Origin of the sequence: Candidatus Palauibacter sp. (assembly GCF_965208055.1) — a bacterium.
Lineage (GTDB): Bacteria > Gemmatimonadota > Gemmatimonadetes > Palauibacterales > Palauibacteraceae > Palauibacter.
Map to the genome: position 1 here is coordinate 3,160,432 of NZ_CBDBNY010000004.1, position 57,671 is coordinate 3,218,102.

Sequence of the window (57,671 nt, forward strand, 5' to 3'; positions counted from 1 at the left end):
TTCCCCAGCCGGCAAGCCTTGCGATGACCGCAGCCTACTTCACGCCCCGCACCTTCAGTTTCCTGAGCGAGTTGGCCGCCAACAACGACCGTGAGTGGTTTCTCGCCAACAAGTCGCGATACGAGGCGGACGTCAAAGAGCCGGCGCTCCGCTTCATCGCCGATTTCTCCACGCCCCTCGCGGGAATCAGCCCCCACTTTCGCGCGGATCCGAGGGCGAATGGCGGCTCGCTCTTCCGGATCTACCGCGACACCCGTTTCTCCAGGGACAAGAGCCCATACAAAACCCACACCGGCATCCAGTTCCGGCACGACGCGGGCCGCGACGCCCATGCTCCCGGTTTCTACCTGCACATCCAGCCCGGGCATTGCTTCATGGGTAGCGGCTCCTGGCGCCCCGGCGGACCGGCGCTCCGGCAGATCCGCGCGTTCATCGACGAAGATCCGCAAGCCTGGAAGCGGGCGTCGCGCGGCGCCGACTTTCGCAGCGCCTTCGAGCTTTCGGGCGACTCGCTCGTCCGGGCCCCGCAGGGCTTCAGCGTGGACCACCCGCTGATCGAGGACCTGCGGCGCAAGGACTTCATCGCGGTGGCGCAACTGAGCGAAGATGACCTTGTGTCGGCCGACTTCCTGGACGCGTTTACCGTCCTGTGCCGCACGGCCGCGCCGTTCCAGCGTTGGCTGTGCCGAGCGACCGGCGTCTCGTACTGAGGGCGCCAGCCAGGGCTGCCCGGTCGGCTCTGTCGCCGTTCGCAGGCATGTAGCTCCTGTCGTCGTACGACGACATCACAGGTCGAGGCCATCGGCTCAACCCGCGAGCCGCTTGGCGAACGCCCGTGGCGTGAGAATCGCCACCGGGAAGGCCGAAGCGAGAGCGAGCAGGTCTTCGTCACCCGTGATCAGCGCTTCGGCGCGCCCGGCCAGCGCCACCTCGAGGAAGATGCGGCCGAAGGGGTCGCGGCACTCCGGGACGGGTGGCGGTTCACCGACGTCGACCGAGTCGCAGTAGGGCAGATAGTCCGCCAGCAGTTCCTCGCGGTCCGCCGTAGTGAGACGGAACTTCGGATAGCACAGTACCCGGACCAGTTCGGAGGCGGTGTCCCGGCTGGCGAGCGGCAGAATCGCACCCGACTGCCACGCGTCGCGCAGCCAGGATACCGTTCCCTTCGGGAAGAGAAGGGCCGATACGAGGACGTTGGTGTCGAGGACCGTGCGAACCGGCGTCATTCAGCCCGGCGCGCCCAGGCGACGGCTTCCGCCACATCCGAGTCGGACAACTTCAATTCGGCCAGCTTTGCCCGCACCGCGTCCGCCCGCGTTACCCGCACGGGCGTCAGCACGATGCGGCCTCGGTTACGTCGAAGTACTCCGCGTTCGGAAAACCCGAGATCACGGCTTTGGGAAGCGTCAACTGGTTTTTTGACGTCAGCTTGGCGAGCATGACATGGCCTTTGTTCCTGTAAGTAAGAATACAAGGAAACCATACACAAGCCTGCTCCACCATTCAAGCCCGTTGTCTTGCTCCTGCCCGTAGCCGGGAACCAGCTTCCCACAGGCTCCAAGGCCCATCTCAAGGAGGTTCCCGTGTCGAAGGCGCGCCCCACCCTCACCCTCGTTCCCGTCCTTGTCCCCGCCCTCTTCGCCGCTTCGGCCACGAGTCTCTGCCCCGGAAGCGGGGGTCGGCTGCTGGCGCAGGAGGTCGATCCGGCCGACCCGAACGGGCCCGGGAGCAGCGTCCAGGAAGTCGGCGCGTGGGATGTCACCGCCGCGTACGGCGAGACGCGCGAGATCGACTTCACGACCAGCGAGGGGACGTGGATGTCGGTGGACATCTCCCCGGACGGCGGCTGGATCGTCTTCGATCTCCTCGGGCACGTGTACCGGGTGCCCGCAGCGGGAGGAGAGGCCGTCTCCCTGACGCAGAACAGCGGCGTGGCGATCAACTTCCACCCCCGAATCTCGCCCGACGGCGGTTCGATTGCCTTCGTCTCGGATCGCGGGGGGCAGAACAACCTCTGGGTGATGGACGCGGACGGCGGGAACCCCCGGCCGGTGTTCGAGGACATGGTTGTGCGTGTGGTCGAGCCCGCGTGGACGCCGGACAGCCGCTACATCGTCGTGCGCCGATACGAACTTGGCGGCGCGCGGGCGCGTGGCCTCTGGATGTACCATCGGGACGGCGGGGAAGGCGTGGAGTTGGTGGGCGGCGAGGTCGAGAACCCGTCCTGGCCCTCGGTCTCCGCGGATGGCCGCTACCTCTACTTCCACATCAGTACGCCGGGGCAAGGGGTGGCCTTCGCCGATCCCGGGTTCGACGGGTTCGGCGACCACGCGGGGCCGCCGAGCGCCGAGCGCGACGCGCTGCAGGGTGCCTACAACCTGCGCCGGATGGACCTGCGCAGCGGCGAGATCATCTCGATCACGCACGGGGAGCCCTCGCGCCAGTACCGGCTCTCGAGCGGGGGCGCCTGGGCCCCCGAAGTATCCCCCGACGGACGCTGGCTCGCCTTCGCGCGCCGCATCCCCGACGGCACGATCGTGTGGAAGGGGCACGAGTACGGCCCGCGCACGGCGCTCTGGCTGCGCGACCTCCGCACCGGGGCCGAGCGCGTGATCATGGACCCGATCGAGCGGGACATGGTCGAGGACACGAATAACCTCCGCGTGCTGCCCGGCTACTCGTGGTCCCGAGACGGCCGCTCCATCGTCCTCTCCCAGGGTGGGAAGATCCGCCGCCTCCACGTGGAGAGCGGGGAGGTGGAGACGATCCGCTTCGAGGCTCGCGTCCACCGGGTGATCTCGGAACAGGCGTTCGCGCCAATCGACATCGATGAGGGCGAGTTCCGCTCCCGCTTCACGCGCTGGCAGGTGGGATCGCCCGACGGCACCCGGCTCGCGTTTCAGGCGGTGGGCAAAGTCTGGGTCATGGACGTTCCCGCGGGAACGCCGAGCCGGCTGACGCCGGACTCGTTCACGGACTTCGAGTACTCGCCGGCGTGGTCACCCGACGGCGAGTGGATCGCGTTCACGAGTGTCGACGAGGCGGGCGCGGGCCATCTGTGGAAGGCCCGGGTCGGGGACGGGGGTGAGATCGGGGAACCGGTGCAACTGTCGGAAGAATACGGAGAATACAGCCAGGCGGTGTGGAGCCCGGACGGCGCGCGGGTCATGGCCGTCCGCGGCTCCGGCACGACAGCGCGCACCCGCACCTACGCGCACGGCCCCTGGTTCGACATCGTCCTCTTCCCGGCTGGCGGGGGCACCGCCACCGAAGTGACGCGGGTCTCCGGACCCACTCTCTCCACGCGCACCCAGTTCGTGCGCCCGTCGTTCGGTCCGGAGGGACGGATCTTCTATCCTCAGCTGAGGATGGCACGCGGCGCCGGCTCTGCGCTGGTCTCGATCCGCACCGATGGGAGCGACCGGCGGGAACACGCGCGCTTCCCGTTCGCCGACGAGATCGTGATCTCTCCCGGCGGAGACTGGATCGCCTTCAACGAGGGCGACAACGTCTACCTGACTCCGTTCCCCGCGTCGGGCACGGGGGGCGAGACCGTCCTCATCGACAAGAAGAACGGGACGCTGCCGATCCGCCGCCTGAGCCGGACGGGCGGGCTCTTCCCGTCGTGGCGGGACGCGCGCACGGTCCAGTTCGGGAGCGGCCCGACGTACATCGCGTACGACGTCGACGCGGAGCGGGCCGACACGGTCGAGATCGAACTGCGGGTGCAGCGGGACTTTGCAGCCGGGACGATCGCCCTCACCGACGTCCGCATCATCACGCTCGAGGATCGCCAGGTGATCGAGTCCGGGACCGTGCTCGTGAGCGATGGCCGCATCGCCTGCGTCGGTGATTGCGACACGACCGGCGCGGACCGCGTCGAGTCGCTGGCGGGGAAGACGATCATCCCCGGCTTCATCGACATGCACTCGCACTTCTTCCGCGAGTACCGCGGGATCATCCCCATGAAGGCGTTCGAGGCGGCGGTGCCGCTCGCCTACGGCATCACGGCCAACATGGACAACTCGATGTGGTCGCAGGACGTCTTCCCGGCCGCGGAACTCATCGAAGCGGGGATGCTGATCGGCCCGCGCACGTACAGCACGGGCGACCCGCTCTACCTGGGCGACGCCGCGCGCCAGAACGACATCACCTCCTACGAAGTGGCCGAGGAGGAGATCGAGCGGCTCCAGTCGTGGGGCGCCGTCTCCATCAAGCAGTACCTGCAGCCGCGGCGAGACCAGCGGCAGTGGGTGTCGGACATCGCCCGCCGGCGCGGCCTCATGGTGACCTCGCAGGGGAACGACCTGCTCCACAACCTCACGAAGATCATGGACGGGCAGACGGCATGGGAGCACTCGCTCACCTACGCGCCGATCTACGGAGATGTGGCGAAGTTCTTCGGCCGCGCGGAGGCGGTGTACTCGCCGACCTTCAACACGCGGGCGGGGCCGTGGAGCGACGAGTACTGGTTCGGCGAGAGCGACGTGTGGCTGAGCGAGAAGCTGCGTGCCTGGATGCCGTGGCAGCAGCTCATGGGCCACACCCGGCGCCGCGCGCTGCGCCCGAAGACGGACTACATCTTCCCGATCGTGGCCCAGGGCCTCGCCGACATCATGGCGGAAGGCGGCCGCGGCTCTATCGGCGGCCATGGGCAGCAGCACGGGATCTGCTCGCACTGGGAGGTGTGGATGGCGGCGGCCGCGCTCGGGCCCATGGGGGCGCTCGAGCTCGCGAGCGTCGAAGGCGCCTACTTCCTCGGAGCGGAGGACGACCTGGGGACGATTTCGGTCGGGAAGCTGGCCGACCTCATGGTCCTCAACTCGAACCCGCTCGACGACATCCGAAATACGGAGGACATTGCCTACGTGATGAAGGACGGCCGCCTCCATGTGGGCGAAACGCTGGACGAGGTGTGGCCGAGGCAGAAGCCGTACGGGGCGCGCCCGTGGGTGAATCCGGACGCGCTCAGGATCGGTCCGGTACCTGTCGACATCTGGGACTCACGCGGCTCGGACGGCGGTTCCCGCTGACGTGAACCGCACCTGCGGAGGCGCGGAGCCCCAACCCTAACGCGCCGGCATGAAGAAGGCGTCGTTGTCCGTGATGACGGGGCCGCGTCCGATGTAGCCCGTCAGGTCCGTTTCGGCCATCGCCACGTAGCCGGCGATGGTCTCCGGAGGGCCGAGATCCCGGGCGACGATCGGGTTGGCGGCCGCCCGCGCGAGCACCGACTGCATCACGACGGACGACATCGGCTCCCGCGTGGCGACGACATAGCTGTGCGTCGATCCGGTCGACCACAGCACCATGTTCGGAAACACGTCCCAGACGGTCCTCAGGATATCCCGATAGTCGTCTTCGCGGACGCCGTGGATCGGGATCCACTGCATAAAGACGCCGTCCTCGGCCAGCCGGCTCTCGATCAACTGATAGAACTCGCTCGTGAACAGCGCCCATGAACTCGCGTTGGCGGGGTGCGTCGCGTCCACCGAGATGATGTCGTACGGCTCCTCCGCCCGGAGGAGGAAGTTCCGCCCGTCCTCCACATACAGCCGGAGCCGGTCGCTGTCGAGGACGTCGTAGTTCTCCTCGTGATAGACCGCCGCCGCCTCGATCATCTCCGGGGACAGATCCACGGCGTCGATCACCGGGATGCCGTGCGTGTTCATGGTCCCGGTGGCGATCCCGTTGCCGAAGCTCAGGACGAGCGCGTTGCGGGCGCCGGGCCGGAGCAGCGGCGGGAGGTGTCCGAGCAGCCGGAAGGCCGACATGCTCGCGCGGTCCGTCGGCACTTCGTCGCGGCCGTTGACGAAGGAGATCTTGAAGTTGTCCTCCGGAACCTCCAGCACGGCGACGGTGGTCTCCACGCCCTCCTTGTAGAAGATGAGCCGGTCGGTCTCCGTGTAGTACGAGCCGAGGTAGAAGCCGGTGGGGAGGATCGCGACGGCCAGGATCGTGGCCGCGATCGCGCCCGCCGGCGCGAATCGCAGCGACCGCCGCCCCCCGCCGCGGTCGAAACGCAGGGCCACGGCTCCGAGCGCGAGGTTCAGCACCGCCAGGGCCACGGCCGTGTTGCGGAGTCCGAGGAGCGGCACGAGCACGAACCCGGCGCCGAGCGAGCCCGCGATGGCGCCCAGCGTGTTGAACGCGTTCACGCGGCCGATGCGAAGCCCCACGACCTGCGCCCGCTCGCGCGTGTACAGGCTCCCGACAACGGGAAACAGCGCCCCGAGGAGGACGGTGGGAGGGAAAATCGTGACGAAGGCGATGAGGAACTCGTAGGCGATGGTGTAGCCACCGAACCAGTCCTCGAGATGAAGCGCGGGAAGTCGGGCGAAGACGTGGAGGATGAGAACGGCCAGCAATCCGATGGCGAGTTGGATCGCCCCGAAATGCCTCAGCGTCGTCCGTCTCCGCCGCAGAACCCAGCTCGCGCCGGCGCCCCCGAGCGCGAGCCCGGTGAGGAAGACCGTCAGCATGAGCGAGAACGAGTACGAGGCGTGCGAGGAGTGGATGTAGAGGATTCGCGCCCACACCACCTCGTAGCCGAGCGCGATGAAGCCGGAGATGCCGTAGGCGATCGCTACGTAGCGCAGCGCCCCGGCCGGGATCGGGAGCGCATTCTCCGCGGGTGGGGTGGCTGCTTCCGGCATCGCGCTCGCAACGGCCGCGGCGGCCGAATCCGTCGCGATATCGCCGGCCTCGCTCGCCGCACTGGTTGTCCTCGGGGCCTGCGCGAGCCGGAGGAGCGCGAGCGCACCCCCGGCGACGAGCAGGTTGATCGCGGCGCCGAGGAAGATGGTCTCCCGCGCGCCCAGGTACCGGAGGAAGACGAGTCCCGTGAGGACACAGCCCAGGGCCGCGCCCGCCGTGTTCACGAGGTAGAGCCGGCCCACGTCGCTCCCGACGCGCCCGCCGTGCGTCGCGTAGATCCGGCTCATGACGGGCAGCGTGGCCCCGATGAGGAAGGTCGTGGGCGTGAGCACGGCGAGAGAGAAGACGAGCCGGCCCAGCGTGAGCCAGACGCCCCCGGCCGGGAGGGCGTTGCTGAGCCCGGGATACACGCCGTGAAGCGCCGCCAGCAGAAAGGGCGACAGCGCAGCGAGCGCGGCGATCCCCACTTCGAGCCCCGCGTACGTGCGCAGGGGCCGCGCGTGCGCGTCGACTCGCCTGCCCATCACGTAGCTCCCCAGCGCGAGCCCGATCATGTAGGCCCCGATGACCGTGCTGTAGGCGTAGACGCTGACCCCGAACGTGAACACGGACTGCCGCACCCAGGCGATCTGATAGATCAGCCCGCTGACCCCCGACAGAAAGAAGAGGGCCAGCAGCGCGGTCCGCCGTCCGGCTCCTTCCAGGCGATCCGGGCTATCCGGTCTCAAGAGGCCTCCGGCGGGAACGGTTCTCGGACGTCGGCAGTCGGGGCATCCAGGTCGGCGGGTTTGTTCTGGACGGGAGATGAAGGGTCGACCAGCGGCAACGTAGTCTGCCCGCCGGGCACTCGACAGCCCGACTCGGTTCGCCGCGCCGGCGTCGCGGCGGGCACTCCCGCCGTCTGGCCGCGCTCGGACGCGAGCGACAGGTTGCGCACGTGCCGTCCACCTGACGACCACCCGCCGACTCGAGGAGCGTCTGATGCGAACGACAGCGATGACCCTGCGCACCGCGGTGCTGGCCGCGGCCTTCGTCCCCTCCGCCCTCTCCCCGGTATACGGCGCCCCGGCGATGGCTGCCGCCCGCCCTGCGGCGGCCCAGGAAGTGACCGCGATCCGGGCCGGTCGGCTCATCGACGGCACGGGCCAGCCGGCTCGCGAGAATCAGGTGATCATCGTACGCGGCGAGCGGATCGAAGCCGTGGGCGACGCGGCGACCATCGCGATCCCGGACGGCGCCCGGGTCGTCGATCTGAGCGGGCACACCGTGATGCCCGGCATCGTCGACGCGCATGCCCACCTCTCGATCCGGCCCGACATACGCACGCTCCGGGGCCAGCTGGAAGGAATGGAGCAGCACGACGCCATGCAGATGGCGCGCATCGTCCGGAACATCCGGGTCCAGCTCATGTCCGGCGTCACGAGCGTCTACGTGGTCGGCGAGGTCCACTACAACGACATACAGGCCTCGCAAGCGGTGGAGGAGGGGATCATTCCCGGCCCCCGCATCTATCCCAGCGGGAACTTCATCTCGACCACGGCCGGCCACGGCCCGGCCGAGTACCGGACGACCAACGGACCCTGGGAGATGCGCACCTTCGTCCGGCAGAATTACGAGATGGGGGCGCACCACATGAAGCTCACGATCACCGACCGCGCGCGGGTGGGTCCCAACAACGGCACCCCGTACGCGCCGGGCGAGAGCAACTACACGAAGGAAGAGATCGACGCCGCCGTGAACGAACTGCACCGGCTCGGGATCGAGGCTACCGCGCACGCGAACGGAGAGTCCATCCGCCTCGCGGTCGAGGCGGGCGTCAACTCGATTCAGCACGGGGGGAACCTCAACGAAGAGCTGATGGACCTCATGGCGAGTCGCGACGTGGGGTTCGTGAACACGTACACCATCGGCTTCCAGAGCGTCTTCAACGAGTGGGGCTTCCTCGACAACGAAGCGGGCGACATCCGCGACTGGCTGGAGCGCGGCCGCCAGGTGCACGGGCGGGCCCTCGATGAGAACCCGGGACGGGCGCAACGGCGGCTGGATCGCCTCGGTCAGCTCAGCCGCTCGAAGGAGAAGGGCGTCAAGGTCGGCATCGGGACCGACAGCATGCACGGGTACATGCCGCTGGAGATGGAGAACCTCGTCGCGGCAGGCTTCACGCCGCTCGAGGCGATCACCGCGGCCACGGGGCTGAACGCCGAGATCGTGGGGATCGAGGATGAAGTGGGGACGGTTGCCGCGGGCCGCTTCGCGGACATCATCGCGATCGACGGCCGGCCCGACGAGAATATCCGCGACATGGGAAACGTGGCGTTCATCATGGTCGGCGGCAGCGACCGATCCGCCCTCAGTTTCCGGTAGCCGCAGCGCCTACCAGGGCTGTGACGCTTCGTCCTGGACCGTCGTCGGCCCGGGAACTTCTTGCTTCCATTGGGTTCCAAAAAACGCTAGCATACCGGGCGCGCCTCTCGGGTCGCGTAACGCGCGCCGTGAAGCCCACTGAGCCGGACCATGATGATCAGGAGGATCATGACTAGCCTCGAGGCCTCGGAAGGAGGTGGGGCGCAGAGTCCTGCGCAGCCCCAGGTGCCCCTTTCCGCATATGTCGACGGGTACGCCAGAGCGCGCGCGATTGACCGGCACGCTGCGGACAACTACGTCGCACATACCCGTATCGGCGATCCTGTCATGGACGCCGTGGTGGAGGACTTGGCGCACCTGCCTCAGCGCGAGGTCCACAAGTTGATTCACGCGGGGATGGAGGAGGATCACGCCTGTCTGCGGGACGCGCCGCAGTCGCTACGCGACTTCTTCATTGACGCACCGCAGCCTGACCCGGACTGGCTCGATCGCGATGCTCTTCAGCCGGGCATCCGCGCCTTTCAGAGAAACTCCGTCCTCGTCCTTTCGGCTTTCGTCACAGGTGTCCTGATCGACGGCTTCTCGACGCTGATAAGCAAGTCCTTCGCGATGACGGGTCGCATTTTCGAGAACGGCGTCTGGCGCTTGAAGCAGAACAACCGGCATCAGATGGAGATATTCCTCCCCCGCGGGCTCGAGCGGTATGGCGAGGGCTGGAAGCTGTCGGTTCGGATCCGGTTCGTGCATGCGCAGATTCGCCGGCTGCTGGGACGGACCGCGGAATGGGAGCACGACGCGTGGGGCGTGCCGGTCAGCGCCGCGCACCTGGGCTACTCGGTCGCGTGTTTCGCGGCGCGCACCGTCAAACACTCGGAATCGCTGGGAGCCCGGTACAGTACGGAGGAGCGGGCCGGTTTCCACGACGTCTGGCGCTACGCCGGCTATCTCATGGGCATCCCCGAGACCATTCTCTTCACCGACGAGGCGCACGCGCTGCACATGTACCGGATCGGCTCCATATGTGAGCCCCCTCCAACGGAAGACGCGATCGTCATGACGAACGCCTTGATCAACTCCGCCCCGCTCGTCGCGAACATCACTGACCTCACGGAGCGCCGGAAGCTGGTGAACAACGTCATCTATCCCATTTCGCGCGGCCTGGTGGGCAACGATCTTGCCGACCAGTTGAACTTCCCCAGGAATCGTCGCAGTCCGTTTCCCTTGCTCGCGTACAGGATCGACCAGCGCATTCAGAGGCTGAGGGCGGCGTTCGGGAAGGAAGGGTCTCAGAACTTCGGAACGCTGCTCGAGGCGTCAGCCTATGACGCCGCAGGTTTGAGTTATCGGCTGCCGGACCACGCCCACGACGAACGCGGAGGCAAGTGGTGAGCGTCCAACGATCGCATGGCTCAAGGTCATCACAGCGTAGTAGCCGGAGACCCGGAACACGCTTCCGTGGTCGGAAAAATCGCCCCTCCCGCCGGAACCGGTTCAAGTCCCGAGCCAGCCGCAAGGCGTAGCGCTTCCGGGGCAAGTGACTCCCGGAGCCCGTTCACCGGGCGCTCTGGCGAATCGGTCGCGCGCCGCGTAAACCGTTAGGTCTGCGAAGAGCCGGATGAGGGGAGGTGGGACACATCGCGGAAGAGCGCCGTGTGAGTGACGACGGTCACTTCGACCGAGGGAGTATCCGGGGCCCCATCGGCTTCATGGCGAAGAACGGTATCGCCGCGAACGTGGTCATGCTGTTTCTCGTCCTCGCCGGACTGGCCTCGGCCCGGAACCTCGTCCAGGAGGTTCTGCCCGATTTCTCCCTGGACCGCGTCCAGATCATCGTCCCCTATCCAGGTGCGGCTCCGGAGGAGGTCGAGGAATCCATCGTCCGCCGGATCGAGGAGCAGATCCGGGCGGTGGACGGGCTGAGCCGAGTGGAAGCCACCGCCTCCGAGGGGCTCGCCTCGGTGATTGCGGAGTTCACTTCGGGCACGGACGTCAACCGCGCTCTCAACGAAATCAAGGCTGAAGTCGACCGCATTCCGACCTTCCCGGCCGCCGCCGAACGGCCCGAGATACGGGAGATCACGAGTCGGCAGAGCGTCATCCGTCTCCTCGTGTACGGCGATGTGCCGGAGCGCACGCTCAAGGAACTGGCATACGGCATCGAGGAAGGGATCTCCGCTCTTCCCGACGTGTCGCTGGCCGAGGTCAGCGGCGCCCGTCCGTACGAGATTTCGATCGAGGTGCCGCTGAGACGGCTGCGCGCCCTCGGCCTGACGCTGGATGACATCGCCTTCGCGGTGCGGCAGAGCTCACTCGAGCTGTCCGCCGGCAGGGTATCCACCAGTGGCGAGGACATCCTCGTTCGCACGCTGGGGCAGAACTACGAGCAGGTGGATTTCGAGGAGATCATCCTCCTCACCCGCCCGGACGGCACGTCGGTTCGGCTGGGCGAGATCGCAACGGTGCGGGACGGGTTCGCGGACACCGATCTGACCCTGCGCTACAACGGACAGACCGCGGTCCGGGTCGACGTGTTCAGGACTTCCGATGAGCAGGTGCTGGACATTGCCGAGGCCGTAAAGCGGTATCTCGATGCCGAAGTAGCGCCGACCCTGCCCGCAGGCGTCTCGGTCGCGCTGTGGAAGGATGATTCGGAGGATGTCGGCGGGCGACTCGGCCTCATGACGAAGAATGCCCTGATCGGATTCGCGCTCGTCTTCCTGGCGCTGGCGCTCTTCCTGGAAATCCGGCTGGCCATGTGGGTGGCCGTGGGTCTGGCGGTCTCGTTCATGGGCACGTTCCTCGTGATGGGATTCCTGGGCATCTCGATCAACATGTTCTCGCTGATGGCACTCGTGCTGGCGCTGGGCATCGTCGTGGACGACGCGATCGTCGTGGGAGAGAGCATCTTCGCCGAGAGGGAGCGGGGACACAGGGGGCTCGCGGCAGCCATTCGCGGCGCGCGCCGCGTCAGCACCCCCGTCATATTCTCGGTTCTCACGACGATCACGGCCTTCGCCGTGCTGCTGAACGCGCCCGGCCCGCAGGGAGAACTCGGCCGCGGGATTCCACTCGTGGTGATCGCGGTGCTCGTGGTCTCGCTGCTGGAATCGCTGCTCGTGCTCCCGAACCACCTGTCGCACCTGGCGGCTCCCGGCGAGCGGAGAACCGGCGCCGCCCAGCGGTTGCTGCACCGGGCTCAGCGGGCCGTGGACCGGATCATGAAGCGCATGGCGGACGGGCCCCTCGACCGCGGACTCCGCCTTGCGACGGACCGGCCCTCCATCATCCTCGCCTCGGCGGTCGGACTGCTCGTGCTCTCGCTCGGCGTGGTCGCGTCGGGCATCGTGCCCAACCAGTTCATCACCCCGATCGAGGGCGACGTCGTGTCGGCGAACCTGGAGATGCAGACGGGTACCCCCGCCGAACGCACGGCCCGGGTCGTCGCCGAAATCGAAGCTGCGGGACACCGGGCGGTGGCCCGTATTTCGGAGGATGTCGACGAAAACGACGGTCCACTGGAGTTCGATGTGGCCGTCACCGTGGGGGAGTTGGCCGCGCTGTACGATCCTCTCGGCGGAGATGCGGTGGAGGCGGCGCGCGGCCACCTCGGCACGGTGCAGTTCAAGCTTCACGACTGGAACAGCCGGGGTCTCGCCGCTTCCACATTCGAGCGTGTGTGGCGGGAAGAGGCCGGGATCCCCGCCGAAGCGAAATCCCTCTCCATCTCATCGAGCCTTCTGGGTCTCGGGTTGCCCGTGCACTACGAACTGTCACATCCGGACCCTGATCGCCTGGAGGCCATTGCGGGCGAATTCACGACTGAACTGACGGGCATGGAGGGGACGTTCGACGTTCGGAGCAACCTCGATGAGGGGTTCCGGGAACTTCAACTGGAGTTGAAGCCGGAGGGCCGCTCCCTGAACCTGACGCTCGACCGTTTCGCGACGCAGGTGCGCTCGGCCTTCTTCGGAGCGGAAGCGCTCCGGGTCCCTCGGGGCCGCGAAGACATGCGGGTGTGGGTTCGGCTTCCCGAGGACGAGCGCAATTCCGCGACCGACGTCGAGAACTACCCCGTTCGCACGCCGGGCGGGGAAGTGCCCCTGGGCCAGATCGCGTCCGCCGGATTCTCCCGCTCGTCAGCCGCGATTCACCGGATCGACGGACGCCGGGCCGTCACGATCACCGCGGACGTGGACCCGCGCATCGCCGCGAGCCAGCAGGTGAACGCCAGACTGGAGAACGAGGTTCTCGCGCGGCTGACGGACGAGAACCCGGATCTCGGCTACACCTACGGCGGTCAGCGAAAGGACCAGGATCACGCGGTCTCCGTGCTGGGCCGGTCACTCATTCTCGCTCTCCTCATCATGTACAGCCTGATGGCGATTCCGTTCGGCTCGTACACGCAGCCCCTGATCATCATGGCCGCCGTTCCGCTGGGTGCGGTCGGGGCGCTGGCCGGCCATGCGCTGCTCGGTCTCAGTTGGGGACTGTGGTCGCTGTACGGACTCGTCGGCGTGTTCGGCGTGGTCGTGAACGACTCGCTCATGATGATCCGGTTCATCAACGACCTCAGGGACTCCGGCCTCGGGCCCGCGGAGGCGATCATCAGCGGGGCCAAGGAGAGATTCCGGGCGATCATGCTGACGTCGATTACGACATTCCTGGGCGTGGCCCCGCTGGTCTTCGAGACGAGCACGTACGCTCAGCATCTCGTGCCGCTGGCGACCTCCGTCGGCTTCGGCGTGCTCATCGCCACGATCCTTCTCATGGTCGTCGTGCCGGCGCTGGTGATGACGCAGTACAACATCGCGGCGTGGAGGGAGCGCTTGCGACTGGCGCGCGCCTGATCTCCGGCTGTCAGGGCTCGTCAGGCGCCTCGCGCGGCGAGCCGATGGCAGTACCGTGCGATCCAGCGATTGGAGAAGCCGAAGAGCTTCGCGCGGCGCGTGATCGTGAGGACCTCCTGGCGGGACATCTTCGTCTCCCGGTCCAGCACCTCCGGATTCGTGCGACTGATGGCCAGGGTCCGCACGGCGAAGAGGAGCGGGAGCAGGCAGAAGAGGCGCACCCGGTGGTACCGTCTCGGGATCATCCGCAGGTAGCTCCGGGCCGCGGCCAGATGGCGGTCGGCCTTCTCCACGAGCCGCTCGAGCACCGTCATCGCCGCCGCGTGGTTCGCGGGCTCGAACAGCTCGCCCGGATCCATGCCGTCGGGGAGGAAGGACGCGGGCACGTATACCCAGCCGCGATGCCGGTCTTCGTGCAGCCCTCTGATCACGTTGACCGTCTGTAGCGCGAGGCCGAACTCTCTCCCCAGCGCCATCATTCGCGCACGGTTCCTTCCGAGGCCCGACAGCCGGTGGGCGAACAGTTCCGTCAGCAGATGGCCCACCCGCCCGGCGACCTCGTGCATGTAGTCGTCCAGGTCCTCCTCGGTCCCGAATTCCGAGCCGCGCTCCGTCCACCGCGCCATCCCCGCGCTGGATTCCCTCACACGGCGCACGATGATCTCGCGCGTGGCGGGCGCCAGACGGTCGAGGCCTTCGAGAACGTGCGCCGCGTGCCGCGCCACGGACGCGTCCGGCGTGTCATCCGCCGCCTCTCCCAGACGATCGATGAGAGCCGCGCGTCCCGGACCTCCGCCGAGCACGCGCCGCCACTCTTCCAGCAGGAGGACCTTCTCGTTCCCCGCGATTTCCTCATTGTCCTCCAGGTAGTCGGAAACGCGCAGCAGCAGGTAGGCCACGGTGATCTCGTCCCGCAGCGGGCGCGGGAGGATCTCGATGCCGACCGCGAACGTGCGACTCGCATGCACGAGAAGCTCGTGAAGCCCGGCCATCCCCCGCGGACGGCTCCCGGTCAAGAGACCGTTCGCCCGGCGGCGGGATCGGACTTGATCAGGAGGAGGCGGCTGTTTGCGGGGTACAGCCACTCGGCGCCCCGTTCGGTGACCACCGCGTCATCCTCCAGCGGCACCCGCAACTTCGCGCCCCCCCACTCGGGAACGGCGGTGTACGCGAACAGTTCGATCGAGAGGAGATTCGACGGCACGACCTCGAAGGTGAGGCGGCGCGGGTTCCACGTCGCGATCGAGGGGCCGATGCCGTGTCCGAGGTTCCCCACCGAGTGGTGTCCCTCCCAGGTCACGTCCGTCTGCGGCCCATCCGTGGGCTGGTTGAAGGGAATGGGATTGAACCCGGCGGCCGTGAGGGCGGCGCCGATCCGGTCCATGTTCTCGCGCGCGGTGATGCCGGGCCGGATCGCGCGGCGCGACACTGCCCGCGCTTCGATCGCCCGGTCGAACGCGTTCTGCACGCCCGGCGTCGCCTCCGTCTCCCCCGGCCGCATCACGTAGGCGACGCGCTTCATGTCCGTGCAGAAGTTCAGGTGGCAGACGCCCCAGTCGATCATCATGACGTCGCCGCCCTGGATGATGCGGTCGCTGGACGACGCCTCGATGCCCTCGGGTCCCGTGATGTAGATCGAGGGAAAGCCGAAGGAGGAGCCGAGCCCGCGCTCGAGCAGCCGGTCCATGAGCCACCAGGCCACGTCCCTGAGCGTCGTGACGCCGGGTGTGATGACTTCGTTCGAGAGGGCCCGTTCCGCGAGTTCGCGCGAGATCTCGCCCGCCTCGGCGAAACCCGCGATCTCCGATGCGACGCGGCGCGCCCTGAAATCGGACACGAGCTTCTCCGCGGAGACGAAACGCGACGCCCACGGTTCGCCCAGCGTCTCCGCGAGGTGCCGGTAGCCGGTATGGGACAGGCCGTCGGCCGCGCCGATGTTCGACCCCATGTTGAGGCCGATCCGCTCCGGATCGCGTTCGGCGACGAACTCCCGCAGATCGAAGTTGCCGGTGACGATGTCGTAGGCTCCGTTGCCGGCCAGCAGGTATCCGCCGATTCCCAGGGCGGCGCGCTCGATCCGGTCCCCGCCGCGGTCGGTGAAGATGTAGTAGCCGATGGGATTCACGTACCCGGGGCCGAAATCGGGGGTGAGCGGATCGTCGAGTCCCTCCCGACGCATCGTGATCCACATGTCGATCCCGTTCTCGCGCATGACCTCGGGCAGCACGACATCGAACTTCTCGCGCCGCATCTGGTTCATCCGCTCCCAGCGCCGCCGGGCCTCCTGTCCTTCAGCGGGGACGGGGAGCAGAGGAAGCAGCAACAGCGCCCACAGTCCGGCGCTCGCGATCCGCCCCTTCAGCATGATTCGATTCATGGATCCTCCCCCGTGTCTGCTAGAGATCCCTCGGCCAGAGTTGCGGCTGCCCGTCCAGGGATACGGCTCCAAAATCGCGAAGATCGACGGTGGCAATCGCCCGGGCGTGGAGCCGCTCGGCTACGGCCATGACCACGCCATCCACCAGTCCCAACCGCAGAGAACGGTAGGTCGCGTTCAGTTCCTCCGCCCGCCTGAGATCTGCGAGGCTCCCCCATTCGATCATGAATCTTCCACCGGCGAGGTCCCTGCGCAGCGCCGCTGCTACGGCGGTGCCCAGTCTCGCGGCTACGATATAATCCAACTCCGGAAGGATGGCCCACGGAAGGATCCATTCGCCGGGTCGCTTCTGGTAGGCGTCGCGGATCGCGGCGTGATCCCGTGCCCCGCGGTCGAGCAGTGCCACCACGGCGCTCGTATCCGCGACGATCACGGTCGGTTTCCGTCCCGTTTGCGCGGTTTCTGCTCGGCTTCCCCGGCGCTACCGGCAGGCTCATCCTCCCCGAACCCGTGCAGATACTCCTCGTACCGCTCCGCAAGGTCCGGCATGCCGCTGTCGCCCATGCCAATGCTGCGGGGCAACCGGGCCTGTACCTTGCGGGTGGTGTATTCGCCCACCGCTTCCCGGATCAGTTCGGCCGCGGAGCGGTTCTCGGCGGCGGCGATCGACTTCAGCTTGCCGTAGTCGGTCGCTCTCAGATAAACGGTCGTCTTGACTCTATCCATGATGGTGGTATGGTATATGGTTGACAGCTACACAGCAACCCACTCTCCGAAAGGTCCACCGTGGGCACTCCGACCTTGACCAGCGGCGCGGCGCCACGGCTCAGGGCGCCGCGAGCGGCGGTCGTATGACGGTTCTGGCGCGACGCCTCGCCGATCTGGGGACCGAGAACGCCTTCAAGGTCAATGACGACATCCAGGTGTGTCTCGACCGGGGGATGGACGTCATCCGTTTCAACATCGGGGCGCCGGACTTCCGCAGCGCGCCCCACCTCAATCGGGTCGCCGTGGCGGAACTCGAGGCCGGGAACTCGGGGTACTGCGACGCGGCGGGACTCCCGTCCTTCCGCGAGGCGATCGCGCGCCATGTTTCGGCCACGCGCGCGATCGACGCGGGAGCGGATCAGGTCGTCGTCACGCCCGGGGCCAAGCCTCCGATCGGCTACACGTTCCAGACGTACGTGGACCGGGGCGACGAGGTCGTCTACCCGAGTCCGGGATTCCCCATCTACGAGTCCTGGGCCACGTTCGTGGGGGCGCGTCCCGTGCCTCTGCACCTCTCGGAGGAGAAGGGATTCGCGTTCACGGCGGACGACCTCGGGGCACTCCTCACCGAGCGCACCCGGCTCATCATCCTCTGTTCTCCGTCGAATCCGACGGGAGGCGTGCTGTCGGCGGAAGATCTCGCGGGCATCGCGGCGGTGATCCGCGAACGCTGTCACCCGGACGTGCGGATCTACTCCGACGAGATCTACGAGCACATTCTCTTCGACGGCCTGGAGCACCACAGCATCGCGTCGCACGAGGGCATGGCGGAGCGGACGGTCATCGCGAGCGGCCATTCGAAGGGATTCGCCATGACGGGGTGGCGCCTGGGCTGGGCGGTGCTGCCGACGGTAGAAGAGGCCGACGTCTTCAAGCAGCTCAATATCAACATCATGTCGTGTGTGCCGCCGTTCCTGCAGGAAGGGGGCAGGGCGGCGTACGAGGACCCCGCCACGGCCGGGGTCGTGGCGCACATGGTGGGCGAGTTCGAACGGCGGCGCGACTTCATCGTGCCCGCGCTCAACGCGATCGAGGGCCTGAGTTGCGAGTTGCCGAAGGGGGCGTTCTACGTCTTTCCGAACGTGTCCGGCATGTGCGAGCGGCTGGGAGTGCGCGAGGCGCACGACGCCATGCCGGCGGAATCCCGCGCCCGGACGACGCCGTCGGGCATGCTGCAGATGTTCCTGCTCTACCGGTACGGCGTGGCCACGATGGACCGGGCCTCCTTCTGCCGCATCGGCGCCGGGGGCCAGCACTTCCTCCGCATCTCGATCGCGAACAGCATGGAGGACATCGAGCGCGGCGTGGCTCGCATCGAGCGCGCCGCCGACGATCCGGACGGATTCCGGGGGTTCCTCGAGACGGAGCGCCTGTGGGACTGAGGCCGGAGTGGGATGGGCGATTCATCGCCGGGAGGGGTGCGGTCCCCCTGCTGCTCGCGGTCCTGGCAGTTGGATCGGACGCGGAGGCGGGCGCGGCCCAATCCCGCTCCGACGTGTACGCGGGTCTCGTACTTGAAGCTCCCGCCGGCATCGAGGCGGCGGCCTTCGGGAATGCACCGTATCTCCTGGGGGGCGGGGCGGAGTTGATCTTCTACGCGCCCGCCCTGATCGGCCGCGCCGATGGTATGGCGGCGGGTCTCCAGCGCTACGGCTCCGAGGGAACGCTGGCGACGCTCGCCGGCACGGGGTCGGTGGGCCTCGGGGACTTCGCCGTCGGCCTCCAGTACCTCCGCTACCACACCGACGGACTCCACGGGGCGCCCGACATTCAGTGGCCGGCCGTCACGGCGGTGGGTCCCCCCATTACGGAGTTCGTGGCTTCGCTCGGCCATGCGCGGGAACTCTTCGCCTCCGTGGAGGTGGGCGTCGTTGCGAAGTACCTGGAGTATCAGTTCGTCAGCCGGACGGAGCGCAGGACCCTGGTGGACGTGGGCGTGGCGCGAGAGTTCGGGCCCACCATGGTCAGCGTCGCCGCTCGCAACCTGGGATCGGACCTGGAACTCAGGGGGCGAGGGCTCAGGGTCCCGACACAGTTCGTCATGGGCGTGTCGACGGAGGGCTTCGAGGTCGGTGAACTGGACATGTTCCTCACCAGCCAGGTCGCCCGGCGTCGGGACGGCGAGGTCATCCCGGCCGGCGGAGTCGAGGTGTCCTACTGGCCTGTCCAGGGCTACACGTTCCGCCTCCGCGCCGGACTCCAGCGCGTCGTGGAGGATAAACGGAGCCCGTTCACGTTCGGAGTTGCCTTCACCGGCGACGCGCTAACCCTCGAGTACGCGTTCCAGGCGTTCGATGTGGAGGGCAACGCGCACCGTTTCGGCCTCAGCTTCCGCTGACCTTACGGCGCGTCCTCGCCCGTGTAGAAGGCGGTCACCCGATCTGCGGCAGCGCGCGCCGCTGCGGCGTCGGTGCCGAGGGCGATGGAGGCTTCACACCACGCAGCGCTGCTCCGGCGAGCGAAGTCCTTCCCTTCCTCCGAGGCGACCCACGCCTCCGTCGTCTCCGGGACGACCGCCGGATCTGAAGCGAAATGCTGGTCGAGGCCGAACAGTGCCATGTCCCAGCCGATGCCGACCGCCCCCGGCCCGAACTCTTCCCAGAACTCCTGCGGGAACTGCGCGAGATGTTCGAGACGCACTTCGGTGCGCTCCTCCGGCATCTCCGAAAGCGTCACGGTCACCCAACTGACGTCGCCGTGCATTCGCCACGTCAGGGCGAAGCGTCCCGGCGGTTCACACGCGATGATCTCGCCGCCCGCGTTGCCCTCCAGCTGGTAGCTGCCGCCCGCGCGCAGGTCGCCGGAGATCGGCAGAAACCACTTCGGGATCCGGCCCGCGTTCGTCAGGGCGTCCCACAGTTCCTCTCGATCCGCGCCAGTCACCCGCGCCGCCACGAGCGCATGCACGAGTCTGCCCTCATGCTCGCGCTGCCCGAGTTCGCGCGTGACGGAGCCGGCCGGTCGGTCGTCAGGGTGGTTCAACGGTCGGGCCGGCCTACGGAAAAGCCGATGTCGTCCACGACGACCGTGCCCGCCGCCGAGCGGTCGAAGAGCAAGCGGATCTCCCGGGGCCGGGCCGGATCGAAGTCGGGGTTGGCCTCGACCAGATCCGCGAGCGGGATCGAAAACGACTGGAGCACCAACTCCCACTGGTTGTCGAAGGACTCGGCGTCGTTGCGGCGCCGCACCGCGGTCTCGAGGGGTCGGCGGATCGGCCCGTAGTCCGACAGCCGCACGCTCGCCGACTCGCCGTCCGCGTCGGTGAGTACGACCGACAGATCCACTGGTTGCTCATCTTCATCCCGGTCGCTCTCGCCTCGCGCGGTCCCGTCGCGCGCGGCCTCGTCATCTCCTCCGGCGCGGGAGGGCTCCTGGTTCTCGTCCTCGCCCTCGGGGCGTCGCGGCGCCGGCCGGCCCTCCACGGCCCCGAGCTGGAGATCCAGGCGAGAGGTTCCCCCGAGCCCCCACTCGGATCCCAGCCCGGCGGGAAGCGACAGGGTGTAGCTTGCGGGCGCCCCGACCGTCCCCTCGTCGCCGGCGACGAGGTTGTTCCAGCCCAGCCAGAGCGCGTTGTTGTCCTGCGAACTCGAGGTCGTGGGACGGTTCCGCGACCGCAGGTCGAGCAACTCCTCTCGCCACACGCCCAGAGAATCCCCCCTGAGCGTCACGCCGTGCGCCGTCCCGGTCGTGACGTCGATATCCTCCTCGAACGTGGCCAGCGGCCGGAAGCTGCTCGATTCGAACTGCGTGATGTACATCGTCTCCGGCAGCCATCCGCCGATCAGCCGATGGTCCCGGAACATCGGCATATAGTCGGGCCGGTCGCGCAGCGTCGTTTCGAGAAAGGCGGAGATATAGATCTTCGCGAACTCCCGTTGCGCTTCTCCGTCTATGAGTCCCCGCAGGTCGAGGCGCCGGGCGCTGCGCGGGCCGTTGTCCTTGTTCCCCCACACCGTGTTCCACTGCCCGTGGTTCGCCCGGTACATGTAGATCGCGGTCTTGAAGTAGTCTCCGCCGTCGGTGAACTCGAGCCGGTTGTACAGGCGGAGGCCGTGGAAGCTCGTCACGTCCCCGTCGTGCGAGCCGTGGAACACCATGTAGTTGACGTTCTCGACCGGCGCGAGCCGACCGGTGGGCAGGTACTGGCCGTCGACCGGGGCGATCGCGATGATGCCGCGGATCCCGTGGTTGAAGTCGAACTCGAGCGAGGCGTCGTCCGGGTATCGCGACAGCCGGTTGAAGGCCGCCGCGTGCCCCACCGCTTCACCGCCGCGGGAATGACCGATGAGGGCGATGCGGTCGAAGTCGATCTTCCCGTGGAACGGGGTGGCTTCGTCCGCCGCGAATCCCTTGAAGGCGTCGATGTGTTTGAGGAGAAACCACCCCCGCCCGTCATTCTCGTTGCGGATGCCGCCGTTGATGAAATTCATGTCGACGGAGGCGAACACGTAGCCCCGGCTGGCGAGCAACTCGCCGAGATAGCCGTACCCGGGGTCGGAGAAGTCCTTCATGTCGTGGTTCCCGTGGACGATGAGGACCAGCGGGAAGGGGCGGTCGTCCCGGGGCTCGCCCTCGGGATACCAAACGCGGCCGTTGATCGGGAACTCCTTCGGCGTGAAGCCCCAGTAGCCGTTCCGTTCGCCCGCGGATTCGCCGAGAGAGACGAGCTTCGAAGCGTCGACCGTCTCCGTCACGATCGACACCGAATCCCGGTACTCGGGCCGGCGCCTGTCCGTGCCGCTCCCGTAGTAGAGTCGGCGTACCTCATACGGTCCCGGGGTTCCCGGATGCTCGGCCTCGAGTCGCTGTTCGGCGAGGACGGTGGCGTGGTCGGAGGGGGTGAGCCGGAGGGGGCCGTAGCACCCGCCGCCCGCGATTGAGACGGCGACCGTCAACAGCGCGGCCGTCAGGAGGGACTGTCGCGTCTTCAACCGCCGAGGTCCTCCGACTCCGGGTCCAGTTCCCGCCCGCGCTCCCCGCCTTCCGGTGCTTCGAGCGAAAGCTTGAACTGTTCCGCCAGTTCGGGATCGTCCTCGATCTCCAGGACGCGCTTGGCGATGTACTCGCCGAGTACCGGCCCCTGCTTGAACGACTCGGCCGTCCCCAGACCCGCGAGCCACACGTTGTCGAAGTCGGGGTGCTTGTCGATGAGGAAGTTGCGGCTGGGACCGAAACAGTAGTGGCAGGCGCGCGTCTCGTTGACCGCCGCGCCGACCATGTCCGGGAAGTAGCGCTCGAGGATCTGGCGCGGGCGCTCGTGGGCTTCCGGCGGCACCCAGCGGTCGCTCGTGTCGGGATCGTCGCCGGGTTGTCCGCCCGTCCGCACCCGAAAGCCGCGGTGGTCCGGGCCCAGAGCCGGCCAGCCCGTACAGCCCGGAACGCCATAGCTGGGCATGTTGGGGAACATGAAGCGCCGGTCCGGCACCGCGTAGTAGAACACGTTGCCCACGGGGATGCGTATCCGGTCCCCGAACAGTTCCGGGAAGGTCTTCCCCATCCAGGGCCCCACCGCGAACACGAACGTCGAGGCCGTCAGCGATTCGTCGCCGCCGAGCGTCACGTCGTTCAGCCGGCGGCCGTCCGATCCCCCGAGAGCGGCGCGCGCGATGCGGATCTCGCCGCCCTCCATCTCGAACCGCTTGGCCACGGATTCGATGGCCCGGCGCGCCCGCACGACCCCCGCGTTGGGTTCGTGGAGCCCCAGGGAGACCCCTTCCTCCGTCCGGATCCAGGGCCAGCGGTAGTTGATCTCGTCCACGTCGAGCAACTCGTAGTCGACGCCGAGCCGGTCCCACTGAGCCATCGTGTCTTCGAGATAGGGGACCATCTCCTCGCGCAGGATGAGATCTCCGGTCCGATAGAAGACGCGCGGCAGGAGGAGTTCCCGTCCCTCTTCGTCCCACTGGGTCCAGCGGCGCATGGCCTCGTTGGCCCAGCGATTCCAGACGAAGCCCTCGGGACGCCCCCCGTAGGAGGACCGGACGCCGCGCGTTTCGCCGCCCGAGGTGGAACGCGAATTGCCGGGGCCGTAGGCGTCGAGCACGGTCACCGTGGCTCCGAGCCGGACGAGGTTGAGCGCGGTCCAGATGCCGAAGTTTCCGGCGCCGACCACCACGATGTCGAGAGGTTGACCGGCGCGGCGTCGCACGGGAGCCGAGCGGGGAGGCGGCGGTGCGCCGATGAGCGGGGATGAGGCGCCGAGCGACAGCCCGGCTGCAGCCGCTCCGGCCGTCGCGCTCTTCAGGAACTCCCGTCGATCGATGGCCAAGTGGCGCGTCCCCTCCCGGAGCGAGTCAATGCGGCGTCAAAGCTGACCCATGCGCCGGACTCCGTGCAAGCATCTGGAGGCGCGCCCGTGGTCGGCGGTCCACACTCGGTGTCCAGCAGCCCACGCCGACGCCCCGCCTCTAGCGCCGCTCGAAGGCCGCATCCATGAGAAGCCACGTGTGCGGGTCGAAGACGACGTCGAGCGGCTCCGCGGGAACGGGGATCGTGAACCGGCCCTGCCGCCCGTCGATTTCGATCACTTCGATTCGCGGCGGCCGGGTGGCCCCGTGCACTCCGCCCTCGAGCGGGCCATCCGCAGGGAGGTGAATCGCGACCTCCACCGGCATGCGGAAGGTGTGGCGTTCGTCCTGCGCCTGCCGGATGTCGATGTGAATGGCTCCCGCCGCCGCGTCGTAGCTCCAGCCGCCCTCGTACTCCAGCCACCCGCCGCGGTAGAGCCACTGGTCGAAGAACGCCCGCAGATCGAGACCCGACGCCTCCTCCATCGCCCGCCGAAAATCCGCCGTCGTCGCGTTCCCGTCCCGGAACTCCCGGTAGTACGCCTGGATCCCGGCCCAGAACGCATCCTCCCCGACGACCCCGCGCAGCATGTGCAGCACCCATGAGCCCTTCTGGTACGTGCCCGGACCGCTCGTGACCCGACTCATGTCCGCGAGGTTGTCGTGCACGATCCGATAGTCCGGGTTTTCCGCCATGAAGTCCCGGATCCGGTCGCGGCTCACTTTCAGTCGCTCAATGAACTCGTCGCGCCCGTATTGATGTTCGATGAAGAGCAGCGTGAAGTATGTCGCGAACCCTTCGCTCAGCCAGACGTCATCCCAGTCGTATTCGGTGACCGCATTCCCGAACCACTGATGCGCCACCTCGTGAATGATCACGTTCCGCCAGCGCACATCCCGTTCGCCCGTCACCGAGGCGTCGCCGTAGAAGATCGCGGTGGCCGCCTCCATGCCGCCCCCGACGCTGTTCGACTGCACATTCGCCAGCTTCTCGTACGAATAGGGGCCGACCATGTCTCCGTAGAACTCCATCGCCTGCTTCGTCGGCACCGCAAAGTCGTGGAAGCCGGCGTCGCGGTCCTGGGCGTAGACCCATGTCTGGATCGGAGCGCCGTTGTAGTAGTCCACGGTCTGCACGGCGAAGCGGGCCGCCCCGAGCGCATACAGCCAGGTTGCGATCGGGACCGACTGCTTCCAGTGGGAGCGGCGTGTGCCGTCCAGGAGATCGGTCTCCTCGATGAGCAGCCCGTTGGAGATGACCTGGTAGTGGGCCGGCGCCGTGACGATGAGTTCGTTCGTGGCCTTGTCGTACGGGTGATCGATCGTCGGCAGCCAGTTCCGGGCTTTGTTGGGCCAGTTGTCGCTGAAGAAGGTCCGGTCTCCATGCTTGTTGGGACCGATGATGAGACCGGTGGCGGGCACGCCCTCGTACACGACCGTGATCCGGCGCCGCTCGCCGGCTTCGGTCGAACGGGCCAGGGAGACCACCAGCGCGTCGTCCCCATGCGTGAAGTCGAGCGGTCCCTCGGCGCCGGCCACCCCACGTACCCGCATTCCCGTGCCATCGGGATTCTGCTCGATCAGGTCCAGCCGCACCTCCTCGATTCCCGCTTCCAGGAAGCGGAGATCGATCGTCGCCTCGCCCGAGATCACGTCCGTCTCGTCGCTCAGCGTCAGCGCGAACGCGTAGTTGAGCGCGTCGATCGCAGGATTCTTGGGATAGGTGTCCATCGCAGCTGACACGGGCGATGGGGATTCCGGTCCGCCCGAGCCGGATCCGAGCGTGAGCGATGAGACGAGCAGCAGGGGCAGGGCGTATTTCATCGGGGCACCTCGTTCGCCTGGTTCGGGATCCGCCGCCACCTTCCGGCGGCCTGATTCCATAAGCCTGATTGACGAATCGCACAATCCATTGGTAGTCTGCGACATGCCCTATGACCACCCTGGGTCTCCAGCCGAGTTCGACCGGTCGTATGACCAAGGGGTCAGGACGGCGATGTTCGAATGGCTTGCCAGCCAGCGCTCGATTCACGGCGACGTGCTTCCGCGGCGCCCTCTCCTCGAGCAGGGCTTCGAGTTCCGGGGACAGCGCATCCACGTGGTGGGTCCGCAGGGGATCTTCAAGCCGAGGACGATGGCGGTTCCCCTCTCGATCACAACGACCCCGTCGGGACCCTACGACGATGCGTTCGGCCCCGATCACTTCCTTCGATACCGTTACCGGGGAAACGATCCCGATCACCACGACAATGTGGGACTGCGCACGGCAATGTCGTACCACCTGCCCCTGGTGTACTTCCACGGGCTTCTTCCAGGGAGGTACTTCGCCGTGTGGCCGGTCTATGTGGTGGGAGATGCACCGGAGACGCTGACGTTCTCCATCGAAGTCGACGCCGAGAAGCTGGATCCCGTCGCCCCCTCGATGCGCGTGTGGGAGAGCGACGATGTACGTCGCAAGACGTCGCTACGCCGTCAGTATGTGACGGTGGAGACGCGCCGGAGGCTGCATCAGCAGGCGTTCCGCGAGCGCGTTCTCAAGGCGTACAGGCGTCAATGCGCCCTTTGCTGCCTCCGTCATGAGGAGCTTCTCGACGCAGCCCATATCATCCCCGACGCAGAACCGGAAGGTGAGCCCGAGGTGCGGAACGGCTTGGCTCTGTGCCGCCTGCATCACGCGGCGTTCGACCGGTTCTTCCTGGGTATACGCCCCGACTACACCATCCGGGTTCGTCCCGCGATCCTGGCGGAAGAAGACGGCCCTACACTGCGCTACGCCATCCAGGGTCTCCACGGGCGGCGCATCACCCTTCCTCGCCGCCGTCCCGATCACCCCTCACCCGCGTCACTCTCCCTGCGGTACGACCGCTTCCTGGAGAAAGCGGCTGCCCCCTAATCGTCCAGGAGGTCCCCATGTTGACTCGTCGAACGGTCGCCGTGCTCATTCTCGTGTGCTCCGCCATGTGGCCGTCTGTGTTGGCGGCCATGGCCCAGGAGACGATCGCCATCGTCGGGGCCACGGTCATCGACGGGAACGGCGGCGATCCTCTGCCGGAGGCGACCGTGGTCATCGAGGGCGCCCGCATCGCCGCCGTGGGGCCGAGCGCCTCCACCGCGGTGCCCGATGGCGCGCGGGTCCTCGACGGGGCGGGGAAGTTCCTCACCCCCGGCTTCGTGGATACGAACGTCCACACGAGCCTCTACGGCGCCGGTTTCGGGAAGCACCGGAAGGAGAATGCCGTCTTCTACTGGGAGCGCGGGGCGGAGATCGCCCTCGAAGCCGCGCAGATGCACCTCAAGCACGGCGTGACGCACCTGCGCGACAGCTACGGCCAGCTCCCGCAACTCATCGAGGTGCGTGACGCGATCGCCGAGGGACGCGAAGTGGGTCCCCGGATGCAGGTGGCCGGCAACATCGTCGGCTGGGGCGGCGCCTTCTCCGTCACGTTCTCCCTGATCGCCGACTCGGATCTGTCGCTGTGGGAAGAACAGTTCTCCGACCACCTCGCCCAGGGCGCCGGCGAGGACCTCATGGACATGTACCCGGAGGAACTCCGCGTCGCGATCAGCAACTACCTCGACAAGGGCGTGGACTTCGTGAAGTACGGGGGCAGCAGCCACTGGTCCTACCCGACCATGATCGGCTTCTCTCCCGAGGCACAGCGGGTGATCGTGGAGGAGACCCACCGACGCGGTCTCGTCGCCGAAACGCACGCCACCAACCCGGAGAGCCTGCGGCTCGCCGTCGAAGCCGGCATCGACCTCATCCAGCACCCGGAACTCCTGGCCGGCCGGCCCTACTCCGAGGAACTGCTGACGCAGATCCGCGAGCGCGGCGTGATCTGCTCGATGCTGGTCAATACGATCACGGGCGCGGCGTGGGAGCAGCACCTGGCGGACGTCGCGGCCGCCGAGGCGCGTCTGGCCGACCCCGGGAACTCGGCCGAGTGGGGGCGCTTGCGCCGGCCCGTCGAGCGGGAGAAGACGTCGTTCGAACTGCGTCGCGAGCGCAACGCCCTGGGCCACGGCAACGCCATGCGCCGCCAGAATGCGAAGAGTCTCATCGACGCGGGCTGCATCGTCACCCTTGGCACGGACAACTTCCCCGCCGCCGACGTACAGTTCCTGCGCGAGCCGAAGCCGATCTGGCAGGAACCGGGCATCGGCACGCTGATGGCGATCGAAGGCCTCGTCGAACTCGGGATGACTCCGTCGGAGGCCATCGTGGCCGGAACCCGCAACGGCGCCCTCGCCGCCCGCGCCCTCGACGAGTTCGGAACGATCGAGGCCGGCAAGTTCGCGGACCTCGTCCTCCTCGACGCAAACCCGCTGGAGGACATCCGCAACATCCGCCAACAGGCGATGGTGATGAAGGAGGGCAGGGTGATCGACGTCAACGCCCTCCCCACGCGCCCGGTCATGTTCGTCCGGTAGCGCGGAGGCAGGCTCCGGCGCGTAGTATCCGGGGATGAGGACGACAAAGTACCGGCTCCCCGATCTCAGTTGCGGCGATCCCTCCGCCGAATGCCCGCTGTCCGCCGATACCGTGCAGGATGTCTACGAGGAATTCGACAGCCGATTCCTGGAGCTCGGCTCGGGGCTCAGCCGCGAGCGGATCCCGCGAGGAGCCTCCCGCCGGTTGACTGCTCAACGGTCCGAATTCGCAACGGTCGGCAGATCATCATCGCGCGGATCGTGTCTGCTCCCGACCGACCAGGCGCCTTAGCGTCGCACGTGCCTCGGGGTGAAGGGCGCCGCCGGATACACCGTTGATCCTCGGAACGAAGGGGATTGCTCCGACTCCCTGAATCGACTCCGGTAGCTCTTCGGGCGAACCGCTCACGGGCGTCCTCCCCGAGGCGTGAAAGAAACGGAACTCGGTACCGGGGTACAGGATCCACACCGAGTGGGCATTGGGGATGGCGTCCCGGTAGGCGTGCATCTTGTAGATGTCGCCGCGCTTGAAGTCGCCCCTCCGCTCGCTGGCCTTTTCCGCTGGGTCATCGTCCCGCTCAAGCCCCGCGTCTCCCAGCGTCTGAACCCTGAACTTGGCGTCGAGGACGTGGAGACCGCGGTTCGGCCCCTCCGGCACACGGAGCGTGATGTCGGGCCGGAGCGGTACCGAATACGAGTGGTTCGAGGACGACCGAGACCGGGAGAACGATTCGTTGTACGCCAACCGCGTGCCACCGGCCCATTCGAACGTCCGGTTCCATCCGAGCGCAACTTGGAAATCGTCGCCCGCGGGCCGGGCGCTCCTGAGGGGTGGTCCCAGCGAGTCGCAGATGATTTCGGCGAGGCGAAAAAAGGTCCATAGCTCGTATAAGAGCGCGATGTTCTTGAGCTCGAGGAGATCGCGCATCTCGTGCTCGTCGAGCGGGATGCGAGGCGCAAGCCGGATCCGCGCGTAGTGCCGCAGCACATGACGGTAGCCCCGCCGCCGCTGGAGCACGGTGGAGGAGAAGGGGATGCGCACCATCGTCCCGACCTCATCCCACATCGAATGACGAGCCACCGGCATCAGCGCCGCTTCCATTCGCTCGCAGTCCGCGAGGAGGCTGCGGCCAAACACATCCCGGCGAGCCGCCGCCTTCGACCGGACGCGGCCGATGATCCCGTCCGCCTGGCCGATGAACGCCTTCGCGAAGCGGTTCTCCGGGGTGTCGATGGTAGCTTGGATGCGCCGCTCCGAGATCTCCTCGGGCAGCCGTCCTCCGAGTTGCTCGGTGAGGGCCGCCGCCGCAGGAGAGAGGGAGGCCGCCTGGACCGGTGCCCCGGTGCGCGTCACAAGGTCGAGCAGCGTGCGGGAATCCACCCGCGTGAGCGTCTCGACCCGCACGTCCCGCCGCTCGGTGCGCCAGCGCCGGTGGGGGGCGCGCTGGATCAGTTCGAGGGCCGGCATCAGGCGCTCCTCGATCGGGGCTTCGTTCGAGAGAATGTGCCGCAAATAGACGAACGCGTGGTAGAGCACCTCGTCGCGGGGTGGCGGGCCGCTCGCATACGGCGACGAGCCCGGGTCCCCCGCCGCGAACGGCAGGCTGGTGGCGAAACGGGTCAGATCCGCGAGGAGCGCCTCGAACCCTGCCTCGTCCAACTTGCCGGTGTGCAGCTCCACGGGGCCGACCCCGGGTAGGTCGAGGACGCCCACGGAGTTGACGAGATTCAGAACGAGCGCGCCGTCTCCCGTCCTGGTGCAGGCCGAACCCGGGAGGACTGCTTCGATTTTGGCAAGCGTCCCCCGGGGGGCCTCAACAACCCACCTCCGCTCGCTCCGCAGATGCCACCGCCCGTTCCGGCGGGGAGGCGTCTCGTCCGACCCCCATTTCGTGAGAGCGACGCGAGACCCTGCCTCTGGAGAAGCAGCAGCCCCCTCGGCCAGGGTCGGATCTCCCGCGGAAGGCAAGATCACTCGATGAACGACGTGAAGCCCCGCTGCTCGAGTCGCTTGAGCATGCGCCGAATCTTCGCCACGGTGCGCGGAAAGCGCGCGGCCCGGCCCTCGGTGCTCGCCTCCGGGTCTGCGGCAGACGTTCCCGCGGGAACGTGCTCGCTCGCATCCTCGGGCGTCGCGCCGAGGGCGGAGGCCAGCCGTCGGAGGATGGGTTCAAGCTCCTGCTGCGTCCCGTGGAACTTGGGCAGCACCTTCTGGAGCAACGCGAGATCGAACGCGGCCTCGGCGGCCGCTTCGCCATCGGCCGACTGCTCATGCGCCAGGTCGACGAAACGGGCGATCTCGTTCGCGACCCGGTATCCGAAGTGGCGGTGCTCCTCCTCGAGGATGCCGTGTAGTTCCAGAAGCGTCCGGTGGAACCGGCCGTCGTGGAGCTGGCTGAACTTCCGCCAGTCGTCCCGTCCCGGCTTCCGGTAGGGCGTAAGCCGCAGTTCGCCGTCACCTCCATCCAGGCTGAGACCGGCTTCCTCATCGGCGTGGATGCCCGTTGTGAAGCCGTCGAGGTCCACCCGGTCGAACTCGATGGTGAAGGCCCGGTCGAGCACCTTGGGGCTGAACATGTACGTCGTCTCGTCTACATTCACAGTGCCCGTGAAGAACACGTTGCTCGGCACCCGCAGCTGTCGCGGGACCACGGGGCCGGATTCCGTCCGCCCCTCCTCGACCTCCTCGCTCTCGTGCAGAGGTATCGGTTCCCCGGACTCGAGCGCCGACAGGAAGTCCGAGAAATAGTGTTCCACCCGCGCGAGGTTCATCTCGTCGAGCACGACGAAGAAAGGATGCGGGTCCCTCTCCTCCTTCTCCGCCCGTTCCTCCTCCGCCTGTGCCTCCAGCAGGAGCGAAAGGAACGGAGTCGTCGAATACTCGTTCGAGAGCGGATTGAAGTACCCGAGCAACCCACGGTTATCCACCCAGTCCGGCCGCACCGGCACGACGACGCGGTTGTCAAGTTCCCGCTCTGTCACCTCAGCCTCGGCCAGCCGAAACTCGATCCGGTGTTTCTCCGGCGTCTCCCCCTCCCGAAAACTGATCAGGTATTCGTCCCCAGGTCGCAGGTTTGCCACGTACCAGTCCCGGAACTCGTGTGCGCCCGCAAACAGGAGCCACGTCACGTTGCGATTCGGCTCACGGTAGAATCGAAGCTTCGTAACCCCGCTTGGGTACGCTACCTCGATCAAACGGCTGGCCGGCTCGGGAGGAAGAAGGGACTCGACTTCGGCCACGAACCTCACAGGCAGGACGATCTGAAGCCATTTGAAGTGAAATGGCCGAGCCGTCATCCTAACCGCGTCGTCTGGTGCGGTCGATCTAACGAGTTCCGCCGCAGGCTGATCGCGGACCGTTGCCGGGAAGCTCCGAGCCACAGCCATGGCAATCTGTGTCTTGCCCGTGCCGGAGATCCCTGTGAGAATCGCGAACCGCTTGGCCTGCAGTGCCAGCACATAGTTCGCCACGACTTCACTCGAGAAGTGGAGCTTGGCATCCCTCAGCGCCTGGATCAGCGCATCGAAGTCAACGGTGTTGGTTCGCGTGGCCTGCATGCCGTTTTCTCCCGGATTGGGCTTCCCTTCGGGTGAGTAGGGGCCGTAGTCCGGTTGAGGGAGATCAAGTCCGAGGATCCGATTGAGGCCGTCAACGATGGCGGACGAGTGATTCCGTTGGCTCGTCGCCGACTTGCGGTGAGCCGCTCTAATCGCGGCATGGTGAGCCTCTTCAAGCGAATCCCAGAGTTCGGCGGCCTGCGGCCAGCGCAACATGTAGTTGCGAGCGCCGGGTACGGCTTTGCGGTTCCACGAGTGATGCGTGGCCGCTTCGAGACGTGCCCTCACGCCTTCGTCCAGATCCTCGGGCATCAAGAGGATCCGAATCTCGTCGCCGTGAAGTCGAATGGCGCAGGCGTTACCGACATTCAGGGCAATGTATCCTGCGGACTTTAGCACCGTCGTGCACCAGTTCGCGGGATTGTCGGCGTGCGCGGTCCGGATCGACTTGGCCATCGACGTGAGAATCGCCCTTCCCTCGTCGGATGCCGCATAAGCCTCCAGTAGCGTACGGGCAGGCTTCGGATGCGCCTCGTCTTCCCCTTCCGTGCCAACCAATTCTCGGTCGGGGTACGGCAAATCGAGATCGAGTTTGCGCTTCAGATAGTCGATTAGGGCATTGGCTTCGGGGTTGTTCTTCGCGCCAGAGGGGTGCCGCCCTTGCTGGAGCACCGCGTGGTGGGCCCGCTCGATCGATCCCCACAATTTGCGGGCCGCGGTCAAATCCAGCGTGTAGCGGGCGGAACCGGGTGGGTGCTTGGGCTCGTACTTGCCGTGCGCGGCTTCTTCGAGGGCCTTCCGTTCCTCATCTCGCAGCATCTCGGGTAGGAGAAGGATCTCCACCTCGCCAGTTCTAAGTGTCAGCGCAAAGATCTGTCCGGTTCTCAGGTTTACCGTCCAGCCCTTGAACTTGCGCGCCGTCGGCACCCACTGCGTTTGCTGGAACGCGTTCGCCACCCGGATCGATTCGGCCAATCCGGTCAGAATCACTCTACCGTCCGCATCGACGGCGTAGTGTTCGAGGAGGGCGAGACCCTCGGTTTCCTTCTCTGTCATGGCGCGGCCTTAGCTGAGGGGTCCGGTGTCAGCGAGCCAACATGTCCGTACCAGGGTGGACCGTCCACCCGAGAGGACGAGGGCTGGCGACCGACGTGGCCCCCCCGTAGAGTCTCGCGCATGGATCTCGGACTGAAGGGCAAGGTCGCGGTCGTCACCGGCGGGAGCCGGGGGATTGGCCTCTACATCGCTCGGGCGCTGGGAGCGGAGGGCGCGCGGCTGGCGCTGTGCGCGCGCAACCGCGATCCGCTCGAGACAGCCGCCGAGTCGCTGCGGGCGGACGGCGTCGCGGACGTTCTCACGGTGGCCTGCGATATCGCCGAGGAGGATGGCGCCGGACAGCTCGTCCAAGCGGCGGTCGACCGCTACGGCGCGCTGGACGTCCTCGTGAACAACGTCGGCGGGAACCGGCGCGGGAAGTTCGAGGAGACGAGCGACGAGGACTGGCTGGACATCCTTCAACTCAACGTCCTGTCCGGGTTCCGGGCCAGCCGGCTGGCGATCCCCCACATGCGGGCGGCGGGCGGGGGGTCGATCGTCTTCGTGTCCTCGGTCTTCGGGCGCGAGAAGGGCGGTCCGGGACTGTCGATCTACAACACGACGAAGACGGCGCTGATCTCGGCCGCCGGCATCATGGCGCTGGAACTGGCCAAAGACGCCATCCGCGTGAACTGCGTTGCGCCCGGCTCCATCCAGTTCCCCGGTGGGAGCTGGGACAAGCGTGTGCAGTCGGATCCGGAGGGCATGCGAAAGTTCGTAGACGCGAACCTCCCGCTGGGACGCTTCGGGCGGGCCGACGAAGTGGCGGACGTCGTGACGTTCCTCGCTTCGGAACGCGCCAGCCTGATCACGGGCGCCTGTATCGCCGTGGACGGCTCCCAGGGCCGATCCCTCGTCTGACCGCCGCCCGCACTCCCGTCTCGCCCGGAATAGTCTCGTCCGGAATACCGGTTGAGGCGAGGCCCATTTGATCCCACTTTGATTCCTGCCCGGAGGTTGATGCGGACATGGTATGCGGCCACCGCGCCGCGCCGCGCAAACCTCGACGGGAGCCGAGACGAATGGGACTGGACGTGGCTGGAATCCTCACACTGATGCTGACCGTGATCGGCGTGGGCGTAACGATCGGCGGCCTGACCTTCGCCGCCATCCGCAAGCTCACCGCCGAGATGAAGGAATTCCGGGCCGCATTGGGGGATCTCCAGGAGGGGCTTCGGGGCGAAATACATACTGTGCGCGACGAGCTTCGCGGCGAGATACATGCTGTGCGCGACGAGCTTCGGATCGAGATACACGCCGTCCGCGACAAACTCGACCAGGATGTCGCGGCGCTTCGGGGCGAGATACGGAGCGTCCGCGACGAACTCCGGGGCGAGATACAGACCGTCCGCGAAGAACTCCGGGGCGAAATCGCGGGCGTGCGAACCGAACTCCGCGCGGTCGAGGGTCGGCAGACCGATCGCGTGGCCCGCCTTGAGGACAAGGTCTTCAGAGTCCCTCTTCCGGATTCCGCCGCCGACCCGGCGGTCGGCCCGGCCTGACACGGCCGCCGGAGTGGCGGCGCGGGACTTCGCCGCAGACCGCTGCTAGGCGAAGCGGACCAGCTTCACGTCCAGTTCGCGGGTCGGTTCCGTCGGGGCCTTCCACTGGATGAGAATGGGGCTCTGGTAGGTTCCCCACGGGATCTCGCCGTTGCCATCCCCGTCACGGTCGATCACGGGCAGGCTGACGTCCCGCCTCAGGCCCTGGAAGCGGCCCACGGGAAGCGCCAGCGCCCGGTTCAGCATCCGCGCGATCACGGACTCGTCCACGCCGATCCGTTCCAGGACCGCATTCATGATGTGGACGGCCTCCACCGTGGCGGTGTCGATGACGGGTCCGGGCGAGGTGCGCAGCACGGTCCTGCCCATCCTGGCGACGTGAAGCGCCTTCCCGGACAGCCGCAGCGCCTTCCCGGGAAGCCGTAACGCCTTTCCCGGGATCGACAGCGGCGTTCTCAGCATCTTCCTGCCCTGATCGGCCATGAATCGCAGCGGGCTGAGCAGCGCGCGGCGGAGGTCGCGTTGCATCAACAGCGGCTCGAACTCGTTGACCGTCAGGCTGGCGTGGGTTTCCCGCGCGGCAAGCGAGACATCGAGTCGCCCGAAGGAGATCCCGTGTTCCTCGATCAGATCCTGAAGCCGGTCCACGAGACCGACTCCCGGTTCCCTGAGGTCGATGGCATCGATCGCCCGCGGCGAGGCTTCGACGCTCAACTGGGTTCGGGCCACGACTTCCTCGGACCCGTATCCCACGACCGTCGTCCGCCGATCTCGGGTGCCGCCCCTGTGGACGCCATCGAGATCGACGAACCAGACCGGCCGGCCCGCTTCGTTGTCGTACGAGGCGGCACTCTGGAGCCCGGCGCCGATGAACGTCAGGTGCGAGTCCGCGTTCTCCGGTTCGGTCTCCTTCTGTGCGTCCGACAGTTCGGTCCGCAGCTCGAGTTCATCGTGCTCGTATCCGGCGTTGGGGGGAAAGATCTCGTGGAAGACCTTTATGTACTCCCGCAGCCTCTTCCGGTCGTAGTCGAGCCGGTGCGCCAGCCGCTGGTGCAGGTATCCCGCCGTCGTGTGATGGGAGATGTAGAGCGCCTTCGGATACCGGGCGAACTCGGACCCGAACTCCTCGGCCAGCTTGGCGCGCACGTCGATGAAGTCCGTGCGGGACGCGGGCCTGATCCCGACCGTGGCCTTGAACGGAGGATCCGAAGACACGTCTACGACACCTCCTCCAGGGTCGCCACCAGGGTCGCCACTAGGGCCGCCACAGCCAGCCGTGGCGATCTTCTATCCGCCCGGTCTGAATCCCGTGGAGTTCCGCCTTGAGCCGCGACGCAAGGGAATCGGGACGCTGCGGAAGCAGGACATCCGTTCCGTCGAGCCCGAGGCGGTCGATGGGCTGGACCGTGGCGGCCGTTCCCGAGCCGAACGCCTCGTTCAGCGTCCCGGCGGCGTGGGCCTCCAGGAGTTCGTCCACCGAGATCCGGCGCACCTCGCACGGGACCCCGAAGTCCGCGCACAGCCGGATCAGGGAATCGCGCGTGACGCCGGGGAGGATCGTCCCCTCGAGCGGGGGCGTGATGGCGGTCCCGTCGATGACGAACCACATGTTCATGACGCCGCACTCCTCGACGTACCGGCCCTCTTGGCCGTCGAGCCAGATCACGTTGTCGTACCCCTGCGCCTGCGCCTGCTGGGAAGCCAGCATCGTCGGCCCGTAGTTGGCCGCGGGCTTGTGGCCGCCGGCGCCGCCGGGGAAGGCCCGCACGAACTTGCGCGTCGTCACGAGGCTCACCGTTTCCGACCCGGTGAAATAGAGTCCGACGGGCGCGGTCATGAGGACGTAGCTGAACGAGCGGCCCGACACCACGCTGAGCGTCGGATCCGTGCTGAAGTAGCTGGGGCGGATGTAGAGGGCGCCCTGCTCGGCGTTCGGAAGCCAGCCGCGGTCCACCTCGAGCAGTTCGCGCAGCGCGTCGAAGAACAGATCCTTCGGGAGTTCCGGCATCACGAACCGGGCCGCGGTGCGGTTGAACCGCTTCTGGTTCATGTCCGGCCGGAAGACCGCGAGGTCGCCCTCCGGGGTCATATGCGCCTTGAACCCCTCGAACATCGAGACGGCGTACTGGAGCCCCTTCGAACTGGGATAGATCTGCATCGGGCCGTAGGGCCGGATCTCCGCGTCGGTCCATTCGCCGTCGATGTTGTCGGCCACGAACATGTGATCCGACCAGATCGAGCCGAACGGAAGGTTGTCGAAGTCGACGGATTCGAGCCGCGAAAGCTCGACGTGTCTCAGGGGGAATTTCGTTGTGATCGTCGCCATTTATCTCTCGCCTGTAGTCAGTCGTCTGTCATCGGTCGTCGTCGGCTGCCCATCCGATTCCGCGTCATGCCTCTGGCGGAGTTCGGATGAGCAGGATGCGACAGCCTAACGCGGACCGTCCCGCCCTGCCAACCGGCGGCGTCTCCATTGGAGTGGGCGGGGAGCGGGCGGGGAGCGGGCGGCTACTCGCGAGTCGGGCAAGCTGTTAGTCTCAGACGACGCACGCCCCGCAGAAATGAGGAGGTTCCCGCATGTTCCGCGCCACCCGCCGCCCTCTCTCCGTCTCCGCCGTGCTGGCCACCCTCGTCGTCCTCGTCCCGAGCGGCGGACCCCTGCTGGGCCAGGCGACGGCCATCGTCGGCGCGACCCTCATCGACGGCAACGGCGGTCCCCCTCTCGCCGATGCCACCGTCGTCGTGGAAGGGGACCGCATCACCGCCGCCGGTCCGCGCGCGGAAGTCGAGGTGCCGGATGGCGCCCGCGTCCTGGACGGCGCCGGCAAGTTCGTCACGCCCGGTTTCGTGGACACCAACGTGCATATCTCCCTCTACGGCGGCGGCAACAAGGACCGGAAGGAGAGTTCCGTCTTCTATCGGTTGATGGGACCCGAACTCACGCTCGAGACCGCGCAGATGCACCTCAAGTTCGGCGTCACCCACCTCCGCGACAGCTACGGCGCCCTCCCGGAACTCCAGCAGGTGCGGGACGCCATCGCCTCGGGCAAGGCCATCGGACCGCGGCTCCAGGTCGCCGGCAACATCGTCGGCTGGGGCGGGCCCTATTCGATCACCTTCGCCCTCATTCCGGAGGACGACCTCTCACTCTACGAGGAACAGTTCTCCGACCACATCGCCCAGGGCGCCGGCGAGGACCTGATGGACCTCTATCCCGAGGAACTGCGGGTGAGGATCCGCGAGTACCTCGACAAAGGGGTGGACTTCCTCAAGTACGGGGGGACGAGTCACTGGTCGTTCCCGACGCTGATCGGCTTCTCCCCGGAGGCGCAGCGCGTGATCGTCGAGGAGACGCACGCGCGCGGCCTCATCGCCGAGACCCATTCCACGAATCCGGAGGGGCTGCGGCTCTCCGTCGAGGCGGGGATCGACCTCATCCAGCACCCCGAGGTGCTCGCGAACCGCGAGATATCGGACGCGCTCGTCCAGCAGATCGTGGACCGCGGCATCGTGTGCTCGATGCTCGTGAACACGTTCACCGGGCCCGCCTGGGAGAACCACCTGGCGAACCGGGCGGCGGCCGAGGAACGCCTGGCCCGCGAGGCCGAGGGCGCCCGGGCGCGCGAGTGGGGCCGGCTGCGGCGTCCGGTCGAGCGGGAGAAGACGAGCTATCAAATTCGCCGCGAGCAGCGGGCGCTGGGACACGGGATGGAGATGCGCCGTCTGAACGCGCAGAAGCTGATCGACGGCGGGTGCATCACCACCCTCGGCACGGACAACTATGCGGGCGTCGCGCCGGAATACGGACGCGCGCCCAAGCCCATCTGGCAGGAGCCCGGCATCGGGACGATCCTCGCCATCGAGGGTCTCGTCGAAATGGGGATGACGCCGGGCGAGGCGATCGTCGCCGCCACCCGCAACGGCGCCATCGCGGCGGGCGCGCTCGACGAGTTCGGGACGATCGAAGCCGGCAAGCTCGCCGACCTCCTCGTGCTCGACGCCGACCCGCTCGCCGATATCGCCAACATCCGGAAACCGTCGGTCGTCATGGCCGCCGGCAGGATCGTCGATGTCGGCGCGCTGCCGACCGAACCCGTCTACTTCAAGCGCTGAAACTCATGAATCTCCCGAAACAGGAGCCTCGGATGCCTCCGGTCTCTGGTTCGTCCCGTCCTTCCGTCCTTCGCCGCCGCCGGTTCGCCGCCGCGGCCGCGTGCCTCCTCGCGCCCGCCGCGCTGGCCCCGCAACTGGCCCCGCAACTGGCCGCGCAGGAGGTCAAACCCGCGCTGGACCACGAAGATACGTACCGCTGGAACTCCATCGGCGGCCGCACGATCTCGGCGGACGGCGCTTGGCTCGCCTACGTCCTCACGCCCTGGGACGGCGACCCCACGCTCGTGATCACGCGTACGGACGGCTCGGCGGAACGCCGCTTCCGGGGTCGCGCGCCCTCCTTCACGCGGGACTCGCGGCACCTCGCCTTCCGCGTGCCGCCGGTGAAGGCCGTGGTCGACTCGCTTCGCCTCGAAGGGGAGCGCGGGGACGATCTCCCCGGCGACTCGCTCGCGGTCGTGACCCTCACGGAGGCGTTCGCGGACGGCGCCGGAGATGACGGCGGCGTTCGACGGGCCGGCCCCATCGAGTCCTTCCGGGTCCCGGAGGACGGGGGCGCCTTCGTCGCGTACCTCCTCTCCGGGAATCCCGAGGAAGACGAGGAGGAAGGAGAAGACGAGGAGGAGACTGAGGAAGAAGCCGAGGAAGCCGCCGGGGAAGAAGAGGAAGAAGAAGAAGAGCGCTCCGCGGAATACGAGAAGCGGCACGAGAAGGACGACGGCACGCCGCTCATCCTCCTGAATCTCGACACGGGCGAGGAGCACGGCTTCGCCGATGTCGTCTCCTACACGGTCGCGGACGCGGGGAACGGGCTCGCGTACGTGACCTCGACCGAGGACGAAGGCGGGGACGGGATCTACCTCGTGGCCCCGGCCAGCGGAGAGAGCGTGGAGGTGCTCGCCGGGGAGGGCCACTACGAGCAGGTCGCCTTCGACGAATCGGGCGAGCGCCTCGCCTTCCTCAGCAACGTGGACGAGTGGGAGATGGACCAGCCGTCCTTCGCGCTCTACCGCTCCGACGGCGGGGCGGCGGAGAAGGTGGCGGACCATGAGACGGCCGGCGTGCCCGCCGGCTGGTGGATCAGCGAGAACGGCTCCGTCTCCTTCAGCGAGGATGGGGATCGTCTCTTCTTCGGCACCGCGCCGCGTCCCGAGCCCGAGCCCGACGAGGAGATCCTCGACGCGGATCGCGTGACGCTCGACATCTGGAACTGGCGCGACCCCTACCTGCAGCCGATGCAGCTCGTGCAGGCGAACCGCGAACGCAACCGGTCGTACCTGGCGGTGCTGCACGAGGGCCGCGACGCCATCGTGCAGTTGGGTACGGCGAGCATTCCCGACGTGTCGCGCACCGAGACCGGCATGAGCGACTACGTCCTCGCCACGAGCGACGTGCCCCACCGCCCGAAGGTGTCGTGGGACGGCCGCTACGAGGATGCCTACGCGGTGGACGTGCTGACCGGGGAGCGGCGCATGATCGTGGAGGCCGTGCGCGGCTTCGGCGGCGCCGGCCTCTCGCCCGGGGGGAGCTACGCCTACTGGTGGGACGAGGCGGACCGCGACTGGAAGGCCGCGCCGATGGACGGCTCCGGGCCCGCGCGCAGCCTCACCGGAGATCTTCCCGTCGCGTTCTACAACGAACTCGACGACCACCCGCAGGGCCCGCCCCCCTACGGCGGCGCGACGTGGATCGAGGAGGACGCCGCGATGCTCGTGTACGACCGAAACGACGTGTGGCGCGTCGACCCGAGCGGCGATGATCCCGCCGTGCGTCTGACGGAGGGACGGGAGGTCGATCTCCGCTATCGCGTGCAGCGCGTGGCCGAGGGCGGAGGCGGCAACTTCTTCGGGTTCGGCGGCTTCGGCGGAGGCGGCGCGGGCGAGGGCATTGAGGAGGGCGAGATCCTCTTCTCCGTCTTCGACATGGGCACGAAGGCGTCCGGGTTCGCGCGCGGCCGGACGGACGAAGCGGGCCGGGTCGAGGAACTGGTCATGGACGACGTGCGCTACGCGGCGCCCGCGAAGGCGGAGGATGCGGAACGCCATGTGTGGACGCGCCAGACGTTCATCGAGTTCCCCGACGTGTGGGTGGGGGATGCGGACTTCGGGAACGCGCGCAAGCTGAGCGACGCGAACCCGCAGCAGGCGGAGTACCGCTGGGGGAGCGCCGAACTCGTCCACTGGATGTCGAACGACCGCACGCCGCTCGACGGCATCCTGATCAAGCCGGACGGTTTCGATCCGTCGCAGCAGTATCCGCTCATGGTCTACTTCTACGAGCGCATGTCCGACGGGCTGCACAGCTACCAGCCGCCGCTGCCGAACCGGGCCTCGGTCCGCTTCTCCTTCTACGCGAGCCGCGGCTACGTCGTGTTCGTGCCCGACATCCCGTACGAGATCGGCTATCCCGGCGAGAGCGCGCTCGACGCCGTCGTGCCGGGCGTGCAGGCGCTCATCGCGCAGGGGTTCATCGATCCGGACCGGGTCGGCGTGCAGGGCCACTCGTGGGGCGGATACCAGATCGCCTACATGATCACGAAGACGAACGTCTTCGCCGCCGCGGAGGCCGGGGCGCCCGTGTCGAACATGACGAGCGCGTACGGCGGCATCCGCTGGCAGAGCGGGATGAGCCGCATGTTCCAGTACGAACGCACACAGAGCCGGATCGGCGGGACGCTATGGGACGAGCGCGACCGCTACATCCATAACTCGCCGGTGTTCTTCGCGGACAAGATCCGGACGCCGCTCCTCATGCTGCACAACGACGAGGACGGCGCCGTGCCGTGGTACCAGGGGATCGAGATGTTCGTCGCCATGCGCCGGCTGGAACTGCCGGTCTTCATGCTGAACTACAACGGCGAGGGACACGGCCTCGGGCGGCAGGCGAACCAGGAGGACTGGGCCATCCGCATGCAGCAGTTCTTCGACCACTACCTGATCGACGCCCCGGCCCCGCGCTGGATGGAGGAAGGCGTCCCGGCGGTCGTGAAGGGCCGCGACCTCGGCCTCGAACTCATCGGCAAGCCGGTCTCCGAACAGGGCGGCGTCTCCGGCGAGCGCGGCGGCGGGGAAGATGACGGACCCGGCGATCCTGAGGCGCCTCCAGGGGCTCGTCGGGATCTTCTCCGGGTCGCACGGCAGACTCCCTCGCGCGTTATGTGCCTCGGCGGTTCTCCTGGTCGTTGGGGTCGCCTCGTCCGCGCCGGGCGCGGCAATGCCAGACTCCCCGCAGGAAGTGAGCGCCGACACGCTTGAGGGCGGCCGCATCGTCGTGTCCAACCCGGCCCCCGCGCGTGGTGGGGGACGCGACGAGTGGCGCCTCGTCGAGGAACTCCGGCTCGGCCAGGTGGACGGAACCGGACCTGACGTCTTCGGGGATGTGCACGACGTCGCCGTGGACGAGAAGGGCCACATCTATGTGCTGGATGTCGGTTCGAAGGAGGTACGGGTTTTCAACTGGGGCGGCGGCTACGTGCGAAGCATCGCCCGCGGGGGCGAGGGGCCGGGCGAGGTGCGCTATTGGGAGTCCTCAGGCCAGACGGTCGTCTTCCAGCCGCCGAACCGGGTCTGGATTGGCGATGGCCTTCAACAGTTGAGCTTCGATTCTCTCGGGAACGAACTCACCCGCACTGGAGGCTTTCCCCTGAGAGGAGGGACGCCATGGAGCAGGATCGTTGCCGCCGACGACCAGGGATTCGTCTATCAGCAAGTACGCGTCGTGGACATCGAGCAGTCCGGCGAAGAGACCATTTCGCGTGGCTTCACCTACGGGGTGCGACTTCCGGTATACCCCGAGCACCCGAACCCCGTCCTGCCCCGGGATTCTCTCCTGCTCGACAGCCGCATCTCCACGAGCACGAGCCAGAGTCGATCGAGCGGCGATGGCAACATTACGATCGGCGGCATCGTCAAGGTCTCGATTCCGCGGCGCGCGTGGGCGTTCGCCGGCGGTGAGACGGTCTGGGTGGCGAACAGGGCCGCCTACCGCTTCCACGAGGTTACGTTCGCCGGGGACACGATCCGCACGGTGGAGCTCGGCAATCCGCCCCCGTCCCCCCCGGACGACTCCGACGAGTCGGAGTTCGAACCCCTCATGGCGGGCCTGGACATATCCCCCGAGGGCTGGCTGTGGGTGCTGCGGCACCGGGATGACGCGGGCGACGATCCCATCTGGGACCTGTTCGACAACTGCGGCCGCTACCGAGGGGAGGTCTCCTCGACAGCGAGGATCGCCACCGTGCGGTTTGCGGGAGAGACGGTGGACCCCATCGACGTCGGCGCGGGCGGCGTCGTCCATGGGCATGCCCGCGATGCCCTGGACGTGAGCTACGTGCTCCGCTTGCGGCTGGAGAGCGCGAGCGGCGCGCCGGTCACGGTGGAGGACTGCCGTGTCCGGCCCACCCCCCGTGACTGCACCGCTGGACCGACGAGCAGCGATACGTTTGCGCCATCGTGGATCGCCACGGGACACCCAAACGCACCCGACAAGGTCAGTGACCATGGTGACCAAGTAAGGGTGGACATGTGACCAAGCACGGGTGACCAAGTGTGGCTCTAGGCCGGTCGCAGCGAGCCACCCGCAGGGTTATTCTCGATGAATCACTAAAGGGCCGAGAGGTTATCCCAGAAACGCCCTGACCCTCTTGGCCAGCGGGTCGAGGTCCTTCGTTTCGCACTCCCAGATGACGAGCACGCCCCAGCCGGTGCGCCGCAGCGTCGTCTCGTTGAGGCGGTCGCGGCGGGCGTTGCCGTTGAGCTTGTCGCGCCAGAAATCGCGGGTCTCGGGCGACTTGGGAATGCGATTCTTCGAACACCCCTCGTGCCGGTGCCAGAAGCAGCCGTGGACGAAGATGACCTTGCGGCGGGGCCGAAACACGAGATCGGGACGGCCCGGCAGCTCCTTGGCGTGCAGCCGGTAGCGATACCCCAAGCCGTGCACGAGCCGGCGTACCCTCATCTCCGGCTTCGTGTCCCTGGAGCGGATGCGGCTCATCAGTTCGCTGCGCTCGCGAACCGTGAGCGTGTCGAGGCTGCTTCCTTCCATGCGATTGTCCCGGCAGCCCGCCATCGAGCCATGCAGCGGCGGCAGATTCCTGTTCGCGTGGATGATGCCGGATCGTTCCCGCAGGAGCCAGAGTGGCGCCGCACGCGAACCGGTCGCCGGCCGGGTCTCGGATTGTCAGACGGGGAGGGTAGCGCGCACGTTCAGCGTTCATGGCGACATCACGGACGTTTCGCGAGCGGGTCGGGCAGCGGGTGCGGAGGTTGCGCTTCCCCCACCCGCTGACCCTGCTGACGGCGGTAGTCCTCGCGGCCGCGGCGCTGTCGTACGTCCTCCCGGCCGGCGAGTACGAGCGGCGGGACGACCCGGAGACGGGGCGCAGCGTCGTCGTGCCCGGGACCTATCACGAAGTCGAGCCCAACCGCATCGGGGCCTTCGAGGCCATCGTGGCCATCCCGCGGGGCATGGCGGAGCGCGCCGATGTCGTGTTCCTCATCTTCCTCATCGGCGGCGCGTTCGCCGTGTTCGACGCGACGGGGGCGCTCCGGCGCGGCATCGCGTGGCTCGTCGAGGTGCTCCAGGGACGTGAGATCCTCGCGATCCCCGTCGTTTGTCTCGCCTTCGCGGCCGGAGGCGTGACGGAGAACATGCAGGAAGAGATCATCCCCCTCGTTCCCGCCCTCATGCTGCTCACGAAGCGGCTGGGCTACTCGCCGATGGTGGGCGTCGCCGTGAGCGCGGGCTCCGCGTTCGTGGGGTCGGCCTTCAGTCCCATCAACCCGTTCCAGGTCGTCACCGCGCAGAGGGTCGCGGAGGTGCCGCTCGGCTCGGGCAGCGGGTTCCGCCTCGTATTCCTGGCCATTGCGCTCGGCCTCTGGATCTGGTGGACGATGCGGTACGCTGCTCGCACTCGGGTCCCCGCGGAGGAAGCGGACGCCTCCGAACCGGACGCCGCGTTCGGATGGAGGGACGGGACCATCTTCGCGATCGTCGCGGCCACTTTCGGCATCCTCGTGTGGGGGCTGCTGTCCCGGGGGTGGGACTTCGACCACATGTCGGCGTTGTTCTTCATCATGGGGATCGTCGTAGGGCTCATCGGGCGGCTCGGCGTGACGGGGACGGCCCGGGCCTACGCGGAGGGGTTCCGCTCGATGGGGTACGCCGCGCTCCTCATCGGTTTCGCGCACGCGATCTACGTCGTCATGGTCGACGGGCGCGTCATCGACACGATCGTGCGCGGGCTGTTCATCCCGCTCGCCGACCTGCCGCTCGCGCTTTCGGCCATCGGCATGTCGGCCGCGCAGGGCGTGCTGCACTTCGCCGTGCCCAGCGTGAGCGGCCAGGCCGTGCTCACGCTCCCGGTCCTCGTCCCCTTGTCGGATCTGCTCGGGCTCTCGCGCCAGATCACGATCCTCGCCTACCAGTACGGGGCGGGGCTGTGCGAACTGATCACGCCCACCAACGGCGCGCTGATGGCGATTCTGGCCGCGAGCGGCGTGCGCTACGAGTCGTGGCTGCGCTTCGCGATCCCGCGCTACCTGATGCTGATGGCGCTCGGCGCGATCGCCCTCGTCATCGCCCTCGCGATCGGCTACAGCTGACCCTCACACGTTCCCGCGGGAACGTCTCCGTCAGAAGTTGCTCCGATCCGCCTCACACACGGGGGCGGAGCCAAGCCACCTGGTCGCCCAGCCCGCCGGCCCGGCCGACAGCCACGCATCGCCCGCGAGCCACTCCATGGCGGGCTCCCCGATCGGCGCGCCCGGAGGCGCGTTCGGCGTCCCCGGCATCTCGTAGGGCGCCGACGGCTTCTCGAGAAAGCGCTCGATGTCGCGGTCGACCAGTTGCACGAACGCCGCGTCGCTCTCCGGCGGCGGATTCGCCCCCATCTCGGCTCTCAGGTCCACCAGCTTCCGGGTGGCGAGGGCCCGCACGTGCGGCATGGAGGCCCGGTCGGCGAGCGCCATGATGCGGTCCACGAGCACGCGGTAGGCCGCGAGCCGCAGTTCCGTGTGATAAGGCGACTCGTCGGCCTCGGGACGGACCGCGTCGACCAGCGCGGTCAGCACCTCGGCGAGCCCCGGCAGGCTCGGGTCGAGCGCGTGCTGCTGCACGAGGCGCGCGGCCCGCGACGGCTCGAGGACGCGCGACACCGTATGGTCCGCCGCCACGACCGCCGGGGTGACCGCGTCGAAGGCCGGGCCGGTGTAGCGCGGGAACGTCTCGCGGGAGCGCCCGAAGCCGGGCGGCCGGGGCGGCAGCAGGTCGAGCACCCCCGCCGGAACCGCGAGTTCCCGCGGCCTCAGCGTCCTGCCCAGCGCCCGCAGCGCCGCCCGCTGCGCGTCTCCCGAGACCCGCTTCATAGGCGTCCGCCCGTCCCCGCGGAAGGCGTAGACGTACTCCTGTCCTCCGAGGAGCGAGGCGGCCGCGTCCACCTGGTAGCGGTGGTGCATGTAGAGCGGGACCAGCGCCTCCTCCACCGTGGCGATCGGCCGCCCGGCGCGGATCGCCTGCTCACCGAAGCGGTCCAGCGAGTGCCGCCGCACGTCCATCATCCGTTCGAGTTCCGCCGCCGCGTCCACCCCGTTCGACCACTGGTCGGCGCGCGCGTGGATGTTGATGTCCTGGTTCGTGAAGTAGATGAGGTCCTCGTCCCAGGCCGCGTCCAGGATCCGCTGCAGTTCGGCGGCTTCGTCCGTCCCCTCCGGGAAGTCCGAATACCCGTACACGATCGCGACCTTGTCCCACTCGCCGATGTCCACGTCGTAGACCTCGGAATAGTCGAGTCGCCCGTCATCGTCCAGCGTCACGAGCGGGTGGGGATAGTCCAGGACCGAGATCCGGCCGCGGCTGCTGTCGTAGTAGTTGTGGCCGAGGCCGAGCGTGTGTCCGACCTCGTGCGCCGACAGCTGCCGGATCCGCGCCAGCGCCCACTCCGCGATGTCCTCCGGCACCTCGTCGCCATTCGCGTAGGGGGAGAGCAGGCCCTCGGCGATGAGGTAGTCCTGCCGCCAGCGGAGCGAGCCGAGTGTCACGACACCCTTGAGGATCTCCCCCGTGCGCGGGTCGGTGACGGAGCCGCCCGTGCTCCAGCCGCGCGTCGAGCGGTGCACCCAGTTGATCACGTTGTAGCGCACGTCGTGCGAACTCACGCCCTCCGGCAGCATCTCCACCCGAAAACCGTCCTGGAAGCCGGCCGCTTCGAAGGCCTGGTTCCACCACCGCGCCCCCTCGAGCAGCGCGGTCCGGATCGGCTCCGGCGCACCCGGGTCCAGGTAGTAGACGATCGGCTCGACGGGCTCGCTCATGGCCGCCGACGGGTCCCGCTTCTCGAGCCGGTGCCGCCGGATGAACCGCATCCGCATGTCTTCCCCGAGCGGCGCGGAATAGTCGGCATAGCTCATCGCGCCGTACCCGGCCCTCGAGTCGAACGCCCGCGGCGTGTACTCCCCGAGTGCCGGCAGTTGCACGAAGGAATGGTGCAGCCGGATCGTCGCCGCCTCACCCGTCGAAGCCACGTTCCCGACCCCCTCGAATCCGCCGCCGCCCCCGAACCCGCCGAAGCCTCCGCCACCCCCCGGCTGCCGGACGAAGGTGAGCGAGGCCTCGATCTCCGTGTTTTCGGGGAACCCCATCGTCATGGGCAGGTGCACGGCGCTCCGGCCCGCGTCGAACCGGTACGTCCCCGGTCGCAGCCGCTGCGCCCAGTTGATCATGTCCCGGACCACGAAGTCCGTGGCGTCGACGAGCACGCGCCCGTCCGTCTCCGCCGCCGCCGTGAAACCCCACAGCGTCGAGGGCGCGAAGGCGTCCGTCACCGCCTGCACCTCGCGCGGGTTCGGGCTGCTCGCCCGGAAGTCGAGGTTCGGCTGGATCATCAGCACCTTCGGCCCCACCCGGTGGAAGCGTACGAGGCGGGATCCGGAGAGCGCCCCGCGGTCGAGGCCGATGTCGTTCGACCCCAGCCCCGAGGCGAGCCCCGTCATGTGGAGGATGTCGGTGTCCCAGCGCGAGATCTCCAGCCACAGCTTGCCGCTCGACGCTTCCCAGTACATGGGGATGAAGCCGTCGATGGCCCGCATGGAAGCGGTCTTGTCCTCGATCGACGGGAGTCCGCCCCCGGAGTCCTGCGCCACGATCGAAGCAGGACCGAGGACGAAACCGAGGACGAGGAAAAAGACGGGAAGAAGCTTCCGGAAACGGGTCACGGAGTACACAACGGAGTACACAGCTGCCTCCTGTAGACTGAAACTGGACGATTCCCCCGGAGCCTCGGGGGAACGGGCTTTGCCAAGGGCAACTACACAGTACGACGACGGACCGCTACCGGGCGATTGCCGCGGTCACCTCGCCGATGATGTCCGACAGATACGCCCCGGTGTTCCCGGGGCTCGGCCCGAGCCGGACGATCACGAGATCATGGGACGGGATGATGGCCGTGTACTGTCCCATGAATCCGGCCGCCCAGTATGCGTCGTCCGGCGCCCGGGGAAGCGCGCCGCCCCGGTTGAGCCAGAACAGCCCGCCGTACTCCAGAGCTTCGGCGCCCGGAGCGGGCGCGCTGACGAACTCCACCCAGCCCTCGGGAAGAATGCGGTCGCTCCCGCCATCGGGCGTCGGCCACACGCCGTCCCACAGGTGGAGGAGTCCGAACCGCGCCCAGTCCCACGCGCTCCCGTAGTCGTAGCCGGTGATGATGAAGTTGCCCCACGCGTCCGTCTCGAGGACGTAGTTCCGCGCCCCGATGCGGTCGAACAGGATGCGCTGCGGATACGTGAGCCAGTCCTCGCCCCGCGCCTCGACCGCCTCCCGCACGATGCGGTTGGCCGTCAGCGGATCGGAATTCCGGTAGCGGAAGATCGCGCCCGGCAGGGTGTCCAGCGGCTGGTCGACCGCGTGCTCGAACACATCGATCCCCTCGAAGTAGATCCGGAAGTGCTCGTTGGCGTGCGTCCACGATCGCGAGTCCGTCAGGCCCAGGTTCAGGAAGTCGAGGCCCGAACTCATGTTCAGGATGTCCCGGACGCGGATCTCCCGGCGCGGGTCGTCCTCCCCGTGCCATTCGGGCACCGGCACGGGGTCGTCGAGTCCGGCGTCGAGGTGGCCGGCCTGGATCGCCGCGCCGACGAGTGCGCTCGCGATGCTCTTCCCCTGGGACCAGGAGATCTGCGGCGTGTTGCGCGTGAAGCCGGGGGCGTAGCGCTCGCCGAGGATCTTGCCCGCGTAGATGACGACGAGCGCGCGCGTGTTGTGCTCGGCTTGGGCCATCGTCCAGTCGAGAGCCGCCTCGAGCGCCTCCATGTCGACCTCCGGCGGCGGAGGATCGTGGTAGGCGCCCACGTCACCCGTCGGCCAGGCCGTCACCGCCGGATCGGGGCTGAGCCGCTCGACGACCTGCGGTTCGTACGTCACGTCGTCGAGGCCGGCCGGCAGGATCGTGCAGCCCTGGTCCCCGTTGTACTCGGCGGACCGTGTACCGAAGTCCGCTGCCGAGACGGAGGCGGTGCCCGTCTCGTAGTTCACGGCGTACTCGAAGTCGTCCTGCCAGTTGAACAGCGGGAAGCGCCGGATGTCCTGCGCCACCACCTCGTCGACGGACCGCTCGTAGTCGCGTCCGACCACGAAGACGCCCGAGCAGATGTGGTGCGCCGCCATCCCCGCGATGTGCGAGCGCTCGTGGGCCGCCTCGTCCTCCACCGCGGGGGACTGCTCTCGCGCGCAGCCCGGCGCCAGGAGCGCGGTCCCCAGCGCCGCGATGCTGCAGAACCGACGACGAAACCCCATGCGAACCTCCGTCCGAACCTCGGTGCAAAACCCTCATGGCCAGTGCCGACGGCCGGTCGACGGCCCCACTCGTAGCTGAGCGCATCGGGCGCGTCCCGCGCAAGGGTCCATAACGTTTCCGGCGGGATCCGTGTCGTTTCCGATGAGGGGGCTGCAACGGACGCAGACGGAAGCAGCCCGGGAAGCAGCCCGGGAAGCAGCCCGGGAAGCAGCCAAGGAAGAAACGCAGGAACGGGAGGATATCGATGAGAAAGATGATCGGAGCATTCGCTCTCCTGATGGTCGCACTCGCCGCCGCGCCGCCGCTGGAGGCTCAGGCTCAGCGGGGAGGCCGCGGCTTCGGCATGAGTCTCGACGACCAGATGACGGCCCTCACCGAGCGGCTCGCGCTGGACGAGGAGCAGGTCGTGACGGTCCGCGAGATCCTCGAGGCCCAGGCGGAGAGCCGCCGCGAGCGTTTTCAAGGGGTCCGCGGTTCCGGGGACCGGAGCGCCATGATGGAAATGATGCGGGAACTGCAGCAGGAGACGGAGACGAAGCTCGCCGAGGTGCTGAGCGACGAGCAGCTGGAGAAGTACCGGGAATACGTGGCCGAGCAGCAGCAACGGCGCCGGCCTCCGCTCTCCCTCTGACCGCGCGGGGTGGCTACCTCGAGGCTGGCGCCCGCACGGTCGCCGGCCTCGGGCCGCCCTTCGGCGCTCGCCCCCGCTGTACCAGAACGACTCCGGCCACGATGATCACGGTGCCCGCCAGCATCGGCAGCGTGAACGCCTCGTTCGCGAGCCACCAGCCCAGAAAGAGCGCCACGACCGGGTTCACGTACGCGTAGGTGCCTGCGGCCGCCGGTCGCACCTTGCGCAGGAGCCACATGTAGGCCGAGAAGGCGACGATCGACCCCATGACGGTCAGGTAGAGCAGCGACAGCCACGAACGCAGAGACACGTCGCCGAGCGACAGCCGTCCGAACTCCCCCGCCGCGAGTCCGATGAGCACCAGGATCAGCCCTCCGGCGGCCATCGTGAGCGCCGTGCCGTAGAGCGGCGGCCGCGGCAGCGCGGCCCGGCGGTTGTACATGGAGCCGATGGCCCAACTGATCGACGCCGCCACGACCACGAGCGCGCCGGCCACCACCTGGTTCGCGCTCGCCCCGCGAATCCCGATTTCCGCCCCGGAACTGCTCACGAGGAGAACGACCCCGCCCAGACCCAGCACGAGCCCCGCGGCCTCCAGCGGGCTCGTGGTCTCGCGGTCCGGCCCCAGACGCGCGATCGCGACCAGCCACAGCGGCACCGTGGCCACGAGAAGGGCCGTGAGCCCCGAGGGCACGTACTGCGCGGCCCAGCACACGAGGCCGTTGCCGCCTGCGACCATGAACACGCCCGAGATGGTGGCGGCCCTCCATTCGCGAGGCTTCGGGGCCGGGGCCCCGCGAAGGCGCGACACGACGGCGAGAATCACCCCGGCCGCCAGGAAGCGCGTTCCCCCGAGAAGGAATGGCGGGATCGTCTCGACCCCGAAGCGGATCGCCAGGTACGTCGACCCCCACACCAGATACACTGCGGCGAACGCCAGCAGCAGGTCTCGGGTGGAAGCGGAAACGATCGAAGGAGCGGGCGCGGTCAAGCGCGGGTCTTTCGGTCGCGGGCCCGCGTGACGGCGTAGATGACGAGGCCGACGGCGATGAGCCCCAGTCCCAGCCCCGCTTCGAGGGGCCGGTCGCGCAGGATGTAGGCCAGCGTCCAGCCCGTCACCGCCAGGAAGATGAGCGGCGTGACGGGATAGCCCCAGGTCCGGTACGGCTGGTCCGTTCCGGGTGTCTCAGCCGACGCGCCGCTCTCGCCTCGCGCGGATCTTCCGTCTACCCCGGCACCGACCACCCCCCCGGGGATCCGGCCCGAGGCCTGCCTCCGGCGCAGGAGGAACACCCCGCCCGCCGCCAGGAACGTGTTGAGGCCCATCGTGAAACCGGAGAACACGAGGATGGTTTCGAAGGATTCCGTGAGGATGAAGAGAAGGCTGATCGCCGCCTGTGTGAAGATAGCCACGCCGGGCGTCCCCCGCGCGTTGATCGAACTCAGGAGCCGGAAGGTCGGGTAGTCCTCGCCGATCGCATGGAGGACGCGCGGACCCGCGAGCACCATGGCGCTCACGGTGGAGACGAGGAGGAGCGCGAGGGTGATCCCCATCAGGTCGGCCCCGACCGGCCCGAATATGTACCCCGCCGCGATGTATCCCACCTCGAGCCGTCCCACCATCGCCTCGGCGGGAGCGGCCCGCAGGAAGACGTAGTTGAGCCCGACGTAGAGCAGCATCACGAGCAGCGTCCCGATGGCCAGCGCGCGGGGGAGCGTCCGCCGGGGGTCGCGGAGTTCGCCCGTCACGTACGTGGCGGCGTTCCAGCCCGAATACGAGTACGACACGAAGATGAGCGACACGGCGAAGCCGGCGGAGAACACGTTCGAGACGCCGTCGGCCGAGGGGAGCACGCCGACGTCCCGGGGTTCCGCGACGAGGGACAGCCCGGCCGCGACGAAGGCGAGGATCAGCGCCACCTTGGCCGTCGTCGACCAGCGCTGAAAGCTGCCCGAGGTCCGGTGGGTGCGCCCATGGACGACCGAGAGCAGCACGACGAGCCCGACCGCGAGCCACCGGGCGGGCAGCACCGGAAAGACGGACGAGAGGTACGTCCCGAACGTGATCGCGGCCAGCGCGGTGGGCGCCGCGAACCCGATCGTGGCCGAAATCCAACCCGAGACGAAACCGGCGGCCGGGTGGTAGATGTGCGAGAGGAACGTGTATTCGCCGCCCGAGCGCCGGATCGTCGATCCCAGCTCGGCGTAGGTAAGGGCGCCGCACACGGCCGCGACGCCGCCCACGACCCACAGCATCAAGAGGGCGAACCCGGATCTCAGAGCCTCGAGCTGGAACCCGAGGCTCGTGAAGACGCCGGTCCCGATCATGTTGGCGACGACGACCGCCGCCGCCGTATGGAGGCCGAACCCGGCCCTGGGCGCCCTCAGGGAATGGGCTCGGCCAGGCCCGCCTCGCTCACCAGCAGGAGGAGGTTCGCCTGGATCCCGAGGTGGCCGTCACGGTTGATCCACCATTCGCCGGGTGAGTGGGCCCCGCTCCCGATGCCCCCGCTCCCGATCGTCACCGCGGGGATTCCCAGGGAGATCGGGATGTTCGAGTCCGTCGACGAACGGGTCAGCGCGGGCACCGCCCCGAACACGCGCATGACCTCGATCGCCCGATCGACCAGAGGGTGGTCGTCGGCAACCTCCCCGGACGGACGGTCTCCGATCTGATCGAGTTCAAGCTCGATCTCGGGTCCGTCGCGGCGCAGCGCGTTCTCCTCGTCCAGCGCCCGTCGCATCGCGTCCCGGAACGCGGCGTCGATGCGGCCGAGACTCTCCTCGCTCACCGAACGCATGTCCACCTCCATCCACGCCTCGAAGGGGATCGCGTTCACCGACGTCCCGCCTCCCATGCGGCCCACGTTGTAGCTCGTGCGGGGCCCCGAGCGCGTGAGCGTATCCGCCACGTCCTGAAAGTGGCGGATCCCGCGTCCCAGCGCGTGGGCCGGGTTCGCGAGCCCGAACGCCCCCCACGAATGGCCGCCCGGGCCCCGGAAGGTGACGCGGAAACGATGGGAGCCGAGCCCCTTGTTCACGATGCGGCCCAGCCCCGTGCCGTCGATGTCGATCCACGTGTGGATCGGGTCCGCGCCATCGCGGAACAGGTACTTCATCCCGCGCAGGTCGCCGAGCCCCTCCTCTCCGACGGTCCCGATGAACCGAACGTCCGCCTCCGTCTCGATGCCGGCGGCCTCGAGCGCCCGCAGCACGGTGAGCACCGCCATGAGGCCGCGCGTGTCGTCGCCGATGCCGGGGGCGAACAGCGTGTCCCCGCGCTGCGCGACCGTCACGTCGACGTCCGCGGGGAACACCGTGTCCAGGTGTCCCGACAGCGCCACCGTCCGCCGCTCCCCCTCCGGCGTCGAGCCCCGCGTGCCGCCCCGGCCGTAGCGGATCGCGACGGCGTTGCCCTCCTCGTCGATGAACACGGAGTCGGCGCCGGCCTCGCGAAGCCACTCCGCGTAGACCTGTGCGCGCTCGTCTTCCATGAAGGGGGGCGCCGGCACCTGCGTGAGTTCGATGAGTTCGCGGATCGTCCTCGGCTCGAGTTCCTCGATGATGCTGAAGGCGTTCCGCACCGCGGGATGCTCGGCGAGGTCCCGAACTTCCTCACCCGGCGTCTGGGCAGTCAGCCCGGTCGGTTTGCCCGCGACGAGGACCGCGCCAAGGAGGAGGAACCCCGCAATGGCGGGCGTGAAAGACCTCGGCAGGGCGAGCGCCTCCAGTGTATGCATGGCTCTTGGGTCTCCCGGATTCGGACATCGACGGCGGCTCCCGTCCGCCGCTCGGGACGCGAGATGTCGGTCTCCGCGAAGCTACCGGACGCGGCGCGCCGCGCCAGATGCGGGCACGCCGCGAGGCGGTGTCAGCTGCCGAAGCGGGCGAGGATCCAGTCGGAGATCGTTGCGAGAAAACCGTCGACGAAGCGCTTCTCGAGCAGAGCGTACTCGGCGGGGGATCCGGTCGTCGCGGCCTGGAAGAGATGATTGGCGCGCGGGAGTACCTCCACCGTCACGTCCGGGTTCCCGGCGAGCGCCTCTTCCAGCGGGCCGCGGTTCTGGTCGACGACGACCTGCAGGTCGAGTCCGCCGAAGAGCGCGAGCACCGGCACCCGCGTGCCCCGGAGACCCTCGGCCGGATCGTACGTGAGGAAATAGCGATACCAGGGGCTCTCCAGGCCATCGATCTGCTGGGCCACCTGGGCCTCGACGTAGCTGTCCAGGTCGGAGATCGGCGCGCGCTGCGCTTCGGACAGGGCCTCGATGCCCTCGCGGATCGCGGCTCCAAGCTCCTCGCGATACGCCTCGAGGCCTTCTCCGGCCTCCAGGGCCGCGAACAAACGGCGCTGGAAGTCGGTGTTCCACTCGATGCGGCCCTCGGGCACGCCGCTCACGCGTTGAATGGCCGCGGACTGCTCGTAGAGGATCTCGGTGCCGGGTACGGTCGAGCCCGCCAGCAACACGGCGAAGCGGACGGCCTCCGAGCGCGAGGCCGCCAGGGAAGCCACGACGGCGCCCTCGCTGTGTCCCACGAAGCCGACGCGGGCGGGGTCGACGTCCGGATGCTCCGAGAGCCGCGCGAGCCCCGCCAGGGCGTCCCCCGCGAAGTCGGAAGTGGTGGAGGAGGAGACGCTGCCGGTCGAGCCGCCGACGCCGCGGTCGTCGTAGCGGAGGACGGCGACGCCCTGCCGCGTGAGGTGATCGGAAAGGGGGCGGAAGACGGAGAAACCGGCTACGACCTCGTCCCGGTCCTGGGGCCCCGACCCCGTGATCAGGACGACGCCCGGGAACGGACCCGTCCCCTCCGGCAGCGTCAGCGTACCCTCGAAGTGTACGTCACCGTTCTCGAACGAGACCTCCTCCGCCCGGTAGGGCGCCGGCTCTTCCGCCTCCGCTTCCGGGAGATCCGCCCGCGACACGGAAAACGTGCTGGTCACGACCCCCTGGGTGAATTCGCCCTCGATCGTGTCGCCGCTGTGGGCTCCGTCCCACACGGCGAGACCGACTTGGGTATCGAGTTCGAAATGGACCCGGGCGGCGACATAGGACACGGCGGTGAGGGGAAGACCCAGCGCGCCCTGCGCGGGGATGTCCATCGTGGCGGAGAGCACGCCATCGGCGCGCTCGAAGGTGACCGCGAAGGGCAACTCGCCCGTGGGGAGAACGACGGATCCCGCCCACCTGCCCTCGACGCCTCCGCCTCCTGCGTCAGGGTCGAGATCCGGCTCCTGCGCCAGCGCCGGAGAGGAGAGCACGCACCCGGCCGCTATCAACATTCTCAGGGCCACGGTCAATCCTCCTCGACCTTGACGGCGGAGCCGTAGACAACGATCTCGGCGGTCCCGCCGAGGATGTAGGAAGTGGAGAAGCGGACACAGAGGATCGCGTTGGCGCCGAATGCCGCCGCCTCGCTCTCCATGCGATCGATCGCCTGTTCGCGCGCCTCGGCCATCATCTTCGTGTACTCCTGGATCTCGCCGCCGACGATGGTCTTGAGGCCAGCGAGAATGTCGCGGCCCAGGTGGCGCGCCCGGATCGTGCTGCCGCGGACGAGGCCGAACTCCTCTACGATGCGGTAGCCGGCGAGGTCGTTTCGGGAGGTGCTGATCATCGAACCACGTCCTTGTAGGGGTCTTTCTTCTGCATGAACAGGCGCTCGCGAACGACGGAGACGAAAAGGATCACGAAGCCCGCGATCAGCACGAGCATCCCCCAGCGAATGTACACGGGCATCGTCGTGTCCCGAATCAACTCGCTGACGGCGGTCCACAGCGCCCACGTGCCCACCACGATCGTTCCCAGCGAAAGCAGAACCCAGCCGATGCCGCGTTCGAGCCGGCGATAGACGTGTTCCCAGTAGCTGTCCCAGGTTTCCTCCGGCGGTTTCAGCGGAGTCATGGTATCGGTGACCTCCTTCAGGCGCTGGTATGTCGCCAGTTCGTCGCGAAGACCAGGGTCCTCCCCGAGCGCGGACTCGAGTTCGAGGCGTCCCTCTCCCGAAATCTCCTGGTCCAGTTCGGCCATCATCAGATGGCGCACCCGCTCGTCGCCGGGCGGACTCACGTTTCTCTCACTCATCGCCCGCGCCTCCCTCCCGGCCGGGACGGGTTCCCGCCGTTTCGATCTCGTGTGCGAGGGAGCGCCGCGCCCGATAGAGGCGCGACATCACGGTGCCGATGGGGATTCCCAGCAACTCGGCGATCTCCCGGTAACGCAGTTCCTCGAACTCGCGCAGGACGAGCGTCTCCCGTTCCCGCTCCGGCAGGCGTTCGATGGCCGCGCCGACCTGTTCGCGCAGTTCGGCGCGCATGACCGCCTGGTCCGGGCTGGGAGGGCGCCGTCCCATCGTCGTATCCGTGAGCCAGCTGCCCGCCTTCTCGAGTTTCAGGCGGCGTGACCGCTGGTCCCGTGTATGGTTGAAACAGAGTCGTCGGATGATCTGGTACAACCAGGGGAAGAAGGGACGTTCGGGGTCGATCCGGGCGCGCGCGCGGAACGCCCTGGCGAAGGCCTCCTGAGAGAGGTCCAGGGCATCGTCGTGGTTCCCGACGAGGCCGAGTGCCGTATAGTAGGCACGCTGCATGTATCGTGTGACGAGTTCGCCGAAGGCCGCACGCTCGCCACTCTGCGCGCGAAGAACGAGCATCCGGTCGGTTGCCTCCGAGCTGTTCAAATATGGCTCCCATGGTCGCGGGCACCGATGTTGATCTGTGGTGACTGTTCGCTACGCGAGGGTTACACGAAAGCCGCGAGGTTTATTTCGCGGATCAAGGAATCGAGAGACAGGATGGACGAGTTCCCGGTCAGAGCAACCCTGCAACCCGAGATCGTGCCCTCCCGCTGGACGCTCATCCGCGACGTGGCCGTCTTCCAGCTGAAACTGGTCCTCGATGGCCTGAGGGATGCGTTGCTGCTGCCGATCTCGCTCTTCGTCGCCCTCCTCGACGTACTCGGAGTCGGGCCCCGGGCGGGCCGGCAGTTCTACGAGCTGCTGGAGTGGGGGCGCCGGACGGAGTACTGGATCAACCTGTTCGGCGCCACGGACCATGTCCGCGCTCCGTTGTCGTCCCCGCGGCCCGGGGTCGATACGCTCGTCGACCGCCTGGAGCGGCTGGCGGTGCAGGAGTATGAGCGGGGCGGGATCACGGCTTCGACGAAGGATGCCGTGGACCGCGCCCTCGACCACCTTACGAAGCGCGGGCCCTCCGACCGCGATCTCTCCGGCCCCTCGCCGTGAGCCGAACTTCCGCCGAGCGCGCGTGCGCTTCGAGTCCCTCCAGCCGGGCGAGCGCGGCGGTGTCGCGCAGCAGGTCCTCGTAGGCGTCATCTTCGGACGATAGCGACAGCCACGTCGGTCGACGCAGGAACGAGAACACCGACAGTCCCGAGTCGAACGCCGCCGCGCCCGATGTGGGAAGTGTGTGGTTCGGTCCGGCTCCGTAGTCGCCGGCAGACTCGGGCGTGGCCGCTCCCAGGAAGAGCGATCCGTAGCGGTGAACGCCGGGGGCGAGCGCCTCGGCTCGCGCTCCGTGCAGGTGCAGGTGCTCCGGCGCCACGGCGTCGCAGATGGCGGCGGCCTCGTCGGGGCCGGCCGCGAGGAGGGCGCCGCCGGCCGCCAGGGCCTGGCGCGCGATCGGTGCGGTCGGCAGCGTGGCCAACTGCCGCCCGGCCTCTTCGCGCACGGCCTCGATGGTCGCTTCGTCGAAGGCGCACAGTAGCGGAACGGCGTCGGGGTCGTGCTCGGCCTGGGCGAGCAGGTCGGCCGCGACGCGCCCCGGCGCCGCATCCGGCGAGGCGACGACGAGCAGCTCGGATGGGCCGGCGATGGTGTCGAGGCCGACCCGACCGTAGAGAAGACGCTTGGCCGCGGTGACGAATCGGTTGCCGGGTCCCACGATCTTCTCGCAGCGGGAGACGCCTCCGACGCCGAAGGCGAGCGCGCCGATCGCCTGCGCGCCGCCGATGGCGAGCAGGCCGTCCGCGCCGGCCATGAACGCCGCGGCCCGGACCGCGGCAGTCGGGCGCGGCGATGCCGCCCACACGCCGTCCACGCCCGCCACCCTCGCCGGGATGACGGTCATGAGCACCGAGGACGGGAGGGGGAAGCGGCCCCCGGGCGCGTAACAGCCCGCCGCTCCGACGGGTACGAGCCGATGCCCGCCGCGGCCGCCCGCGACCGGCGTATCGAGGTCGGTCGCGGATGCCCGCTGGGCCTCCGCGAACGCGCGGACCCGGTCTGCCGCGCGGTCC

42 protein-coding genes and 1 pseudogene (1 of these 43 running past the window's edge) are annotated in these 57,671 nt (G+C 68.0%); 17 read left to right on the forward strand and 26 right to left on the reverse strand.

What is annotated here, in order from left to right:
* Positions 1–23 precede the first annotated feature (23 nt).
* A complete protein-coding gene (locus ACOGXI_RS13960; RefSeq protein WP_419939437.1) occupies positions 24–710 on the forward strand; it encodes a DUF2461 domain-containing protein in 687 nt (228 codons plus the stop codon).
* A gap of 96 nt (positions 711–806) precedes the next feature.
* Here ACOGXI_RS13960 and ACOGXI_RS13965 read toward each other — a convergent pair whose 3' ends face one another.
* Together ACOGXI_RS13965 and ACOGXI_RS13970 are read right to left on the reverse strand one after the other, a co-directional pair.
* A complete protein-coding gene (locus ACOGXI_RS13965) occupies positions 807–1,226 on the reverse strand; it encodes a putative toxin-antitoxin system toxin component, PIN family (protein ID WP_419939438.1) in 420 nt (139 codons plus the stop codon).
* A pseudogene (locus tag ACOGXI_RS13970) lies at positions 1,223–1,440 on the reverse strand (AbrB/MazE/SpoVT family DNA-binding domain-containing protein). The gene ACOGXI_RS13965 and the pseudogene ACOGXI_RS13970 overlap by 4 nt, the downstream one beginning before the upstream one ends.
* A gap of 143 nt (positions 1,441–1,583) precedes the next feature.
* On the opposite strand from ACOGXI_RS13970, the gene ACOGXI_RS13975 reads away from it, so the two are divergent.
* Positions 1,584–5,033 (forward strand): amidohydrolase family protein, encoded by a 3,450-nt coding sequence (locus tag ACOGXI_RS13975; protein ID WP_419939439.1) that lies wholly within the window; start codon positions 1,584–1,586, stop codon positions 5,031–5,033.
* A 36-nt stretch (positions 5,034–5,069) separates the two neighbouring features.
* Here ACOGXI_RS13975 and ACOGXI_RS13980 read toward each other — a convergent pair whose 3' ends face one another.
* Positions 5,070–7,385, reverse strand: a complete 2,316-nt coding sequence (locus ACOGXI_RS13980; protein WP_419939440.1) for a fused MFS/spermidine synthase — start codon at positions 7,383–7,385, stop codon at positions 5,070–5,072.
* Between the two features lie 253 nt (positions 7,386–7,638).
* Between ACOGXI_RS13980 and ACOGXI_RS13985 the strand changes: the two genes are divergently transcribed.
* The 3 genes from ACOGXI_RS13985 to ACOGXI_RS13995 all read left to right on the forward strand — a co-directional run bounded on the left by ACOGXI_RS13985 (position 7,639) and on the right by ACOGXI_RS13995 (position 13,868).
* On the forward strand, positions 7,639–9,021 hold the full coding sequence (locus ACOGXI_RS13985; RefSeq protein WP_419939441.1) for an amidohydrolase family protein: 1,383 nt from the start codon (positions 7,639–7,641) through the stop codon (positions 9,019–9,021).
* 168 nt (positions 9,022–9,189) lie between these two features.
* Positions 9,190–10,410 (forward strand): oxygenase MpaB family protein, encoded by a 1,221-nt coding sequence (locus tag ACOGXI_RS13990; protein WP_419939442.1) that lies wholly within the window; start codon positions 9,190–9,192, stop codon positions 10,408–10,410.
* Between the two features lie 263 nt (positions 10,411–10,673).
* Positions 10,674–13,868, forward strand: coding sequence for an efflux RND transporter permease subunit (locus ACOGXI_RS13995; protein ID WP_419939443.1), 3,195 nt, complete (start codon positions 10,674–10,676; stop codon positions 13,866–13,868).
* Between the two features lie 20 nt (positions 13,869–13,888).
* On the opposite strand, the gene ACOGXI_RS14000 is transcribed toward ACOGXI_RS13995, so the two are convergent.
* The 4 genes from ACOGXI_RS14000 to ACOGXI_RS14015 are packed head-to-tail and all read right to left on the reverse strand — an operon-like array spanning position 13,889 to position 16,971.
* Positions 13,889–14,884, reverse strand: coding sequence for a squalene/phytoene synthase family protein (locus tag ACOGXI_RS14000; RefSeq protein ID WP_419939444.1), 996 nt, complete (start codon positions 14,882–14,884; stop codon positions 13,889–13,891).
* Positions 14,881–16,245, reverse strand: coding sequence for a M24 family metallopeptidase (locus tag ACOGXI_RS14005; protein WP_419939445.1), 1,365 nt, complete (start codon positions 16,243–16,245; stop codon positions 14,881–14,883). Before ACOGXI_RS14005 ends, ACOGXI_RS14000 begins: the two co-directional genes overlap by 4 nt.
* Before the next feature lie 19 nt (positions 16,246–16,264).
* The gene (locus tag ACOGXI_RS14010) at positions 16,265–16,678 is read right to left on the reverse strand and encodes a type II toxin-antitoxin system VapC family toxin (RefSeq protein WP_419939446.1); all 414 of its coding nucleotides are present in this window, start codon (positions 16,676–16,678) and stop codon (positions 16,265–16,267) included.
* Complete coding sequence (locus ACOGXI_RS14015; protein ID WP_419939447.1) at positions 16,675–16,971, reverse strand: ribbon-helix-helix protein, CopG family; 297 nt, start codon at positions 16,969–16,971, stop codon at positions 16,675–16,677. Before ACOGXI_RS14015 ends, ACOGXI_RS14010 begins: the two co-directional genes overlap by 4 nt.
* Before the next feature lie 125 nt (positions 16,972–17,096).
* On the opposite strand from ACOGXI_RS14015, the gene ACOGXI_RS14020 reads away from it, so the two are divergent.
* Together ACOGXI_RS14020 and ACOGXI_RS14025 are read left to right on the forward strand one after the other, a co-directional pair.
* Positions 17,097–18,395, forward strand: coding sequence for a pyridoxal phosphate-dependent aminotransferase (locus ACOGXI_RS14020; RefSeq protein ID WP_419939448.1), 1,299 nt, complete (start codon positions 17,097–17,099; stop codon positions 18,393–18,395).
* On the forward strand, positions 18,386–19,351 hold the full coding sequence (locus tag ACOGXI_RS14025; RefSeq protein ID WP_419939449.1) for a hypothetical protein: 966 nt from the start codon (positions 18,386–18,388) through the stop codon (positions 19,349–19,351). The genes ACOGXI_RS14020 and ACOGXI_RS14025 overlap by 10 nt, the downstream gene beginning before the upstream one ends.
* A gap of 2 nt (positions 19,352–19,353) precedes the next feature.
* Here ACOGXI_RS14025 and ACOGXI_RS14030 read toward each other — a convergent pair whose 3' ends face one another.
* The 4 genes from ACOGXI_RS14030 to ACOGXI_RS14045 all read right to left on the reverse strand — a co-directional run bounded on the left by ACOGXI_RS14030 (position 19,354) and on the right by ACOGXI_RS14045 (position 25,124).
* Positions 19,354–19,995, reverse strand: a complete 642-nt coding sequence (locus tag ACOGXI_RS14030) for an SRPBCC domain-containing protein (RefSeq protein WP_419939450.1) — start codon at positions 19,993–19,995, stop codon at positions 19,354–19,356.
* Entirely contained in the window at positions 19,992–21,944 is a 1,953-nt protein-coding gene (locus tag ACOGXI_RS14035) for an alpha/beta hydrolase family protein (RefSeq protein ID WP_419939451.1), read from the reverse strand. The genes ACOGXI_RS14030 and ACOGXI_RS14035 overlap by 4 nt, the downstream gene beginning before the upstream one ends.
* Complete coding sequence (locus tag ACOGXI_RS14040; RefSeq protein ID WP_419939452.1) at positions 21,941–23,281, reverse strand: NAD(P)/FAD-dependent oxidoreductase; 1,341 nt, start codon at positions 23,279–23,281, stop codon at positions 21,941–21,943. The genes ACOGXI_RS14035 and ACOGXI_RS14040 overlap by 4 nt, the downstream gene beginning before the upstream one ends.
* Positions 23,282–23,420: 139 nt before the next feature.
* Positions 23,421–25,124, reverse strand: coding sequence for a M1 family metallopeptidase (locus ACOGXI_RS14045; protein ID WP_419939453.1), 1,704 nt, complete (start codon positions 25,122–25,124; stop codon positions 23,421–23,423).
* A gap of 172 nt (positions 25,125–25,296) precedes the next feature.
* Here ACOGXI_RS14045 and ACOGXI_RS14050 point away from each other — a divergent pair, with 172 nt between their 5' ends.
* Positions 25,297–26,193 (forward strand): HNH endonuclease, encoded by an 897-nt coding sequence (locus tag ACOGXI_RS14050; protein ID WP_419939454.1) that lies wholly within the window; start codon positions 25,297–25,299, stop codon positions 26,191–26,193.
* 17 nt (positions 26,194–26,210) lie between these two features.
* Positions 26,211–27,731, forward strand: coding sequence for an amidohydrolase family protein (locus ACOGXI_RS14055; protein ID WP_419939455.1), 1,521 nt, complete (start codon positions 26,211–26,213; stop codon positions 27,729–27,731).
* Positions 27,732–27,978: 247 nt separating this feature from the next.
* Here the strand turns inward: ACOGXI_RS14055 and ACOGXI_RS14060 are convergent, their stop codons facing one another.
* Together ACOGXI_RS14060 and ACOGXI_RS14065 are read right to left on the reverse strand one after the other, a co-directional pair.
* Entirely contained in the window at positions 27,979–29,412 is a 1,434-nt protein-coding gene (locus tag ACOGXI_RS14060; protein WP_419939456.1) for a DUF2357 domain-containing protein, read from the reverse strand.
* A gap of 290 nt (positions 29,413–29,702) precedes the next feature.
* Positions 29,703–32,345 (reverse strand): hypothetical protein, encoded by a 2,643-nt coding sequence (locus ACOGXI_RS14065; RefSeq protein ID WP_419939457.1) that lies wholly within the window; start codon positions 32,343–32,345, stop codon positions 29,703–29,705.
* 120 nt (positions 32,346–32,465) lie between these two features.
* Between ACOGXI_RS14065 and ACOGXI_RS14070 the strand changes: the two genes are divergently transcribed.
* Together ACOGXI_RS14070 and ACOGXI_RS14075 are read left to right on the forward strand one after the other, a co-directional pair.
* On the forward strand, positions 32,466–33,245 hold the full coding sequence (locus ACOGXI_RS14070) for an SDR family NAD(P)-dependent oxidoreductase (RefSeq protein WP_419939458.1): 780 nt from the start codon (positions 32,466–32,468) through the stop codon (positions 33,243–33,245).
* A gap of 161 nt (positions 33,246–33,406) precedes the next feature.
* Positions 33,407–33,886, forward strand: coding sequence for a hypothetical protein (locus tag ACOGXI_RS14075; protein WP_419939459.1), 480 nt, complete (start codon positions 33,407–33,409; stop codon positions 33,884–33,886).
* Positions 33,887–33,931: 45 nt separating this feature from the next.
* Here the strand turns inward: ACOGXI_RS14075 and ACOGXI_RS14080 are convergent, their stop codons facing one another.
* Both ACOGXI_RS14080 and ACOGXI_RS14085 read right to left on the reverse strand, forming a co-directional pair.
* Entirely contained in the window at positions 33,932–35,101 is a 1,170-nt protein-coding gene (locus tag ACOGXI_RS14080; RefSeq protein ID WP_419939460.1) for a hypothetical protein, read from the reverse strand.
* Between the two features lie 40 nt (positions 35,102–35,141).
* Entirely contained in the window at positions 35,142–36,212 is a 1,071-nt protein-coding gene (locus ACOGXI_RS14085) for a branched-chain amino acid aminotransferase (protein WP_419939461.1), read from the reverse strand.
* Positions 36,213–36,463: 251 nt separating this feature from the next.
* Between ACOGXI_RS14085 and ACOGXI_RS14090 the strand changes: the two genes are divergently transcribed.
* Genes ACOGXI_RS14090 through ACOGXI_RS14100 form a run of 3 tightly spaced genes read left to right on the forward strand, consistent with a single transcriptional unit; the run spans position 36,464 to position 42,526 of the window.
* Positions 36,464–37,999, forward strand: a complete 1,536-nt coding sequence (locus tag ACOGXI_RS14090; protein WP_419939462.1) for an amidohydrolase family protein — start codon at positions 36,464–36,466, stop codon at positions 37,997–37,999.
* Positions 38,000–38,031: 32 nt separating this feature from the next.
* Positions 38,032–41,253, forward strand: a complete 3,222-nt coding sequence (locus tag ACOGXI_RS14095) for a prolyl oligopeptidase family serine peptidase (RefSeq protein WP_419939463.1) — start codon at positions 38,032–38,034, stop codon at positions 41,251–41,253.
* On the forward strand, positions 41,213–42,526 hold the full coding sequence (locus tag ACOGXI_RS14100) for a hypothetical protein (RefSeq protein ID WP_419939464.1): 1,314 nt from the start codon (positions 41,213–41,215) through the stop codon (positions 42,524–42,526). The genes ACOGXI_RS14095 and ACOGXI_RS14100 overlap by 41 nt, the downstream gene beginning before the upstream one ends.
* A 90-nt stretch (positions 42,527–42,616) precedes the next feature.
* Here the strand turns inward: ACOGXI_RS14100 and ACOGXI_RS14105 are convergent, their stop codons facing one another.
* Entirely contained in the window at positions 42,617–43,042 is a 426-nt protein-coding gene (locus ACOGXI_RS14105) for a very short patch repair endonuclease (protein ID WP_419939465.1), read from the reverse strand.
* A gap of 170 nt (positions 43,043–43,212) precedes the next feature.
* On the opposite strand from ACOGXI_RS14105, the gene ACOGXI_RS14110 reads away from it, so the two are divergent.
* Entirely contained in the window at positions 43,213–44,601 is a 1,389-nt protein-coding gene (locus ACOGXI_RS14110; RefSeq protein WP_419939466.1) for a YfcC family protein, read from the forward strand.
* A gap of 30 nt (positions 44,602–44,631) precedes the next feature.
* On the opposite strand, the gene ACOGXI_RS14115 is transcribed toward ACOGXI_RS14110, so the two are convergent.
* Together ACOGXI_RS14115 and ACOGXI_RS14120 are read right to left on the reverse strand one after the other, a co-directional pair.
* Positions 44,632–47,229 carry a zinc-dependent metalloprotease gene (locus tag ACOGXI_RS14115; RefSeq protein ID WP_419939467.1) on the reverse strand — a complete coding sequence of 866 codons (2,598 nt, stop codon included), beginning with the start codon at positions 47,227–47,229 and terminating at the stop codon, positions 44,632–44,634.
* A 94-nt stretch (positions 47,230–47,323) separates the two neighbouring features.
* A complete protein-coding gene (locus tag ACOGXI_RS14120; RefSeq protein ID WP_419939468.1) occupies positions 47,324–48,784 on the reverse strand; it encodes a serine hydrolase domain-containing protein in 1,461 nt (486 codons plus the stop codon).
* Between the two features lie 245 nt (positions 48,785–49,029).
* On the opposite strand from ACOGXI_RS14120, the gene ACOGXI_RS14125 reads away from it, so the two are divergent.
* Complete coding sequence (locus ACOGXI_RS14125; protein ID WP_419939469.1) at positions 49,030–49,416, forward strand: hypothetical protein; 387 nt, start codon at positions 49,030–49,032, stop codon at positions 49,414–49,416.
* A gap of 13 nt (positions 49,417–49,429) precedes the next feature.
* Here the strand turns inward: ACOGXI_RS14125 and ACOGXI_RS14130 are convergent, their stop codons facing one another.
* The 7 genes from ACOGXI_RS14130 to ACOGXI_RS14160 all read right to left on the reverse strand — a co-directional run bounded on the left by ACOGXI_RS14130 (position 49,430) and on the right by ACOGXI_RS14160 (position 56,067).
* Positions 49,430–50,407, reverse strand: a complete 978-nt coding sequence (locus ACOGXI_RS14130) for an EamA family transporter (protein ID WP_419939470.1) — start codon at positions 50,405–50,407, stop codon at positions 49,430–49,432.
* On the reverse strand, positions 50,404–51,804 hold the full coding sequence (locus tag ACOGXI_RS14135; protein ID WP_419940210.1) for an APC family permease: 1,401 nt from the start codon (positions 51,802–51,804) through the stop codon (positions 50,404–50,406). Before ACOGXI_RS14135 ends, ACOGXI_RS14130 begins: the two co-directional genes overlap by 4 nt.
* Complete coding sequence (locus ACOGXI_RS14140) at positions 51,801–53,156, reverse strand: M20/M25/M40 family metallo-hydrolase (protein ID WP_419939471.1); 1,356 nt, start codon at positions 53,154–53,156, stop codon at positions 51,801–51,803. The genes ACOGXI_RS14135 and ACOGXI_RS14140 overlap by 4 nt, the downstream gene beginning before the upstream one ends.
* 131 nt (positions 53,157–53,287) lie before the next feature.
* On the reverse strand, positions 53,288–54,709 hold the full coding sequence (locus ACOGXI_RS14145) for an alpha/beta hydrolase family protein (protein ID WP_419939472.1): 1,422 nt from the start codon (positions 54,707–54,709) through the stop codon (positions 53,288–53,290).
* A 2-nt stretch (positions 54,710–54,711) separates the two neighbouring features.
* The gene (locus ACOGXI_RS14150) at positions 54,712–55,032 is read right to left on the reverse strand and encodes a YbjQ family protein (RefSeq protein WP_419939473.1); all 321 of its coding nucleotides are present in this window, start codon (positions 55,030–55,032) and stop codon (positions 54,712–54,714) included.
* Positions 55,029–55,499 carry a hypothetical protein gene (locus ACOGXI_RS14155; RefSeq protein WP_419939474.1) on the reverse strand — a complete coding sequence of 157 codons (471 nt, stop codon included), beginning with the start codon at positions 55,497–55,499 and terminating at the stop codon, positions 55,029–55,031. Before ACOGXI_RS14155 ends, ACOGXI_RS14150 begins: the two co-directional genes overlap by 4 nt.
* Positions 55,492–56,067 (reverse strand): RNA polymerase sigma factor, encoded by a 576-nt coding sequence (locus ACOGXI_RS14160; protein WP_419939475.1) that lies wholly within the window; start codon positions 56,065–56,067, stop codon positions 55,492–55,494. Before ACOGXI_RS14160 ends, ACOGXI_RS14155 begins: the two co-directional genes overlap by 8 nt.
* 141 nt (positions 56,068–56,208) lie before the next feature.
* Here ACOGXI_RS14160 and ACOGXI_RS14165 point away from each other — a divergent pair, with 141 nt between their 5' ends.
* Entirely contained in the window at positions 56,209–56,658 is a 450-nt protein-coding gene (locus ACOGXI_RS14165) for a hypothetical protein (RefSeq protein ID WP_419939476.1), read from the forward strand.
* Here ACOGXI_RS14165 and hisD read toward each other — a convergent pair.
* Positions 56,609–57,671: the end of a histidinol dehydrogenase gene (hisD, locus tag ACOGXI_RS14170; RefSeq protein ID WP_419939477.1), read on the reverse strand. The gene runs 1,535 nt beyond the window's last position; the window shows 1,063 of its 2,598 coding nt (coding positions 1,536–2,598); its start codon lies beyond the right edge, outside the window — the gene reads right to left on this strand; it ends in the stop codon at positions 56,609–56,611. The genes ACOGXI_RS14165 and hisD overlap by 50 nt on opposite strands.

What these genes read in the sequence shown, in the direction of transcription:
- ACOGXI_RS14020 (WP_419939448.1), top strand. Translation starts at nt 17,097, where the DNA reads ATGACGGTTCTGGCGCGACGCCTCGCCGATCTGGGGACCGAGAACGCC.
- ACOGXI_RS14085 (WP_419939461.1), bottom strand. Translation starts at nt 36,212, where the DNA reads ATGGCGACGATCACAACGAAATTCCCCCTGAGACACGTCGAGCTTTCG.
- ACOGXI_RS13985 (WP_419939441.1), top strand. Translation starts at nt 7,639, where the DNA reads ATGCGAACGACAGCGATGACCCTGCGCACCGCGGTGCTGGCCGCGGCC.
- ACOGXI_RS14140 (WP_419939471.1), bottom strand. Translation starts at nt 53,156, where the DNA reads ATGCATACACTGGAGGCGCTCGCCCTGCCGAGGTCTTTCACGCCCGCC.
- ACOGXI_RS14055 (WP_419939455.1), top strand. Translation starts at nt 26,211, where the DNA reads ATGTTGACTCGTCGAACGGTCGCCGTGCTCATTCTCGTGTGCTCCGCC.
- ACOGXI_RS14095 (WP_419939463.1), top strand. Translation starts at nt 38,032, where the DNA reads ATGCCTCCGGTCTCTGGTTCGTCCCGTCCTTCCGTCCTTCGCCGCCGC.
- ACOGXI_RS14100 (WP_419939464.1), top strand. Translation starts at nt 41,213, where the DNA reads ATGCCAGACTCCCCGCAGGAAGTGAGCGCCGACACGCTTGAGGGCGGC.
- ACOGXI_RS14045 (WP_419939453.1), bottom strand. Translation starts at nt 25,124, where the DNA reads ATGAAATACGCCCTGCCCCTGCTGCTCGTCTCATCGCTCACGCTCGGA.
- ACOGXI_RS14155 (WP_419939474.1), bottom strand. Translation starts at nt 55,499, where the DNA reads ATGAGTGAGAGAAACGTGAGTCCGCCCGGCGACGAGCGGGTGCGCCAT.
- ACOGXI_RS14050 (WP_419939454.1), top strand. Translation starts at nt 25,297, where the DNA reads ATGTTCGAATGGCTTGCCAGCCAGCGCTCGATTCACGGCGACGTGCTT.
- ACOGXI_RS14075 (WP_419939459.1), top strand. Translation starts at nt 33,407, where the DNA reads ATGGGACTGGACGTGGCTGGAATCCTCACACTGATGCTGACCGTGATC.
- ACOGXI_RS14005 (WP_419939445.1), bottom strand. Translation starts at nt 16,245, where the DNA reads ATGAATCGAATCATGCTGAAGGGGCGGATCGCGAGCGCCGGACTGTGG.
- ACOGXI_RS13990 (WP_419939442.1), top strand. Translation starts at nt 9,190, where the DNA reads ATGACTAGCCTCGAGGCCTCGGAAGGAGGTGGGGCGCAGAGTCCTGCG.
- ACOGXI_RS14090 (WP_419939462.1), top strand. Translation starts at nt 36,464, where the DNA reads ATGTTCCGCGCCACCCGCCGCCCTCTCTCCGTCTCCGCCGTGCTGGCC.
- ACOGXI_RS14015 (WP_419939447.1), bottom strand. Translation starts at nt 16,971, where the DNA reads ATGGATAGAGTCAAGACGACCGTTTATCTGAGAGCGACCGACTACGGC.
- ACOGXI_RS14120 (WP_419939468.1), bottom strand. Translation starts at nt 48,784, where the DNA reads ATGGGGTTTCGTCGTCGGTTCTGCAGCATCGCGGCGCTGGGGACCGCG.
- ACOGXI_RS14105 (WP_419939465.1), bottom strand. Translation starts at nt 43,042, where the DNA reads ATGGAAGGAAGCAGCCTCGACACGCTCACGGTTCGCGAGCGCAGCGAA.
- ACOGXI_RS14065 (WP_419939457.1), bottom strand. Translation starts at nt 32,345, where the DNA reads ATGACAGAGAAGGAAACCGAGGGTCTCGCCCTCCTCGAACACTACGCC.
- ACOGXI_RS14160 (WP_419939475.1), bottom strand. Translation starts at nt 56,067, where the DNA reads ATGCTCGTTCTTCGCGCGCAGAGTGGCGAGCGTGCGGCCTTCGGCGAA.
- ACOGXI_RS13960 (WP_419939437.1), top strand. Translation starts at nt 24, where the DNA reads ATGACCGCAGCCTACTTCACGCCCCGCACCTTCAGTTTCCTGAGCGAG.
- ACOGXI_RS14125 (WP_419939469.1), top strand. Translation starts at nt 49,030, where the DNA reads ATGAGAAAGATGATCGGAGCATTCGCTCTCCTGATGGTCGCACTCGCC.
- ACOGXI_RS14110 (WP_419939466.1), top strand. Translation starts at nt 43,213, where the DNA reads ATGGCGACATCACGGACGTTTCGCGAGCGGGTCGGGCAGCGGGTGCGG.
- ACOGXI_RS13965 (WP_419939438.1), bottom strand. Translation starts at nt 1,226, where the DNA reads ATGACGCCGGTTCGCACGGTCCTCGACACCAACGTCCTCGTATCGGCC.
- ACOGXI_RS14070 (WP_419939458.1), top strand. Translation starts at nt 32,466, where the DNA reads ATGGATCTCGGACTGAAGGGCAAGGTCGCGGTCGTCACCGGCGGGAGC.
- ACOGXI_RS14165 (WP_419939476.1), top strand. Translation starts at nt 56,209, where the DNA reads ATGGACGAGTTCCCGGTCAGAGCAACCCTGCAACCCGAGATCGTGCCC.
- ACOGXI_RS14150 (WP_419939473.1), bottom strand. Translation starts at nt 55,032, where the DNA reads ATGATCAGCACCTCCCGAAACGACCTCGCCGGCTACCGCATCGTAGAG.